This is a genomic window from Pseudomonas sp. SZ40 (assembly GCF_052958135.1).
The window spans coordinates 113,255-169,210 of record NZ_JBQWIF010000001.1; the positions used below are offsets into that span (position 1 = coordinate 113,255).

The 55,956-nt window shown below is 62.7% G+C and carries 48 protein-coding genes and 2 pseudogenes (1 of these 50 running past the window's edge); 28 read left to right on the plus strand and 22 right to left on the minus strand.

Annotated elements, in window-relative coordinates; genetic code table 11:
* A protein-coding gene (locus ACT9T4_RS00525) for a phospholipase D-like domain-containing protein (protein ID WP_042551790.1) crosses the window boundary here: on the plus strand, positions 1 to 448 show its final stretch. 710 nt of this gene lie to the left of the window's left edge; 448 of the gene's 1,158 nt are visible here — the last part of the coding sequence; its start codon lies off the left edge, out of view; it ends in the stop codon at positions 446 to 448.
* On the opposite strand, the gene ACT9T4_RS00530 is transcribed toward ACT9T4_RS00525, so the two are convergent.
* Both ACT9T4_RS00530 and ACT9T4_RS00535 read right to left on the minus strand, forming a co-directional pair.
* Positions 423 to 1,736: a sensor histidine kinase gene (locus tag ACT9T4_RS00530; protein ID WP_042551789.1), complete on the minus strand. Its 1,314-nt coding sequence runs from the start codon at positions 1,734 to 1,736 to the stop codon at positions 423 to 425. The genes ACT9T4_RS00525 and ACT9T4_RS00530 overlap by 26 nt on opposite strands.
* A gap of 302 nt (positions 1,737 to 2,038) precedes the next feature.
* Positions 2,039 to 3,130, minus strand: a complete 1,092-nt coding sequence (locus ACT9T4_RS00535) for an NADH:flavin oxidoreductase/NADH oxidase (RefSeq protein ID WP_042551786.1) — start codon at positions 3,128 to 3,130, stop codon at positions 2,039 to 2,041.
* Positions 3,131 to 3,183: 53 nt separating this feature from the next.
* On the opposite strand from ACT9T4_RS00535, the gene ACT9T4_RS00540 reads away from it, so the two are divergent.
* Both ACT9T4_RS00540 and ACT9T4_RS00545 read left to right on the plus strand, forming a co-directional pair.
* On the plus strand, positions 3,184 to 3,519 hold the full coding sequence (locus tag ACT9T4_RS00540) for an ArsR/SmtB family transcription factor (protein WP_082045663.1): 336 nt from the start codon (positions 3,184 to 3,186) through the stop codon (positions 3,517 to 3,519).
* Between the two features lie 157 nt (positions 3,520 to 3,676).
* Complete coding sequence (locus tag ACT9T4_RS00545; RefSeq protein ID WP_042551785.1) at positions 3,677 to 4,114, plus strand: hemerythrin domain-containing protein; 438 nt, start codon at positions 3,677 to 3,679, stop codon at positions 4,112 to 4,114.
* 68 nt (positions 4,115 to 4,182) lie between these two features.
* Here the strand turns inward: ACT9T4_RS00545 and ACT9T4_RS00550 are convergent, their stop codons facing one another.
* Positions 4,183 to 6,951, minus strand: coding sequence for a PAS domain-containing protein (locus ACT9T4_RS00550; RefSeq protein ID WP_499115019.1), 2,769 nt, complete (start codon positions 6,949 to 6,951; stop codon positions 4,183 to 4,185).
* 252 nt (positions 6,952 to 7,203) lie between these two features.
* Here ACT9T4_RS00550 and ACT9T4_RS00555 point away from each other — a divergent pair, with 252 nt between their 5' ends.
* Together ACT9T4_RS00555 and ACT9T4_RS00560 are read left to right on the plus strand one after the other, a co-directional pair.
* Positions 7,204 to 8,808: a histidine kinase famiy protein gene (locus ACT9T4_RS00555; protein ID WP_179538890.1), complete on the plus strand. Its 1,605-nt coding sequence runs from the start codon at positions 7,204 to 7,206 to the stop codon at positions 8,806 to 8,808.
* A gap of 544 nt (positions 8,809 to 9,352) precedes the next feature.
* Positions 9,353 to 9,904 (plus strand): thioesterase family protein, encoded by a 552-nt coding sequence (locus ACT9T4_RS00560; RefSeq protein WP_042551782.1) that lies wholly within the window; start codon positions 9,353 to 9,355, stop codon positions 9,902 to 9,904.
* Positions 9,905 to 9,956: 52 nt separating this feature from the next.
* Here the strand turns inward: ACT9T4_RS00560 and ACT9T4_RS00565 are convergent, their stop codons facing one another.
* The 5 genes from ACT9T4_RS00565 to ACT9T4_RS00585 all read right to left on the minus strand — a co-directional run bounded on the left by ACT9T4_RS00565 (position 9,957) and on the right by ACT9T4_RS00585 (position 15,456).
* A complete protein-coding gene (locus ACT9T4_RS00565; protein ID WP_499115256.1) occupies positions 9,957 to 11,975 on the minus strand; it encodes a TonB-dependent receptor in 2,019 nt (672 codons plus the stop codon).
* A gap of 140 nt (positions 11,976 to 12,115) precedes the next feature.
* Complete coding sequence (locus ACT9T4_RS00570) at positions 12,116 to 12,514, minus strand: DUF2946 domain-containing protein (RefSeq protein WP_042551780.1); 399 nt, start codon at positions 12,512 to 12,514, stop codon at positions 12,116 to 12,118.
* A gap of 150 nt (positions 12,515 to 12,664) precedes the next feature.
* The gene (locus ACT9T4_RS00575; protein WP_042551779.1) at positions 12,665 to 13,765 is read right to left on the minus strand and encodes an NADH:flavin oxidoreductase; all 1,101 of its coding nucleotides are present in this window, start codon (positions 13,763 to 13,765) and stop codon (positions 12,665 to 12,667) included.
* Between the two features lie 112 nt (positions 13,766 to 13,877).
* The gene (locus ACT9T4_RS00580; RefSeq protein WP_179538888.1) at positions 13,878 to 14,651 is read right to left on the minus strand and encodes an SDR family NAD(P)-dependent oxidoreductase; all 774 of its coding nucleotides are present in this window, start codon (positions 14,649 to 14,651) and stop codon (positions 13,878 to 13,880) included.
* 10 nt (positions 14,652 to 14,661) lie between these two features.
* Complete coding sequence (locus ACT9T4_RS00585; RefSeq protein ID WP_179538887.1) at positions 14,662 to 15,456, minus strand: SDR family NAD(P)-dependent oxidoreductase; 795 nt, start codon at positions 15,454 to 15,456, stop codon at positions 14,662 to 14,664.
* 154 nt (positions 15,457 to 15,610) lie between these two features.
* Here ACT9T4_RS00585 and ACT9T4_RS00590 point away from each other — a divergent pair, with 154 nt between their 5' ends.
* From ACT9T4_RS00590 to ACT9T4_RS00600, 3 genes are all read left to right on the plus strand, one after another.
* Positions 15,611 to 16,177: a TetR/AcrR family transcriptional regulator gene (locus ACT9T4_RS00590; RefSeq protein ID WP_042551776.1), complete on the plus strand. Its 567-nt coding sequence runs from the start codon at positions 15,611 to 15,613 to the stop codon at positions 16,175 to 16,177.
* An 83-nt stretch (positions 16,178 to 16,260) separates the two neighbouring features.
* Complete coding sequence (locus ACT9T4_RS00595) at positions 16,261 to 16,716, plus strand: MaoC family dehydratase (RefSeq protein WP_042551775.1); 456 nt, start codon at positions 16,261 to 16,263, stop codon at positions 16,714 to 16,716.
* A 48-nt stretch (positions 16,717 to 16,764) separates the two neighbouring features.
* A complete protein-coding gene (locus ACT9T4_RS00600; protein ID WP_499115020.1) occupies positions 16,765 to 17,772 on the plus strand; it encodes an aldo/keto reductase in 1,008 nt (335 codons plus the stop codon).
* A gap of 53 nt (positions 17,773 to 17,825) precedes the next feature.
* On the opposite strand, the gene ACT9T4_RS00605 is transcribed toward ACT9T4_RS00600, so the two are convergent.
* The gene (locus tag ACT9T4_RS00605; protein ID WP_499115021.1) at positions 17,826 to 18,728 is read right to left on the minus strand and encodes a LysR family transcriptional regulator; all 903 of its coding nucleotides are present in this window, start codon (positions 18,726 to 18,728) and stop codon (positions 17,826 to 17,828) included.
* 90 nt (positions 18,729 to 18,818) lie between these two features.
* Between ACT9T4_RS00605 and ACT9T4_RS00610 the strand changes: the two genes are divergently transcribed.
* The 6 genes from ACT9T4_RS00610 to ACT9T4_RS00635 all read left to right on the plus strand — a co-directional run bounded on the left by ACT9T4_RS00610 (position 18,819) and on the right by ACT9T4_RS00635 (position 25,550).
* Complete coding sequence (locus tag ACT9T4_RS00610; protein ID WP_499115022.1) at positions 18,819 to 19,595, plus strand: SDR family NAD(P)-dependent oxidoreductase; 777 nt, start codon at positions 18,819 to 18,821, stop codon at positions 19,593 to 19,595.
* A gap of 56 nt (positions 19,596 to 19,651) precedes the next feature.
* Positions 19,652 to 20,407 (plus strand): SDR family NAD(P)-dependent oxidoreductase, encoded by a 756-nt coding sequence (locus ACT9T4_RS00615; RefSeq protein WP_042551771.1) that lies wholly within the window; start codon positions 19,652 to 19,654, stop codon positions 20,405 to 20,407.
* 43 nt (positions 20,408 to 20,450) lie between these two features.
* A complete protein-coding gene (locus ACT9T4_RS00620) occupies positions 20,451 to 21,842 on the plus strand; it encodes an aspartate aminotransferase family protein (RefSeq protein WP_042551770.1) in 1,392 nt (463 codons plus the stop codon).
* 101 nt (positions 21,843 to 21,943) lie between these two features.
* Entirely contained in the window at positions 21,944 to 23,311 is a 1,368-nt protein-coding gene (locus ACT9T4_RS00625; RefSeq protein WP_499115023.1) for a glutamine synthetase family protein, read from the plus strand.
* Between the two features lie 155 nt (positions 23,312 to 23,466).
* A complete protein-coding gene (locus ACT9T4_RS00630; protein WP_499115024.1) occupies positions 23,467 to 24,459 on the plus strand; it encodes a hypothetical protein in 993 nt (330 codons plus the stop codon).
* Complete coding sequence (locus ACT9T4_RS00635) at positions 24,456 to 25,550, plus strand: hypothetical protein (RefSeq protein WP_499115025.1); 1,095 nt, start codon at positions 24,456 to 24,458, stop codon at positions 25,548 to 25,550. Before ACT9T4_RS00630 ends, ACT9T4_RS00635 begins: the two co-directional genes overlap by 4 nt.
* A 108-nt stretch (positions 25,551 to 25,658) precedes the next feature.
* Here ACT9T4_RS00635 and ACT9T4_RS00640 read toward each other — a convergent pair whose 3' ends face one another.
* On the minus strand, positions 25,659 to 26,123 hold the full coding sequence (locus ACT9T4_RS00640) for a hypothetical protein (protein ID WP_499115026.1): 465 nt from the start codon (positions 26,121 to 26,123) through the stop codon (positions 25,659 to 25,661).
* Positions 26,124 to 26,354: 231 nt separating this feature from the next.
* Positions 26,355 to 26,573, minus strand: a complete 219-nt coding sequence (locus ACT9T4_RS00645) for a hypothetical protein (RefSeq protein ID WP_042551765.1) — start codon at positions 26,571 to 26,573, stop codon at positions 26,355 to 26,357.
* Between the two features lie 358 nt (positions 26,574 to 26,931).
* Here ACT9T4_RS00645 and ACT9T4_RS00650 point away from each other — a divergent pair, with 358 nt between their 5' ends.
* The 3 genes from ACT9T4_RS00650 (at position 26,932) to ACT9T4_RS00660 (ending at position 31,410) form a co-directional block, all read left to right on the plus strand.
* The gene (locus tag ACT9T4_RS00650) at positions 26,932 to 28,527 is read left to right on the plus strand and encodes a YdgA family protein (RefSeq protein WP_499115027.1); all 1,596 of its coding nucleotides are present in this window, start codon (positions 26,932 to 26,934) and stop codon (positions 28,525 to 28,527) included.
* A gap of 274 nt (positions 28,528 to 28,801) precedes the next feature.
* Complete coding sequence (locus tag ACT9T4_RS00655; protein ID WP_052493728.1) at positions 28,802 to 29,026, plus strand: hypothetical protein; 225 nt, start codon at positions 28,802 to 28,804, stop codon at positions 29,024 to 29,026.
* Between the two features lie 290 nt (positions 29,027 to 29,316).
* Positions 29,317 to 31,410, plus strand: coding sequence for a putative bifunctional diguanylate cyclase/phosphodiesterase (locus ACT9T4_RS00660; protein WP_052493727.1), 2,094 nt, complete (start codon positions 29,317 to 29,319; stop codon positions 31,408 to 31,410).
* 13 nt (positions 31,411 to 31,423) lie between these two features.
* Here the strand turns inward: ACT9T4_RS00660 and ACT9T4_RS00665 are convergent, their stop codons facing one another.
* From ACT9T4_RS00665 to ACT9T4_RS00680, 4 genes are read right to left on the minus strand one after another with little or no spacing between them, the layout of a single operon-like run.
* Positions 31,424 to 32,146, minus strand: a complete 723-nt coding sequence (locus ACT9T4_RS00665) for a Crp/Fnr family transcriptional regulator (RefSeq protein ID WP_042551763.1) — start codon at positions 32,144 to 32,146, stop codon at positions 31,424 to 31,426.
* A 15-nt stretch (positions 32,147 to 32,161) separates the two neighbouring features.
* On the minus strand, positions 32,162 to 32,425 hold the full coding sequence (locus tag ACT9T4_RS00670; protein WP_042551762.1) for a hypothetical protein: 264 nt from the start codon (positions 32,423 to 32,425) through the stop codon (positions 32,162 to 32,164).
* Between the two features lie 25 nt (positions 32,426 to 32,450).
* Positions 32,451 to 32,666 (minus strand): CsbD family protein, encoded by a 216-nt coding sequence (locus ACT9T4_RS00675; RefSeq protein ID WP_042551761.1) that lies wholly within the window; start codon positions 32,664 to 32,666, stop codon positions 32,451 to 32,453.
* A 5-nt stretch (positions 32,667 to 32,671) separates the two neighbouring features.
* On the minus strand, positions 32,672 to 41,323 hold the full coding sequence (locus tag ACT9T4_RS00680; RefSeq protein ID WP_499115028.1) for a glycoside hydrolase family 94 protein: 8,652 nt from the start codon (positions 41,321 to 41,323) through the stop codon (positions 32,672 to 32,674).
* A gap of 388 nt (positions 41,324 to 41,711) precedes the next feature.
* Between ACT9T4_RS00680 and ACT9T4_RS00685 the strand changes: the two genes are divergently transcribed.
* The 3 genes from ACT9T4_RS00685 to ACT9T4_RS00695 all read left to right on the plus strand — a co-directional run bounded on the left by ACT9T4_RS00685 (position 41,712) and on the right by ACT9T4_RS00695 (position 43,588).
* A complete protein-coding gene (locus ACT9T4_RS00685; protein ID WP_156152625.1) occupies positions 41,712 to 41,873 on the plus strand; it encodes a hypothetical protein in 162 nt (53 codons plus the stop codon).
* Between the two features lie 194 nt (positions 41,874 to 42,067).
* Positions 42,068 to 42,448 (plus strand): hypothetical protein, encoded by a 381-nt coding sequence (locus ACT9T4_RS00690; protein WP_042551759.1) that lies wholly within the window; start codon positions 42,068 to 42,070, stop codon positions 42,446 to 42,448.
* 216 nt (positions 42,449 to 42,664) lie between these two features.
* Positions 42,665 to 43,588, plus strand: a complete 924-nt coding sequence (locus ACT9T4_RS00695) for an SDR family oxidoreductase (RefSeq protein ID WP_499115029.1) — start codon at positions 42,665 to 42,667, stop codon at positions 43,586 to 43,588.
* Positions 43,589 to 43,678: 90 nt separating this feature from the next.
* Here the strand turns inward: ACT9T4_RS00695 and ACT9T4_RS00700 are convergent, their stop codons facing one another.
* Together ACT9T4_RS00700 and ACT9T4_RS00705 are read right to left on the minus strand one after the other, a co-directional pair.
* Positions 43,679 to 44,473, minus strand: a complete 795-nt coding sequence (locus tag ACT9T4_RS00700) for a molybdate ABC transporter substrate-binding protein (protein ID WP_499115031.1) — start codon at positions 44,471 to 44,473, stop codon at positions 43,679 to 43,681.
* A 134-nt stretch (positions 44,474 to 44,607) separates the two neighbouring features.
* Complete coding sequence (locus ACT9T4_RS00705; RefSeq protein ID WP_499115032.1) at positions 44,608 to 45,375, minus strand: type 1 glutamine amidotransferase domain-containing protein; 768 nt, start codon at positions 45,373 to 45,375, stop codon at positions 44,608 to 44,610.
* 182 nt (positions 45,376 to 45,557) lie between these two features.
* Between ACT9T4_RS00705 and ACT9T4_RS00710 the strand changes: the two genes are divergently transcribed.
* The 4 genes and pseudogenes from ACT9T4_RS00710 to ACT9T4_RS00725 all read left to right on the plus strand — a co-directional run.
* Entirely contained in the window at positions 45,558 to 46,460 is a 903-nt protein-coding gene (locus tag ACT9T4_RS00710; protein ID WP_499115033.1) for a LysR family transcriptional regulator, read from the plus strand.
* A 49-nt stretch (positions 46,461 to 46,509) separates the two neighbouring features.
* Positions 46,510 to 46,962, plus strand: a complete 453-nt coding sequence (locus ACT9T4_RS00715) for an HIT family protein (RefSeq protein WP_042551755.1) — start codon at positions 46,510 to 46,512, stop codon at positions 46,960 to 46,962.
* Positions 46,963 to 47,324: 362 nt separating this feature from the next.
* On the plus strand, positions 47,325 to 48,221 hold the full coding sequence (locus ACT9T4_RS00720) for a formate/nitrite transporter family protein (RefSeq protein ID WP_042551754.1): 897 nt from the start codon (positions 47,325 to 47,327) through the stop codon (positions 48,219 to 48,221).
* Positions 48,222 to 48,224: 3 nt separating this feature from the next.
* Positions 48,225 to 48,445, plus strand: a pseudogene (locus ACT9T4_RS00725) (helix-turn-helix domain-containing protein); the annotation flags it as partial.
* 25 nt (positions 48,446 to 48,470) lie between these two features.
* Here ACT9T4_RS00725 and ACT9T4_RS00730 read toward each other — a convergent pair.
* A pseudogene (locus ACT9T4_RS00730) lies at positions 48,471 to 48,932 on the minus strand (IS5 family transposase); the annotation flags it as partial.
* 308 nt (positions 48,933 to 49,240) lie between these two features.
* Positions 49,241 to 49,555, minus strand: a complete 315-nt coding sequence (locus ACT9T4_RS00735) for a hypothetical protein (RefSeq protein ID WP_499115034.1) — start codon at positions 49,553 to 49,555, stop codon at positions 49,241 to 49,243.
* A gap of 230 nt (positions 49,556 to 49,785) precedes the next feature.
* Between ACT9T4_RS00735 and ACT9T4_RS00740 the strand changes: the two genes are divergently transcribed.
* Entirely contained in the window at positions 49,786 to 50,142 is a 357-nt protein-coding gene (locus tag ACT9T4_RS00740; protein WP_042551752.1) for a response regulator, read from the plus strand.
* A gap of 6 nt (positions 50,143 to 50,148) precedes the next feature.
* Here the strand turns inward: ACT9T4_RS00740 and ACT9T4_RS00745 are convergent, their stop codons facing one another.
* Positions 50,149 to 51,279, minus strand: a complete 1,131-nt coding sequence (locus ACT9T4_RS00745; RefSeq protein WP_042551751.1) for an HWE histidine kinase domain-containing protein — start codon at positions 51,277 to 51,279, stop codon at positions 50,149 to 50,151.
* A 505-nt stretch (positions 51,280 to 51,784) separates the two neighbouring features.
* Positions 51,785 to 52,048, minus strand: a complete 264-nt coding sequence (locus ACT9T4_RS00750) for a DUF2790 domain-containing protein (RefSeq protein ID WP_499115035.1) — start codon at positions 52,046 to 52,048, stop codon at positions 51,785 to 51,787.
* Positions 52,049 to 52,287: 239 nt separating this feature from the next.
* On the opposite strand from ACT9T4_RS00750, the gene ACT9T4_RS00755 reads away from it, so the two are divergent.
* The 3 genes from ACT9T4_RS00755 (at position 52,288) to ACT9T4_RS00765 (ending at position 54,993) form a co-directional block, all read left to right on the plus strand.
* Entirely contained in the window at positions 52,288 to 52,980 is a 693-nt protein-coding gene (locus ACT9T4_RS00755) for a heavy metal response regulator transcription factor (protein ID WP_499115036.1), read from the plus strand.
* 11 nt (positions 52,981 to 52,991) lie between these two features.
* On the plus strand, positions 52,992 to 54,404 hold the full coding sequence (locus tag ACT9T4_RS00760; RefSeq protein ID WP_499115037.1) for a heavy metal sensor histidine kinase: 1,413 nt from the start codon (positions 52,992 to 52,994) through the stop codon (positions 54,402 to 54,404).
* A gap of 292 nt (positions 54,405 to 54,696) precedes the next feature.
* A complete protein-coding gene (locus tag ACT9T4_RS00765) occupies positions 54,697 to 54,993 on the plus strand; it encodes an antibiotic biosynthesis monooxygenase (protein WP_042551747.1) in 297 nt (98 codons plus the stop codon).
* Positions 54,994 to 55,427: 434 nt separating this feature from the next.
* Here the strand turns inward: ACT9T4_RS00765 and ACT9T4_RS00770 are convergent, their stop codons facing one another.
* Positions 55,428 to 55,706 carry a hypothetical protein gene (locus tag ACT9T4_RS00770; protein WP_499115038.1) on the minus strand — a complete coding sequence of 93 codons (279 nt, stop codon included), beginning with the start codon at positions 55,704 to 55,706 and terminating at the stop codon, positions 55,428 to 55,430.
* Positions 55,707 to 55,956: the final 250 nt, after the last annotated feature.

Genomic DNA, 55,956 nt, shown 5'->3' on the forward strand with positions numbered 1-55,956 from the left:
TACCTGGAAAGTGCGCCGTGCTCTGCGCAAGGCCGCGGCGCGGGGCGTCGACGTTCGCTTGCTACTCAGTGGCCGGCACACCGACAACCCACCCGTGCGCTTCGCCGGTCAGCGTTATTACCCGCGATTGCTCAAGGCCGGTGTGCGTATCTTCGAATTCCGCCCGCGGTTTCTGCATCTGAAGATGGTGCTGGTGGACGACTGGACAAGTGTCGGCTCCTGCAACTTCGACCACTGGAACCTGCGTTTCAATCTGGATGCCAACGTCGAGACCCTGGATGCGGATTTCACCGAGGCGGTGCAGCGGAGCTTCGAAGTCGACTTCCCGCAGAGCCGTGAGGTCGACCTGCAGATGTGGCAGGCGCGACCGTTCTGGAAGCGTCTGCGTCAGCGCCTGTGGGGCTGGCTGGATCGTCTGGTGGTCAACCTGCTCGACCGACGGCGCTGATGCGGCCCAGCACTCGCAGGTAGAGGTTCATGGTGGTGCCGGCGCCTGGCGCCGTTTCGACACGCACGTCACCGCCGGTGTCGTTGGCGAAATCACGCGCCTGGGCCAGCCCCAGCCCGGTTCCCTGGCCCGCCTGCTTGGTGGTGAAGAACGGGTCGAACACCTTGCTCGCCAGTTCCTCGGACATGCCCGGGCCAGTGTCCCTGACGCTGAGCACCAGGTAGGTGCCGTCGCCCAGCAGCGAGTCCCCCGAGACCTGTTGCTGGCGCGTGGCGATCTGCACCTGACCGCGGCCTTGCATGGCGTCGCGGGCGTTGCTGAGCAGGTTGAGCACCACGGCCTGCAGTTGCACCTCGTCGCACATCACCGCCACGTCTCTGGCCGCCAGGTCGAAGCTCAGTTCGATGGCATCGCCCAGGGTGCCAGCGAACAAGTCACGGGATCTTTCGATGCGTTCGCTGATATCGACGCAGGCCAGCTCCGGGCCGTCCTGGCGCACGTTGGCCAGCAACTGGCGGATCAGCATGCCACCTTGCTCCACCGCTTGCAGGCCGGTCTGGCAGAAACGCTCCACGTCCGCCGGTCGACGGGCACGCAGATGAGCCATCTGCAGGCTGGCACTCAGCACTTGCAGCAGGTTGTTCACATCATGGGCGATGCTCGCCGTGAGCATTCCCAGAGAAGACACGCGCCGCGCATGGCGCAGCGATTCTTCAGCCTCGCGGTGTTGAGCCTGAGCCTGCTGCAACTGCACGATCAACTCACCGGCTCGCTGTTCACGCTGCACTTCGAGCAGACGCAACTGCAGCAGCGCTGCGGTTTGCCGTGCCAGCGCCTGTAGTGCAACGCGCTGCGCCGCGCTGAGCGTACGTGGTCGTGTGTCGATCACGCAGACGGTTCCCAGTGGGTGGCCCGCATCGGTACGAATCGGCGCACCTGCGTAAAAACGGATGTAGGGCGGGCCGAGTACCAGAGCACTGTGCTGGAAGCGCGGATCCTGGCTGGCATCCTCCACGACGAGCAGTTCCTCGGGCTCGAGAATCGCATGGGCACAGAACGCCAGATCGCGATGGGTCTCACTGACCTCCAGGCCGATGCACGCCTTGAACCACTGCCGCTCGCGGTCGACCAGTGACACCAGAGCGATCGGTGTTTCGCACAGGGTGGTCGCCAGTTGCACCACATCATCGAAGCCCTGCTCCGGAGCGGAGTCGAGAACCTCGAGGTGTTCCAGAGAAAGAACACGTTCTTCCTCATCGAGCGGGAAGGGGGCAGGGCGATGGGGCATCGGAGGTACCGCAGGCAGGGAATGGCCGCATCATGCGCTGTGCCGCCGATGAACGGCAAGCAACTTGTGAGGTGATCGGGCGCGCTTGTTTTCGGCCTTGCTGGCGGAGTCACAGGCGGGCTTTCGGTGATTGCGAAACCACCCGGAGGAAACCGATTTGGAGGGACAAAGAGTCGGAGCCAAGCGGCAGCGGTCAGAAACCTCATCTTGAAAGCGGCAAAGCCGGCCAGGGATATTGGCCGGCTTCGCCGCTTTCGAATCAACTACCTGGCGTCGCAGCCGGGCGACCGCGCTATCGCCGCTTAGCGGTAGCGTTCCAGCCAGTGGGCGTAGGGGGCTGGCAGTGTCCAGGAGGCGTTGTCGACACCCAGTTCCTTGGCGGCGAAGTACGGCCAGTGCGGGTCGGCCAGGTGGGCGCGGCCGATGGACACCAGGTCGAGGTGGCCGGCCTTGACCGCTTCTTCGGCCAATTGCGGCGTACCGAAGCCCCAGGCGGAGGTCACCGGCAGGTCGGCCTCGCGGCGTACGCGTTCGGCGATGGGCCCCATGAAGGCCGGGCCCCATGGAATGTTGGTGTCGGGGATGGTGAAGCCGACGCTGACGCTCAGCAGGTCCAGACCGCCCGCCTTGAAGCGGCGGGCCAGTTCGATGGATTCTTCGAGGGTCTGCTCGTCACGGCCGTCGTATTCGAGCACCCCGAAACGAGCGGTCAGCGGCAGGTGCTCGGGCCAGACTTCGCGCACGGCAGCGAGGGTTTCCAGCAGGAAGCGGCTACGGTTGTCGAAGCTGCCGCCGTAGGCGTCGGTGCGCTGGTTGGAGTGCTCGGAGAAGAAGCTCTGGCCCAGGTAGCCGTGGGCGAAGTGCAGTTCGATCCATTCGAAACCGGCGTCACGGGCGCGGCGGGCCGCGTCGACGAAGTTCTGACGTACCCGGGCGATGTCTTCCAGGGTCATGGCGCGCGGCACTTTCGGCAGGTTGGCGCCAAAGGCGATGGCGGATGGCGCGATGGTTTCCCAGCCGCGTGAATCGTTATCGGCGATGTGGTCGTCGCCTTCCCATGGGCGATTGGCGCTGGCTTTGCGGCCAGCGTGGGCGATCTGGATGCCTGGCACCGAGCCAGCGGCCTTGATTGCTTGCACCACCGGGACGAATGCCTGGGCGTGCTCGTCGCTCCAGATGCCGGCGCAGCCGGGGGTGATGCGGCCTTCCGGGGCAACGGCGGTAGCCTCGACGACCACCAGGCCGGCGCCGCCACGGGCCATGCCAGCGAGGTGAACGTGGTGCCAGTCGTTGATGATGCCGCCGTCGGCCATGTACTGGCACATCGGCGGGATGGCGATGCGGTTGCGAAGGGTGACGTCTTTCAGCTTGAAGGGTTCGAACAGCGCAGACATGGGCTAACTCCAGATTGATTCGTTCGTTACTGTTGTTCGATCATAATCGAACTATGGCAATTGTCGATAGCCCCGTTATCATGTGCACCATGCGCCCCTTCAAACATCCCGATCCCCGTGACCTGACACTCGAGCGTCTGTTGTACGCCCTGAGTGACCCCGTTCGCCTGGAGATCGTTCGCTGCCTGGCCGGTGTGGCGGAGGCCACTTGTGGTGAGCTCGATGGCGGCCGCCCGAAGTCCAGCATGTCTCACCATTTCAGGGTGCTGCGTGATGCCGGTCTGGTGCATACGCGCAACATCGGTACCACGCACATGAACTCCTTGCGCAGCGCCGAGCTGGATACGCGCTTTCCCGGGCTGCTGACCGCCATCCTTTCGCAGCACTGATACACCACTCACACCCACTGCTTTTTGTCCTGCTGCATGTGCCGGTGGGCTCGGTCGCGCGCGTTTATTGGTTGAACCACGATTTTGCCGCCTCGGTCTGACTCTGCAGATGGCCTCGAAAGGCCACGGACAATCCGTAACCTGATGAGAGAACCCCATGCAGATATTCGAAGCATTGCGAGAAAGCCACGATCGCCAGCGGGCCATGGCCGAGGCGCTGGTCGCCACCCAGGGCGATTCGCCAGAGCGCGCCCAGTATTACCGTGAGCTGAAAGAGGAGCTTCTCGCCCATGCGCGAGCGGAAGAGCGGTTCTTCTACTCGCCGCTGATGAAGCACGACTCCGGTGTCGATCTTTCGCGCCACGGTGTCGCCGAGCACCACGAGATGGACGAACTGCTGGAGACCCTGGAAGAAACCGATCCTTCCAGCCCTTCGTGGATCGCCACCGCTCGCAAGCTGAAGGAGAAGATCTTCCATCACCTGGAGGACGAGGAACACACCTTCTTCCAGCAGGCCGGCAAGATGCTCACCCAGCAGCAGAAAACCGCGCTGGCGAGCGACTACGTCAAGGACTACGAGGACGCTCTGGGCTGAGAGCGGTTTGCCGCGCGAGCTGCCGATCGCGCGGCCATGCGTCTTGAGCCTTGAAGAGGCGTCGACGGTTAGCCGACCATCAACTCGCGTATGCGCGAGGCCAACGCATCGAGGGTGAACGGCTTGGTCAGCACCGTCATTCCCGGGCGTAACTGGCCATCGGTGAGCAGTGAGTTTTCCGCGTAACCGGTAATCAGCAGTACGGGCATCTGCGGTCGGCGAGTCAGTGCGGCATCGGCCATTTGCCGGCCGTTCATGCCGCCTGGCAAGCCGACATCGCTGATCAGCAGGTCCACCTGCGTTTCCGATTGCAGAATGCTCAAGCCCTCGGCGCTGTCGCCGGCTTCGATCACCTGCAGGCCAAGTTCTTCGAGCACTTCGCTGACCAGCATGCGGATCGCCGGTTCGTCATCGACAACCAGCGCCGTCTTGCCACTGCCCCCGGGCGTCAGCTCGAGCCCGGCGATGGAGGAGGGCGTCGTCTCGACTTCCGCCTTGCCGTCATGACGTGGCAGGTAGAGGGTCACTACCGTGCCTTCGCCCACCGTCGAGGTGATGCGCATCTGGCCGCCGGACTGCTTGGCGAAACCGTAGGCCATGGACAGGCCGAGACCGGTGCCTTCTCCCATCGGTTTGGTGGTGAAGAAGGGTTCGACTGCACGGGCGACCACCTGTTGCGACATGCCCACACCATTGTCCTGCACGGCCAGGCTCAGGTAGTGGCCCTCGGGCAGGTTGAGCGTCGCACCCCGCCTGGCGTCTATCCACAGGTTCTGCGTGGTGGTCCTGATCACGCCGCCATTGGGCATGGCGTCACGGGCGTTGATGCACAGGTTGAGCAGGGTATTCTCCAGCTGCGAGGCATCCACCAGTGCGGTCCACAGGTCGGGCAGCAACTCGCTTTCCAGGCTGATTGCCGGGCCCACGGTGCGCTGGATCATCTCCAGCATGCCGGCGATCAGCAGGTTGGCGTCCGTCGGCTTGGGCAGCAGCGTCTGCCGGCGCGAGAAGGCCAGCAGGCGATGGGTCAGGGCGGCGGCACGGCGGGTGGCGGTTTCCGCCGAGCCCATGTATTTGGTCAGTTCATGGAAGCGGCCCTGTTCGATGCGCAGATGCATCAGTTCCAGCGAGCCGGAAATACCCGCGAGCAGGTTGTTGAAGTCGTGGGCGATACCCCCGGTCAATTGTCCGATCGCTTCCATTTTCTGGGACTGGCGCAGCGACTCTTCAGCCATGTGCTGGGCGGTGACGTCGCGGCCGACGAAATGGATGATGCTGCCTTGTGCGTCCGGCGCGGCCGTCCACAGGAACGAGCGTGCTTCACCGGTCTTGCAGCGCAGGCGACTGGTGAAGCCGCTGACCTTCTCACCGTTGCCGAGGCGTTGCATCAGGGCGCTGACATCGGCCCGGTCTTCTTCGACCACCACGTCCATGAAGGGCGCGCGAAGCAGCTGTTCCGACTCCCAGCCAAGCAATTGTGACCATGCAGGATTGATCGTCTTGAAATAACCATCGAGCCCGGCAGAACCCATCAGGTCATTGGTGCTTTCCCAGAGGCGGTCGCGTTCGGCGGTGCGCTTTTTCAACTCGGCCCGGTTGAGCTTCTCGCGGGTCACGTCCCGGGCGGAGCAGTAGGTCTTGCCGCCACTGGGCACGGCCACCCAGGACAACCAGCGCCATTCACCATCCTTGCTGCAGAAGCGATTCTCCAGGCCCAGTGCCGGCTCGCCAGCCTCCTTGATCTGCCGCCAGACGCGTTGCGTATCGGCCTGGTCCTCGGGGTGTACGAATGCCAGGAAGTGGGTATTGGACAGTTCCTCTTCGGTCCAGCCCAGGGTCGCCTGCCAGGCGGGGTTGGAGGCTTCGAAAAAGCCATCGTCGTTGAGTACGCCAAGCAGGTCCGGCGTTATCTGCCAGGTGCGACCACGCTCGAAGGTCTGCGCGATGACTTTCTGCTCCAGTTCATCGTTGAGCGCCATGACCCGGGCGATGGCACGGTCGCGCTCGCCCTCGATGGCGCGTCGCTCTTCCACGTCGATCAGCACGCCAGGAAAACTCAGCCCACTGCCATCGGCCGCCAGCTCGACGCGCCCATTGGCCTCCAGCCAGTAATAACGGCCATCGGCACGGCGCACCCGATACTGGTGGGCGTAGGGGCCGCCGCGGGAAATTGCCTCGCTGATGGCATCGAGCAGGCTCTCGATGTCGTCGGGATGAACCGTTTCGACCACCTGCTGCAAGCTGAGACCATCACGGCCCAGAGAGGGATCCAGGCCGAAGTTGCGGGCGAACGCCTCGTCCACGGTGAAGCGGTTGGTGGGCAGATCCCAGAACCAGGTGCCGATAATGGCCCCTGCCGCGAGGGCCAGTTGCACCCGTTCGGCGTTGGCGATGGCGGGTTGCTGGATCGTTACCACCTGAGTGGTCTCGATGGCGACATTGAGAAAGCCGGCGATCGTTCCCGAGGCGTCTTCCAGAGGGCTGTAGGAAAACGTCCAGTAGGTGTCTTCGGGGTAGCCGTTGCGGGTCATCACCAGGTGCATGTTCTGGTGGTGAATGGGCACGCCGCTCAGTACCTTGTCCACCAGCGGACCAATGGTGCTCCACACCTCCGGCCATACGTCTGCTATGTCCATACCCTGTGCCGCAGGGTGTCGTTCGCCGAGAAAGGGGATATAGGCATCATTGTAGATGAACGTCCGCTCGGGGCCCCAGGTCGCGCACATGGCGAAGCTGCTGGTGCTCATGATCCCGTAGGTGGTGCGTAGCGCGGCTGGCCAATTCTCGAGTGCGCCAAGCGGCGTCGATGACCAATCGAAATCTTTGCTGGATTGCACGAGGGCACCTTGTGCTTGCGGACGGGCGACAGCCAGGAGTTAGCCATTAGAGGCATTGGCGTTCACAGGTTCATTGTTTCAGCGCAGCACCGCCGCCGACTTCGTGGCTGCAGGGTCTGTCGCCAATAAGTTCGCCATACGCTGCTCGAACTTGTACATGCAGCATTGCCTGTAGAACTTCTTGATGGCCATTTGCTCGAATTATACAGAGTGGCCGCTTCGCTGGCTGCGACAGTCATACAGGTAAAGCCGATGTCTACCAGCGGTAAACAGAACTTCCGGGTCGATAACTCCTCATCCGGCGATATCTCTGCTTCCGGCAAGAACATCTTTTTCGCTGCGGTGGAAACCACCCGCATGCCGATGATCGTTACCGACCCGAATAGAGACGATAACCCGATCATCTTCGCCAATAACGCGTTCCTCGAGATGACGGGCTACGGCGTCGAGGAAATCGTCGACAGGAACTGCCGATTTCTGCAAGGGCCGGAAACCGATCGTTCCGTCGTCACACAGGTGCGTGAAGCCATCGCGCAGCGCAAGGAGATAGCCGTTGAACTGATCAACTACCGCAAGGACGGCTCGACGTTCTGGAACGCGCTGTTCATCTCGCCGGTGTACAACGATGCCGGTGAACTGATCTATTTCTTCGCCTCGCAGCTCGATATCAGCCGTCGTCGCGATGCCGAGGAGGGGCTGCGTCAGGCGCAGAAGATGGAGGCGCTTGGCCAGCTCACTGGCGGTATCGCCCACGACTTCAACAACCTGCTGCAGGTGATGATCGGTTATCTCGAGGTGCTCGATCGCACCGCGAGCAAACCCGAATACGATCAGGATCGCATCCGCCGCTGCGTGCACAATGCGCGCAACGCCGCCGATCGCGCTGCCACGCTGACTCAGCAGTTGCTGGCGTTCTCGCGCAAGCAGAAGCTCGAAGGCCGGGTGCTCAATCTCAATGGGCTGGTCAATGGCTTCCAGGAACTCGGCGAAAGAACCCTGGGCAGGGTGAACCTGCGCCTGACGCTGGAAAATTCGCTATGGAATTGCCGGATCGATCCGACCCAGGCCGAGGTCGCCTTTCTCAATATCCTCATCAATGCGCGCGACGCTCTCGAAGGGCGCGACCATCCAATGGTTCATATCGAAACCAAGAACGTGGTGGTCGAGGACCTGGGCAGCATGTCCTATGACGGGCTGATGCCGGGTCGCTACGTGAGCATCGCCATCACCGACAATGGTATGGGCATGCCCGAGAGCGTAAGCAAGCGGGTGATGGATCCGTTCTTCACCACCAAGGAGGAAGGCAAAGGCTCCGGCCTTGGTCTGTCGATGGTCTACGGGTTCGTCAAGCAGTCTGGCGGCACCGTGAGAATCTATTCGGAGGAGGGTGTCGGCACCACCTTGCGCCTGTATTTCCCAGCCGATGACAGTCAGGTCATCCACAGCCCGTCGAAAGAGCGATCCGGCGAGCGCAATGGCACCGAGCGCGTGCTGGTCGTCGAGGATCGCCCCGATGTCGCGGATCTGGCCAAGATGGTGCTCGAGGACTACGGCTACGTGGCAGAGATCGCCCTGAACGCTCGGGAAGCCTTGCAAATGCTCGAAGCGGCCGATTACGACCTGTTGTTCACCGATCTGATCATGCCCGGTGGCATGAATGGGGTCATGCTCGCCCGCGAGGCAAGGCGTCGCAAGCCCGGCCAACGGGTGCTGCTCACCACCGGTTACTCGGAAAACTCCCTGGAGCGCACCGACGCCGGTGGCAGCGAATTCGACGTGATCTCCAAACCCTATGTGCCGAACGACCTCGCTCGCAAGGTGCGCCAGGTCATCGAGGGGCCCACGGGCGTGGGGTGATCAGCGCTCGGGTTCCGAGCGGCCCGGCAGGCGCTGCAAGCGAACCCCTGACGAGTGGTATCGATACAATGCGAACCGATTTATGCCTATGCGCCTCACAAGCTTATGGACATATATATAAATAGATTTACCGAGGAAACGGGCTGCCAGCTGGACCTCGAGAGAGGCCCTACGGGCATATGCTTCACGGCTATGTCCAACGAAGGCCAGTGCTTGGGTGTCAGGTGCCTGAGCACCGCGCAGTTGGCCAATGGGCCATTGGTGCAGGCGGTGATGCTCGATTTCATCGCCCAGACCAAAAGGGTGCAGGAGCTTCGCAGCCTTGGCCGAGCGACCAGGCCATGGCCCGAACGGCATTCCGGCCCCGCACCCGGCCTGGGAAGTCGCCGCTAGCATGAGCAGTTCGATGATCGGCTTGCAGTCCATGCGTTTCAGCGTGGCTTGGTTTGCGTAAATCCCATGGAGTAAGGCAGTTCTGCTGCTACCTCGCCTGACGAGCGGCGCTTACAGTGCACGCTCTTTCGTTCGTGCAGGCTCTCGCTCCATGAATCTCTGGTTTCGCCTTTTCCTGATGCTTCTGCGCCGCCCCTGGCGCCGCCCGGTCTCCGCGTTCGAAACGACGGTGGTGCGCATGCGCGTCTGGCCGTTGGACCTGGACCTGAACCGGCATGTCACCAACGGTCGCTACTTCACCCTCGCCGATGTCGGACGCATGGATTACGTGCTGCGCAGCGGCGCGTTTCGAGTTGCCCTGAAGCATCGTGCCCTGCCCATCGTCGGTGACGTATGGGGCAAGTTTCGCCGCGAACTGAAGTTGTTCCAATCGTTCGACATTCATACCCGGATGTTGGGTTGGGATGAGAAATGGAGCTTTATCGAGCACCGCTTCGTGAAGGATGGCCGGGTGCTGGGCATGGTCATCATGCGCGGGTTGTTCCGCGGGCCGAATGGTAACGTGTCGCCAGGAGCGTTCGCGCTGGAGCTGAATTTGCCCGAACAATCGCCGCCACTGCCCGACTGGTTGAGCAACTGGTCGGAGAGCTGTGACAGGTTGAGCAGCCAGTTGCGTGACGAAGAGCAGGGCGAGGCAAGCTAGCGTCATCGCGGCATGGCCACGTATGCAGTCGCTACGTGGCCATGGCCGTCCTCTAGAAGTCCAGCGTCAAGCCTGCATAGACCGCCCGACCATCGCCGGCAGCGTGTAGCGATTGCTGCACACCGGCGCTGTCGTCGTACCAGGCGTATTCGTAGTAGCGGTCGGTGATGTTCTTGGCTTGCACGTCGACGCTCAGGGTGGGCGTGAGCTGATAGACCGCCCCAAGGTTGAGCAGCACGTAATTGCCGAATTTGCCGGTGCTGTTGGTGCGCTCCAGGTAATAGTCGCTCTGGCCGTTGAGCCAGGCGGACAGCTCGAGCTCAGGGGTCAGCTGGTAGGTCGAGCCTGCGGCGTACAGGTGATGGGGCACGTGATCCATCTCCTTGCCCTTGCTGGCTGGCAGGTTGGGGTTGGGCTCGAGGATCTCCGAGAACTGCCGCGAGTAGGACAGCCAGAGGCTGCTGGCGTCGGTGGGGTACAGGTTAAGCTGCAGATCCCAACCCTTGCGCAGGGTCTTGCCGACGTTTTCGGCATCGCCGACCGCGTCGTTGAGCTTGCGCTGCACTTCATCCGACGCCTTCTGCTCCCAATAGGCGATACGGCCATCGATCCAGGCGGCTGGCTTGAACTTGATCCCGGTTTCCCAGCCATCGTTGATCGAGGGTTTCAGGTCGTCGCTGAGGGTCGCCAGGCGATAAGCCGCCGAGCCGACACCGACCTGATAGCTGCGGCCCCAGTTGGCGTACAGGCTGGCTTGCTCCCAGGGCGAGTAGACGACGCTGATCTTCGGTTGTTTGATCAGGCCATAGTCGTTGACGTCGGCATGCTCACCGCTCAAACCATTGACGTAGCCGCCATACAGCTTGTCGACCCGGTACGCCGGGATGATCTTCAGCGTGTCGGTGGGCTCGATCACCGCCTGCACATAGGTGCCGTAAACATTCAGGTCGAACTGCTGATCGCGGGTCTGCGCCACGCGGCTGCGCTGCTGCGTTCGGTAACGCAGGCTTTCGTTCTCCTGGCGCTGTACCTCGGCACCACCCTCAAGGGCGAAGGCATGCAGATGCTCCACCTCGGGGCGCCAGGTCAGGCTGCTCAGCGCGCCGTACTGGGTTTCGTCGGCGTAGCGTTCCTGTTGCGACGAGGTGCGCCAGTACTGCGTCCAGCGGCGGTCTTCGAAGGTGTTCACATAGGCTTTGCTGGCCCAACTCAGGGTCTGCGACAGGTTGGCATCCAGGTGCAGGCTGAGCTGGTTCATTTCCCGCTCACCGGTATCGGTGGCGTTGTTGGCATAGGACTGCCGTGGCCGCTCGCGGGAGTCGGCACGGCTCAGGTAGCCCGCTTCGTCGGCATCGGCCGTGTAGTGCCGGGCGATCAGGCCGGCACGCCAGGCGTCATCGTCTGCGGTATAGAACCACTTGCCGGCGAAGCTCATGCGCTCGGCCTTGGCATGATCCCGGTAGCCCTCACTGCCTTGGTAGCTGAACGAATAGTTCTGGCTCCAGTTGCCGTCCTCGACGCCCTTCACCAGTTGCAGCTCACGGGTGTCGAAGCTGCCGTAGCGCAGCCGCAACTTGCCGTCGTTGCCGCCCTGGCGGGTATTGATGCTGGCGTTGCCGGCGATGTTGTGCAGCCCGTAGCGCGGGTCGTTGGTGCCGCGCACCACTTCGATACTGTCGATCTCCAGCGGGAAGACCATGTCGATGAAGGGCATGTTGCCGTCGTTGGTATTGCTGGGAATACCATCGATCAGCAGCTTGACGGCATTCACCTCACCCTCGCCGTTGAAGCCGCGAAACGACAGCTTGCCGGAGGTGGTGCCCTGATTGAATTGAGTCAGCATCACGCCGGGCGCTCGGCTGAACAGTTCCCAGCTGTATTGCACCGGCTGCTTTTCGAGGATGTCGGCGCCGAGCACATCGACCGAGCTGAGAATGTTGTGGCTGGCCAGCGGGCCGGCTTGCCCGGCAACGACGCTGACCGCGCCCAGGGTGACGACCGAATCGCCGGGGCTGCGGGTGTCGGCAACGGCCTGGCTCAGCGGCGTGAGGGCGAACAGGCAGGCGAGCATGACGGTTGGCGCCGAATGGCGCGCGAGTGGTAGCGGCAGAGTGGTATCTGTTGGGTTCATCAAAGGTTTTCCACGCGGAACAAGTGACGCTGTTTCCCGGCCGCGCGCGGGCGCAGGCCGATGGAATCAGGCTGATTGGGTCACACGGCGAGGAGGCGAAAAGGGGAGGCGCGGGGATTCAGGGAGGGCCATAGATAGCGCGGTGGCGGTTGTGCCAGGCTGCGCGCGACGATTGGCGACGGCAGTGCCGAGAGCAGATGGCCAATGTTCCAGCTGGCGGTATTGACGGCGACGGCCAGGGAAGAGGAGGAGCACAGCGGGCAGTTGAACGGCGCACTCATTTGCTGAGACTGGCTGGAACCGCCGTCGTCGTAGCTCTGGCCGTGGTCACTGCCAGAGGCGCAATAGCCACCGTTCAGACCGCTGAGGGCGAGGCCGCTCATCTGTCCATGATGAATCCCGCAGACGAACAGACTGAACAGGACGCTGGCGTAGAGCATCCATGCAATCAGTGAGCGTTCATCGCGGGCGAGTTTCATGGGGCCGAACTTTACCACTGCGGTAAGGTTTGGCACGTGCAGCCGGCGTGGTGAATTGCCGCATCCGCGGCACGAGAGGAAAACGCCAAGGGCGCGGAGCGTCGGCTGCGGGTCCTTGGCGTTTCAAGTGCGCAAGCTGCGCGGCGACGATCAGGCCAGGGTGGCGAGGTCGGCGGCATTGAAGCCCGGCAGCGGCTCACCGTTGCGGACCTTGTTGGCCCACTGTGCGTCGGAGATCAGCACACGGCCGACGGCGATCAGGTCGAACTCTTCACGCTCGAGGCGCAGGTGCAGGTTGTCCAGCACCGCGGCATCGGAGCCCTTGCCGCCAAAGGCGCCGAAGAAGTCGCCATCGAGCCCTACCGAGCCGACGCTGATAGTCGCTGCCCCGGTGAGTTTCTTCGCCCAGCCCGCGAAGTTGAGGCCTTGTTCGCCGTCGATATCCGCGAACTCCGGCTCCCAGAAACGGCGCTGCGAGCAATGCAGAATATCCACGCCGGCCTCGACCAGCGGCGCCAGCCAGGCGGTCATTTCCTCTGGCGTGGTCGCCAGGCGAGCGGCGTAGTCCTGCTGTTTCCACTGGCTGACCCGCAGGATCAGCGGGAAGTCCGGCCCAACGGCCGCGCGAACGGCGCGTACCGCCTCGGCAGCGAAGCGCGAACGCTCGGCGATGGTCGCACCGCCAAAGGCATCGGTACGGGTGTTGGTCCCCGGCCAGAAGAACTGGTCGATCAGGTAGCCATGGGCGCCATGCAGCTCGACCGTGTCGAAGCCCAGACGTTTGGCATCCGCCGCAGCGCTGGCGAATGCGGCCACGGTATCGGCGATGTCTTCCAGGGTCATGCTCACGCCGCGCGGATCATCGGGGGCCACCAGCCCGGAGGGGCTTTCGACCGGTGCATCAGGCACCCACTCGCCACGGGAGCGGGTCGAGCCGGTGTGCCAGATCTGTGGGCCGATACGACCGCCGGCCGCATGTACGGCCTTGGCCACTTCAGCCCAGCCAGCCAGCGCTGCATCGCCATGGAAGAATGGAATGCCCGGCATGTTGCGCGAGGCCGGGCGGTCGATCACCGTGCCCTCGGTCAGAATCAGGCCCACGCCACCGGCAGCGCGCCGGCTGTAGTACTCGGAATGCGCCTGGCCAGGAATGCCTTCGGGCGCCATGCCACGGGTCATGGGCGCCATGACGATACGGTTGGGAAGATCCAGGCTTTTCAGCTTGAAGGGGCTGAACAGAACGTCGGACATGACTCACTCCATCTGGGATAAGTGGCCGCTGAAAGCTCAGCGGTACCTGCAAGTACGGTTAACTGGAAAATTGGCGACGCCAAGCGGGTTATCTCGTTATTACCGTTGACGATCACGCAGCCATTATTCGGGCCAGCACGGCCTGGTGAAGCCAGCGCGGCGTCGCCCACATGAACACGACATTCAGTTTGTTGGCAATACCGGGAACCACGCTGATACGCCCGCCATTCATGGCGCGAATACCTGCGCGCACCACGGGCGGCGTCTTCATCATCACGGCCTCCAGGGCTGGCGTGATGCGTTGCTTTGCCGTGCTGGCGAAGCCCGTGTCGGTCATGCCCGGGCACAGCGTGGTGACGGTCACGCCATCCGCCTTGAACTCCCTGTGCAAGGCTTCGCCGAAACGAAGCACGTAGGCCTTGGCCGCCGAGTAGACCGCGAAACTCTCGACACCCTGATAGGCCAGGATGCTGGCGACCTGCAGGATCTTGCCGCGCTTGCGCCGGCGCATGTCCTGGCCGAACAGGTGGGTCATGGCCGTGAGGCTGGCGATATCCAGCCCGATCATCGACAGGGCGGAGTCCAGCGGGCCGTCCAGGAACGGGCCCTGGAGCCCGTGCCCGGCGTTGTTGATCAGCACGTCGACCTCGATGCCGCGCTGATTCAAACGGCGATGCAGATCACGGACCGCCTCGATATCCGCGAGGTCGACCTGTTCCACCACGACCTCGATACCGTGCTGCTGGCGCAGCGACTCGGCCAGCGCTTGGAGGCGATCCAGGCGCCGCGCCACCAGTATCAGGCGGTGCCCGAGCTGTGCGTACTGCCTGGCGAATTCTTCACCGAAACCGCTCGACGCGCCGGTGATCAGTACCCATGGCTGCATGTCGTTGACCTCACTGAGCCTCGGGAGACAGATAACGTTCGGCCGCACGGGCCTGTCGAATACCGGAGAGCAGGGTCAGGCGTGCTGCTTCCAGACCACCCCAGCCCGCTTCGTCGTGCAGCGGCGGAATGGTCACCAGCTCGCGGCGGTCGAAGCCGACCAACGCCGCGTCCACCAGCTCGTCCACCTCCATCACCTCGGGCAGGGCGTTGACGTCCATGCCTGCGCGCTCCCAGATTTCGGTACGGGTCGCCGCCGGCAGCACGGCCTGCACGTAAACGCCTTTGGGGCCCAGTTCCAGGTTCAGCCCTTGCGACAGGAAAAGCACGAAGGCCTTGCTCGCGCCGTAAACCGACATGCCGAACTCCGGCGCCAGGCCAACCACCGAACCGATGTTGACGATGCTACCGGCACCTGCTGCGGCGAACCGGGGCGCGACGGCGCTGGCAAGGCGTGCCAGGGCAGTGGTATTGAGGGTGATCAGGCGGTCGATGCTGTCGGCCGTCTGCTCGATGAAGCTGCCGGATTGAGCCACACCCGCGTTGTTGATGAGCACGCCGATCCGTGCGTCATCGCGCAGGCGCGCCTCCACCTCCAGCAGATCGGCTGGCTGAGTCAGGTCAGCCTGGAGAACATCGACGGCGACGCCATGTTCTGCACGCAAGCGGGTCGCGAGGGCATCCAGGCGCGTCTGGTCACGCGCCACCAGGACCAGATCATGGCCGCGGCGTGCGAAGCGTTGTGCATAAGTGGCGCCGATGCCGGAGGAAGCGCCGGTGATGAGGACGGTAGTAAGGCTGGTCATGGAGGCTCTCGCTGATTGGGGGAGACGCGCGTCGTCGGGGCGTCGTGCAATTAAGATGTCGATCGTAATCTTAATTGTCAATATTTTTTGATTATGATCGACATCAATGTATGCTTGACGCATCGATAGGCGATTCACCAGGAGGCATGTGGATATGCGAGTCACCAAGGCCCAGGCCCAGGCGAACCGAGCGTTGATCGTCGAAACCGCTTCAACGCTGTTTCGTGATCGTGGTTATGACGGAGTGGGCGTGGCCGACCTGATGGCCGCCGCCGGCTTCACCCATGGCGGGTTCTACAAGCACTTCGGCTCCAAGGCCGACCTGATGGCGGAAGCGGCTGCGTGCGGGATTTCGAAAACCCTGGAGCGCAGCAGCGATGTGGACGCGGCCACCTTTTTCAAATTCTACGTTTCCCGACAACACCGAGATGCCCGTGGGCCTGGCTGCACCATGGCCGCCCTCGGCGGCGATGCGGCGCGTCAGCCTGACCAGATCAAGGCGATATTCGCTGACGGCATCGAGGGTTTGCTGGCAACGCTCCAGCAGCAGGACGGCTCTCGAAGCCAGGAGGCGCGAGCGCAAATGATCGGCCAGCTCGCACAGGCGGTCGGGGCAATCGTGTTGTCGCGCGCCTGCCCGGACGACTCTGCGCTGGCGGACGAGATCATCGACGCCTGTCGCGTGCAGATCCTCGCGGCCTTCCCCGAGAAGGCGGATTGACGTCGCCGGCCATTGGCGGTGTCCGGCCACCAAGAACACCTGTTGGTGCCGCACTCGCGGCCCGAAAAAGAGGGAGCCTGAAGATGACCATCCACTACCTGGACGACCTGCAACCGGGTCAACGCTTCGTTGGCACTACCCGGGTTCGCCTCGACGCGGAGGCCATCAAGACCTTCGCCGCCGAGTTCGACCCCCAGCCATTCCATCTCGACGAAGCCGCTGCCAGCACCTCGATCTTCGGCGCACTGGCCGCCAGCGGCTGGCACACCGCAGCGTTGACCATGCGCCTGCTGGTGGACTGCGAGCCGAAACTTGCGGGCGGCATCGTCGGTGCCGGGTTCGATGAGCTGCGCTGGCCGTTGCCGGTCAGGCCCGGTGACGAGCTGCGCGTGGAGCTCGAGGTGCTGGAGGTGCGGCCATCCAGGTCGAAGCCTACTCAAGGGCTGGTGAAAATGCGCACCACCACGCTGAATCAGGATGGCCAGGTCGTGCAGGTTTCCGTGGGCAATCTGGTGGTGCCTCGTCGCCCTGAGCAATAGCGCTAATCGACCTCTAACAGTGGCTGCCTGACGGCGGTGGAGAACAGCATGAAATACACAACGTTCGGCAAAACGGGCTTGCAGGTTTCCCAGGTGGCGCTGGGTACGGGCAACTTTGGAACCGGCTGGGGCTATGGTGCCGACCCTGATACCAGCCAGGCCATTTTCAACGCCTACGCCGAAGCCGGTGGCAACTTCATCGACACAGCCGACGTGTATCAGTTCGGCCAGTCCGAAGCGCTGCTGGGTACGCTGTTGGAGGGGCGCCGCGAGGATTTCGTCCTCGCGACCAAGTTCACCAACGGCGCGGCAGCCGATGCCAACCGCCTGGTCACCGGTAACAGCCGCAAGGCGATGGTCGCGTCGGTCGAGGCGAGCCTGAAGCGCCTCAAGACCGACCGTATCGATCTCTACTGGGTGCACCATCCCGACGCTGTCACGCCCATGGAAGAGGTGATTCGTGGCCTCGACGATCTGGCTCGTGCCGGCAAGATTCTCTACGCGGGCCTGTCCAACTTTCCTGCCTGGCGCCTCGCCCACGCCGCTACGTTGGCCGAGCTGACACGTGCGCTTCCCATCGCGGCGGCGCAGTTCGAGCACAGCCTGGTGCATCGCGACCCCGAGGCCGATCTGTTCCAGGCTTCCCATGCGCTGGGGCTGGGTATCGTCACCTGGTCGCCGCTGGGTGGTGGCATGCTCACCGGCAAATACCGACACGGCGAGAAGGGCCGGGCCGAAGGCTTCGGTGGCCGGGTATTCCAGGCCGAGAACTCGCAGCAGCGCACGCAGATTCTCGATGCGCTGATCTCGGTTGCCGGTGAACTGGGCGTTAGCCCCGGGCAGGTCGCGATTGCCTGGGCGGGTACCCATGGTTCGGTGCCGATCATCGGGCCACGTTCCCTGGCGCAGCTCACCGATAACCTGGGTTCCCTGGCGCTCGAACTGTCGGCCGAGCAGATCGAGCGCCTCGATGCGGTGAGCGATCCGGGCCAGGCCACAGGTGCGCGAGTCCCGGTTGCCTGGGCTTCGGGCAACCTTCCGAGAGTCGTTGCCTAAACGGGCGTTGGCGGTTGGTCGATGAAGTTCGGACGCTGCAGCGGAGCGGGTGCTTACGAACGCGCCGGCCCGGCCTCGACCTGCTCGCGCAGCAGTTGCAGGTAGCGGCGTGCCCCCAGGCCCAGCGGTCGGCTCTTGTACCAGATGACATCGACCCACAGGCGTATCTGGCTGGCCATGTTGTCGAACTTGACCGCAGCCAGCACGCCGGAGGCGATCATCGGCTGAACCAGCGGCTGTGGCAGGTAGGCCCAGCCCATGCCAGCCTGCACCAGATCGAGGGTGGCCATGTAGCTGTCCGTCAGCCACACGCGATGGGACAGTACGATCTGCGGGTCCGAGGCATTGGGGTCGCCACTGGCCACCACGATCTGCCGCGTGTCCGCCATGTGCGCCTCGTCCAGCGGTTCGCCTTCACTGGTGAATGGGTAACCCGGCGCCGCGACTGCGGTAAGCAACTGGCTACCGGCCTCGGCAAAGGCTTCGCGTTCGTCGATGCCGGGGCGTTCGAACATCAACGCCACCTGCACGCTGCCCTCGTGGAGCATGCGCACCGCATCGGTCTGCGCGGCTGAGCGTATCTCTATTTCCAGCGTCGGAAACTCCCGAGCCAGAGTCGTCAGCGGGCGACTCCAGGCGCCGGTTTGCAGTTCCGGGGCCATCGCCAGGACCAACCTTCTTTCCAGGCCCTTGTGCAATTGCAACGCATGGGCATCGAGCAGGTTCAGCTGGCTGGCCACCTGCCTGGCCTGGGGCTCGAGGGCCCGAGCGGCAGGGGTGGGCAGCGCCTTGCGGGTCGAACGGTCGAAGAGGACCAGGTCCAGTTCCGCCTCCAGTTGCGACACCGCCATGTTCACTGCCGAGGGCACCCGGCCCAGGGCACGGGCTGCGGCGGAAAACGAGCCTTGATCGATAACGGCGAGAAATACCCGCAACGATTCGCTGGTGAACACCATGGTTGTCAGTTTCTCTGATAACAGTTGTCTTTTTGTATCAGATTTATGCGCTTAGCATCCAGCCCATCAAACCAGTGGGATGAGGTCGGTATGTTCAGGGCAATGGCAGGTCAGGTGGCATTGGTCAGCGGGGCCGGTAGCGAGCGTGGCATCGGTATGGCCATTGCGCGCAGGCTCGGTGCGGCTGGCGTAAAGCTGATCGTCACCGCCAGCAGCGCGCGCATCGCCGAACGCGTGGCCGAACTGCGCGCCGCCGGTTTCGAGGCCGAGGGCCGTGCGGTCGACCTCACCGACGAGGCGCAGGTGCAGGATTTCGCGGCCTGGGCCGAGTCGCGCTGGGGGCGTATCGACATCCTGGTCAACAACGCCGGCATGGCCATGCAGGGCAGCCCCGAGCCCTTCGTCGAGGTGTCGAAGATGAGCCTCCACGTCTGGAACCTGTCGCTTTCGCGCAACCTGACCACCGCCTTTCTGCTCACCCGTGCCGTGTTGCCAGGCATGCAGCAGCGCGGCTATGGCCGTGTGGTGCATGTCAGCTCGGTGACCGGCACGCGGGTCGGCAATCAGGGCGAAGCCGGCTACAGCGCGGCCAAGGCGGGCATGGTCGGGCTCAACCTGTCGCTGGCGCTGGAAGTGGCCGGGCAGGGCATCACCGTCAACTCGGTGGCGCCTGGCTGGATCGCCACCGGCGCCACCCAGCCGGAAGAGGCGCGTGCCGCTGCCTACGTGCCAGTGGGCCGCGCTGGCCACCCCGAAGAAGTCGCCGCCGCGGTGGCCTTCCTGGCGTCCCCCGAGGCGAGCTACATCACCGGTGAGACGCTGGTGATCGATGGCGGCAACAGCCTGATCGAGAACAAGGCGCCCTGAGCGCCAACCCCTCTTTTTATCCCTTCGAGCGGCCTGCGGGCCGAGGAGTGAACCCGATGCAGCCCGTCGTTCTGATCACCGGTGCCCTGGGAGGTATCGGCCAGGCCATGTGCGAGCGGTTCAATGCAGGCGGCTGGACCGTGTTCGGCACCGACCTGGACGCTACCGCGCTTGCTGCCCGGCAGGCCGAAGGCAAGCTGGCCGGCGCCCACGCTGCCGATATTCGCCAGCCGAGCGCCTGCAAGGCGGTGGTCGCGGCGCTGCTCGCCAGCACCGGCCGGCTGGACGCCTTGGTCAACTGCGCCGGGGTGTGGCGGGAAGGGCCGGTCGAGTCGTTCAGCGAAGACGATTTCGACATCGTGCTGGACGTCAACCTCAAGGCCACGTTCTTCATGTGCTCGGCCAGCATCCCGGCGCTGCGCGAGAGCCAGGGCGCCATCGTCAACATCTCCAGCGACGCCGGGCGACAGGGCAATCGCAACGCCGCTGCGTACTGCGCGAGCAAGGGCGCGGTGACCCTCATGACCAAGGCGCTGGCGCTGGACCTGGCGCCGTCCGGCGTGCGCTGCAACAGCGTGTCACCGGGCGATGTGCAGACCCCGATGCTGGCGTTCCAGGCCCAGCGTTACGGCAACGGCGACCAACCGGCGTACTACCGGGACCTGCTGGCCAAGTACCCGCAAGGCGAAGCGGCACGCTTCATCCAGCCCGGCGAAGTGGCCGACCTGGCGTATTTCCTCTGCCAGAGCGGCGCACGGTCCATCACCGGCGCGGACATGGCAATCGACTGTGGTGTGTCGGCCGGCAACTGAGCGTTGCGGCGACCTGATGGGTACAACAACAGGAGCTTTCTTCATGTTCAACAGTGGAATCAGCGAGTCGGCGGTGGAGACCTTCGCCAGCCGCGAGCGCGAGCGTTTTCTGCAGCGCAACCCGAAATCCGTCGAGCTGGCCAAGCGTGCTCGCAAGTCGCTGTTCGGCGGGGTGCCCATGCACTGGATGAGCGACTGGTCGATGCCCAGTTCGCTGTTTGTCAGCCGTGCCAAGGGGGCGCGCTTCTACGATGTCGACGGCCACGAGTACATCGACTTCTGCCTCGGCGACACCGGCAGCATGTTCGGCCACTCGCCCGATCCCATCGCCCAGGCCATCGCCGAGCAGGGCGCCAATGGCCTGACCACCATGCTGCCCGGTGAGGATGCGGTAATCGCTGGCGAACTGCTTGCCGAGCGCTTTGGCCTGCCGTTCTGGCAGGTGGCGACCACCGCCACCGACGCCAACCGCTTCGTGATCCGCTGGGCGCGCGCAATCACCGGGCGCAAGGTGTTGCTGGTGTTCGACGGCTGCTACCACGGCACCGTCGACGATGTGATGGTGCGCTGCAAGGAAGGCCGCACCGTGCACCGCGGCGGCCTGATCGGCCAGGCGCGCAACCTGGCCAAGACCAGCCGGGCCGTGCCCTTCAACGATGTGACCGCGCTGGAGGCGGCACTGGCCCAAGGCGACGTGGCAGCGATTCTCTGTGAGCCGGCGATGACCAATATCGGCATGGTGCTGCCCGAGCCGGGCTTCATGGAAAAGGTTCGCGAACTGAGCAAACGCTACGGCAGCCTGCTGATCATCGACGAAACCCACACCATCTCCACTGGACCTGGCGGCTGCACCCGCGCCTGGAGCCTCAAACCGGACTTCATCACCCTCGGCAAGCCCATTGCTGGCGGCGTGCCGTGTTCGGTGTACGGCTGCAGCCATGAGATGGCGCAGGCCATGCGCCTGGCCCAGCAACACGCCAGCGAAACCAGCCACGGCCATGGCCATAGCGGCATGGGCACCACCTTGTCGGCCAACGCCCTGGCCATGCACTGCATGCGCGTCAACCTGGAGCAGGTCATGACCCCGGCAGCCTACGAGCACATGCTGCCGCTGGCCGCGCGACTGGCCGCTGGGCTGCGCCAACTGATCGCCAAGCATGGGCTGAACTGGTCGGTCACCGAGCTGGGCGCGCGCTGCGAATTCCAGTTCTGCGCCACCTCGCCGAAAACCGGTGCCGAGGCAGAAGCGGCCTTTCATGACAGCCTGCAGATGGCCTTGCACCTGTACCTGATCAACCGTGGCATCCTCATCACGCCGTTCCACAACATGACCCTGTGCTGCCCGGACACCAGCGCCGCCGATGTCGACACGCTGCTCGCCACCCTCGATGAGGGGCTGACCGAGCTGCTGGCGATGCCAGGTGCGCGTGCCTGACCTGTACGGTCGATTGACTGGCATGATCCTCGTGCCACGCCGTGAAGGTGGGGCAGGGGACCAGGCCGGTGTTTCCTGCCATTTTTTTACGAGAGCTGACCATGCAATTCGCCGACATTCAGGAAGCCCGCGACTTTCTCGCCGCCCACCCCGAGGTGCGCAGCATCGAGCTGATGCTGATCGATGCCAATGGCGTGCCGCGTGGCAAGCTGCTGCACCGTGATGAGCTGCTGGCTATCTATGAAAATGGCCGGCCACTGCCCAGCTCGATTCTGGCCTTGACCCTCCAGGGCGAGGATGTGGAGGCCACCGGCCTGGTCTGGGAAGTGGCCGATGCCGACTGCTGGACCTACCCGCTGCCCGGCAGCCTGACCCTGCAGCCCTGGCGCAGTACGCCCACCGGGCAACTGCAGGTGAGCATGCACCCGACCCAGGGCCTGCCCGCCACCCCTGCCGACCCTCGGCATGCCCTGGTGCGGGTGATCGAACGCCTCAAGGCCGACGGCTTTCACCCGGTGATGGCCGTGGAGCTGGAGTTCTACCTGCTGGACAAGCAGCGCGATGCCACGGGTCGTCCGCAACCGGCTCTGCAAATGAACGGCGTGCGCCCCCAGGCGCCGCAGGTCTATGGTGTCTACGAGCTGGAGCAGTTGCAGCCGTTCCTCGACGATCTGTATGCCGCCTGCGAAGTGCAGGGCCTGCCGGTGCGCACGGCGATTTCCGAGTACGCGCCGGGCCAGGTCGAGTTGACCCTGGAGCACCGCTTCGATGCGCTGCAGGCCATCGACGAAGGCATTCGCTACAAGCGCCTGGTCAAGGGCGTGGCCAACCAGCACGGGCTGCAGGCCTGCTTCATGGCCAAGCCGTTCGGTGACCTGGCCGGCAGCGGCATGCACCTGCACGTCAGCCTGGCCGATGAGCAGGGCAACAACCTCTATGCCAGCGAAGACCCCCAGGGCACACCGCTGCTGCGCCACTCCATTGGCGGCATGATGGCCACGCTGCTCGATTCCCTGGCGATCTTTTGCCCCAACGCCAACTCGTTCCGCCGCTTCCAGGCCAACAGCTATGCGCCGCTGGCCAAGAGCTGGGGCGTGAACAACCGTACCGTGTCGTTCCGTGTGCCAGGTGGCCCGGCCAACAGCCGTCACATCGAGCACCGCATCTGTGGCGCCGACGCCAACCCGTATCTGGCGGCAGCGGCGATTCTCGCCGGCATCCATCACGGCATTCGCGAGCAGATCGACCCGGGCGCGGCCATCGTCGGCAACGGCTACGAGCAGGCCAGCGAATTCTTGCCGACCGACTGGCTCACAGCACTGCGTGCCCTGGAACAGTCCAGCTGGGCCAAAGAAGCCCTGGGCGAGGCATTTCTCAAGGTGTTTCTGGCGATCAAGCAGACCGAATACCGTCAGTTCATGGCTGAGGTCGGTGAGCAGGATTGGCGCTGGTACCTGCACCACGCTTGAGCGGCCTAGGTTCGCAGCAGCTACGCGAGGCTCGGACAACATTGCGCTGCTCTAGCTGGATTGGGCCAAGCAAAACACCAGCTCTCACAGTATGATGGCGTATAGCTATGTCGTGCCTTGCGCCGGCATGAGGCTGCGCATCGTCGGGAGAGGGTATGGGCACGGATCCGCTGAGCAGACCGCAACTCAAGGAACTGGTACGGCGAGTCATCGTCGCCCAGGGCAATGCCTTCATCAAGGAGCTGCTGCGTGGCACCGGTGTCAGGATCGGCGCGACCAAGGAAGACTTCGCCGCCAACCTGGATGCGGCCATCGATGCCGATGAGCTGACCCAGGAAACCCTGGAGGCCTGGCTGGCGGAAGTCGAGGGCTGGGGCGATCAGCACCTTTATCTGATCCAGCCACCCCAGGTCGATAGCGGCGCGCTGGCTGCCGGTATCGCGGCCAGCCCCCATGCCGCAGCGCTGCATGCCAGTGCCAGTCTGGACTTCCCCGAGGCCTTGGAGTTGAAGCACATCGACCTGAGCGAGGGCGGACTGTCGATGGTCTGGCACCAGTGCAAGGCGGGCTGGAATCGCTGGAAGCCCAAGGATTTCGTCACCGAGGAAGGGTTGGAGCGTTATCGTTTCGATGCCTATCGGCAGCGGCTGGACCGCAGCGTGGTGCGCTACGAATGGCGCTTCGGCGATCCCTACTGCGCGATCCTCATCCACCGTAACCCCGAGATCGACCACAAGGCCGTGTTCACGGATGTGCGCATGACCCTGGCGGCGATCGGCTGCCCGGACACCGCTGCGCTGCCGATTCCCCTGGACCAGGCGGTGAAGGTGGCGGCGATGAAGGGCAAGGGCGTGCACTCCACTCGCTTCGAACTCGATGGCGGTTATGTGGAAATGGCCTCGACCCTGGCCGAAGGTGGGATCGAAGCCGTGGAGCCGGTGCGCGTGGTGCTGCAGGCCGTGGATACCGGCCAGTTCGACAGGGCCCAGGGCATGCTGCATTTCGCTGCCGAAGAACATGGCACCAGCCGCCGTATCGCCGTTCAGGTCCATGGCCGTGAGGCGCGGCTGCGGATCTGGGCGCAATGCAAGCGCGAGGACATCGTGCGCATCGTCGAGCTGCTCTGGGAGTACAACAACGCGCCATGAGCCCCTCACTGCACAGCCGCTGGCAAGCGGAGATCGACCGGCGCCTGGAGCAGGGCGTCGAACTCGAGTTCACCCTCGCGCAGTTCGCCGGCGCGGTGGATGCCCCGGACAGCGATGCAAGCCTGCTGGCGTTCCTGGATAGTCTGGTGGCATCAACGGCTGCCCGCACAATCGAGGCCTATCGCTGCCCGGTACGCGGCTGCGGCCGAGTCCTGCCACCTGGCGAACCGCCTGCGTCATGCCCTTATTGCCATACCGACTATCTGCTGGAAGGCTGCGAGGCCGTCGTCGAGCATTTCTATCGGCTGCTGGGCCAGACCAGTCGCGATATCCGCTGGGTGATCGTCATCCATGGCATGAACAGCCGCGCCAAATGGCAGGAAGAGTTCAGTTGGGAAATCGCCAATCGCCTCAGCTATTCCGCCCCCGTGCTCATCTACAAATACGGCTGGGCGACCATCGATGTGTTCACGCGCTGGCTGCACCGCCGACTCGCCAGGCGGCTGGGAGAGCGAATGAGGATCGCCATCCGGCAGGCGGAGAAAAGCCAGCTGCCCGCTCAGCCGGACATCATCGCCCACAGTTTTGGCACGCTGTTGCTGTCGCGCGTGCTGGAGGACGCGGATTTCGCCGACCTGAAATTCGGCCGCATCATCACCGCAGCGAGCATCGTGCGGCCTGATTTCGACTGGGATCGGCTCGTCGCCGAGGGCCGGGTGGAAGCGGTGCTCAACCATGTCGGCGGCCAGGATGGTGCGGTGCCCTACGCGCAATACGCCATTCCCGGGGCAGGGCCTGGCGGCGTGGCAGGTTACGACGCGCAGGCGGTTCTCAACGTGCGCACTGACACCTACCGCCACTCGGGCTTCTTCATCCCGGAAAATTTGCGCGTGCTGATATCGCGTGAGGGACTGTGGCACGGCTTTCTGACCCGCCCGCTAGCGCATTTCAGACCGCCTGGCCGCTTCGTACCCGAGTCACCATGGCGCCCGGCCCCGCTGCCGGCGCGCATCCCCACACGCCTGTTGGCCTATGTGGTGTTCTGCCTGCTGGCGCCGTTCTCTTGGCTGCGTCGGCGGCTCGATCCCTGATCGAGGCTCGAGAACATCGTTGCGCGATAGCGGCAACGACCGAACGCCAGAGGTCTTGCGATCCTCTGGCGTTCGACGGGGAGCAGGGGCTGCGGGTGCGCCCCGGTATCAGTTGCTCGGCCGCTGCTTGGTCGAGTCCAGCTCGGCCTTGCTGGCGGTGGTGATCTCGGTGATTTGCGCGGACTTGGCGATCGCGTAGTCGAAGGTGTCCTGCATCTTGGCGATGGCTTCGGTCGAGGTGCCCTTGAGCCCGCCACTGGCTGCCCAGTCGAGGTTCCAGACCCCGGAGAGATCGTCCGCGCCGGCCACGTCATGGGTCTCGATGGCGGTGAATACGTCAGGATGGCGCTGCATGTACTTGGCCGCCTCGACGACGTCACTGGGCACCTTGCCCGAGGTGTCGTTGGCCAGTTGCGAGACTTCCTGTTTGGTAATCGCACCATTGCCGTTCTGGCGCATGTAGTCGGCCAGGGTTTTGCTGGACTTGGCGATGTCCAGCTTCGCATCGAATACCGATGTCGACGAACTCGGAGTATTCGGGTTACCGCCAGTCGGTGAAACGGTAGTAGACATCGGCCCTGCTCCCTCAGTGGATTGATGACGCGTGGCAGCGATACTGCCTTCACCACGGACGTTATCAGCAAGCAAATGGCCACTGCGTGTCGCCTTCACAGCAATTCGCAACTGCACGAAGATTTCACAGCGTTTCACAGGTTGCGCACGTGACGAGCGCCAGATCGACGGGCGCAGTTCCGTCCATCGAGTGGCCCTGCGATCTCCCGTTGCCCGCAACGGATGGCCGCGCTAGATGCGTGGTGCGCTCTTCACGGTCGACAGCGCTCGTTCGATGGCCTCGTGTGGCGTCGTGGCGTGGGGCTGCTCGACGTAGTTGTACTTGCTGTTATCGAGAATCAGCATCTGCGCTTTCTTGGTCAGCTTGTCGACGTCATAACCCAGGTCGATACAGGCCCCCAAAACGGCCAACATGGCCTGCTCCAGCACCATCTCACTCTGCGTAGCCATATCTGCACCTCGATCAGGGCCCGTAGCCGGCCGGAAGAAAGGCTCGAAAGGATTCGAGCGCTACTGGTGAGGTATGACTGCGCACGAACCAGAAGGATTCAGCTCATATCGACGCGAAATGAAGTTTGCCGATGAAGCGTCATGCCGCTGGCTCGCCGCGGCTGCCAATGGCCCTTTCCGGTCGACCAGCAGCGCCGCTGCGGCAGTCCCGGTGGATGAGAATAGCGAGCGATCGCACAGTGCCGCGGGCCGCATGGTGCTAACATTCGCGCCGCCTTTCGCAGTGCCGCGCTCGTCGCGTAGGGGTTATTGCCAGGAAGGCTCTCCATCCACATCACGGACATGCATTGAGCAGACGATGAAAAAAATTGCAGGAATAGCGGTAGGCGTAGTGGTAGCCGTTGGCGTGCTCAGCACCGCCGGTGCCTGGTACACCGGCACTCAGTTGCCGGGTGTTTTGCAGAACGCCATTGCAGAAGCCAACCAGCAGAGCCAGGACGCGCTGCTCGGTTCGGGCGCCACCGCCAAGCTGGAGCTGGTGTCGCTGGAAACCCGCCTGTTCACCAGCACCGCTCGCTACCGCCTCACCTTCGACGCGCCGGACAAGGAAAACCTCCCCAGACACATGGAAGTGCTGCTGGTGGACAACATCGAGCACGGTCCGCTGCCTGCGTCGCGCCTCAAACGCCTCAATCTGTGGCCGGTCATGGCTGCCAGCAACTACGCACTGGAAGCCAACGAATACACCCAGAAGTGGTTCGATGCCGCCAAGGGCGCTGCGCCGCTCACCGGTCAGGGCAGCCTGGGCTACGACGGATCCACCAGCGGTACGCTGGTGCTCACCCCGCTGGACTTCGCGCCGACGCCGACCTCCACGGTCAAGTTCTCCGGGCTGACTCTGGACGGCGAAGCCAGCAAGCATGCGGTCGCATTCAAGGCCGTTGGCGCCATGGACAGCCTGCTCGTGACCGCGACCGACAGCGAGGGCGCCCCCATTCAGGTCGAGCTGCGGGGCCTGACCCTGGACAGCGACCAGAAGCGCGGCAGCGGCGATTTCTACCTCGGTGACAGCGCCCTCAAACTGGCTACCGCGCAGATCAAGGTCGGCGACAAACCCCCGGTGCTGGTCAAGGACATCGCCCAGTTCGGCAGCCTGCAGGAAACCGGCAATGTGCTTGGTGGGCGCATGGGTTATGACATCGGCATGGTCAGCTACGACGGCAAGGACCTCGCCGGCATGCACATGCTCTGGTCGTTGCAGAATTTCGATGCCGCTGCGGTGCAATCCTTGCTCGAGCTGTATCGCGACAAGCTCAAGCCCATCCAGGAGGCTCAGGCCCTGGGTGAGGATGGGCCGGATCTGGCGTTGTCGCCCGAGGACGAAACGCGTCTGAAGGCCGATCTGGAAAAGCTGCTGGCCGCCAAGCCACAGATCGCCCTGGAAAAATTCAGCGTCAAGACCACCAACGGCGAAGCATCGCTGAGCATGGCGCTGGACCTGGCCAAGCCCGAGTCGTTCGAGCAGACGCCAGACCAGATCGCCAAACAGATGATCGCCAAGCTGGATGCCAAGCTGTCCATCGCCAAGGCCATCATCGGTGATGGCGTCCGTGCCCAGGCCCTGATCGAAGGTCAAACCGACGCCAAGGCCATCGAAGACCAGGCGGCCATGTTCACCGAAATGGGCAGCGGCATGGCCCTCGGTACCGGCCTGCTGACCCTGGAAGGCGACACCCTGCAGTCGTCGCTGCACTATGCCAACGACAAGGTGACCTTCAACGGCCAGGACATGACCGTCGAAGAGTTCGCCATGTTCGTCATGTCCAAGGCCAATGGCCTGGGCGGTGGCGCTCTGGGTGGTGACGATCAGTCGCAATACGACGACGCCGAACAAGCCTACCCCGAAGGTGGCATCGGCGAGGAAGACTACGACGAAGACGACGCGCAGCAATAAGCGCGCGTGGCTCGCGAAGGGCATCAGGCTCGTGAGCAGCATGGAAAAGGCCAGTCATTCGACTGGCCTTTTTCGTGGGCGCTGGTGCGACGCCAGCAGACCTTTGGCGATTCAGCGGGCTGCTCGTGTCCAGAGCATGAGATGTCTGGTCGTGCGCGTATTTGGCCATGCTGCTATTTCCGCCAGCCGGTGCCGTGATCCCCTGAACCTCTCCTGACGTGCACCTCTCGGATGTCATGAGGCCAAATCGTTGGCTTCATCAGAGGTACGCATCATGAACGTCAATGTTACCGACAATGCATGTGACTCGACTCGCGCCACCTATCAGGACGTCCTCAGCGGAGCGGGTTCGTTGCGTGCTCAGCGGCCCATGGAGGAAGACGATGAGCCATTGGAGCAGGACCCGGGTTGGAACACCGACGCCCAGCCGGATGAGTTGCCGCAAGAGCAGCCCGAAGAGCTGCCTCAGGATCCGGGTAGCAGGCAGAGCGAGATCTGACTGATTCTCCTGCGACTACAACGCCCCGCGAACGCCCGGCCAGCAGCCGGGCGTTCGCATTCGAAATCGACCGCTCGGCTGCTGGCCGTGGCTTAAGCGCGTCAGCGCACGGACCGTACCCCGCGAATCTGTAATGTTGCAGAGCAAGGATAATTGGCCTACACCCTGTGTCCGCAAAGCGAGCATAAGCGCTCGGGCAACTCAAGGAGCAGGCTGGGCTGCGTCGCAGTGATGCGTCAGCCTGGCTCTGCAGTTGCACCGCAATGGAATCTGCACGGGAGTGGGGCGTGATGAGCTACCGGGTTCTGCTGGTCGCTGAAGTGGAGCTGTTCAAGGGTTTGCAGGCCGCGTTGAGCGAGTCGCGGGACGATTCGTTCGACTGCGTGGGAGTCGCCAGTCTGTCGGCGGCCGACACTCGCCTCAAGCAGCGCGGTATCGATGCGGTATTGCTGGATGTCAGCCTGCTTGGCGGAGCCAGCCGCGCGCTATGTTCGCGGATGTTCGCGTCGGCGGCGGACGTCCCTGTGTTGCTGCTCGGCGAACCGGACAACACGGGGCTGGCGCGCCAGGCTCAACGCTGGGGAGCTCGCGGCTATGTGCTCAAGGGGCAGACCGGCAGTGGCCTGCTGGCCCGCACGGTAAGCGCGGCCATCCACCGGCAATTGGCTGAAATGCATCGCCTGAGTGCCCGGTCGCGCGCCGAGATCACCCTGGATTGCCTCGGCGACGCGGTGATCGGCACCGATGTCTGTGGCCAGGTGGATTACCTCAATCGCGCCGCCGAGCGTCTGACCGGCTACCAGCGTACGGAGGCCCTGGGCCGGCCCATCGCCGAGGTGATGACGTTGCTCGACGGGGTCACCCGGACTGCCTGCCACAACCCTGTCGAGCGGTTGCTGCGGCGTAGCCAGCGTACGCCAACGGCAGGCAGTACGTTGTTGATGCATAGCGATGGCAGCACCCTGGCCATCGAACAGTCGGCAACCTCGATCCGTGACGGCAAGGGCCCTATCAGCGGTACGGTGACCGTGTTCCGCGACGTCAGTGCCGCCCACGCCATCGCCGCCAGAATGTCGCACCTGGCGCAGCACGACGACCTCACCCAGTTGCCCAACCGCGCATTGCTCAACGACCGTATCCACCAGGCGATCAGCCTCTCCCGGCGCACCGGTAATGCGGTGGCGGTGATGTTTCTCGATCTGGATCACTTCAAGAGCATCAACGACTCACTCGGTCATCACCTCGGTGACAAGTTGCTGCAGGCCGTGGCCCAGCGGCTGTCGGCCTGCGTGCGCGGCTCCGATACGGTGAGCCGTAATGGCGGCGACGAGTTCGTGGTGCTGCTGGCCGGTGATAGCAACGAAAGCAGTGCAGGGCTCACCGCCCGCAAGATCCGCGACGCCCTGCAGATCCCGTATTTCCTCGAAGAGCAACGTCTGCAGATCACCTGCAGCATCGGCATCAGCCTGTATCCCAGCGATGCAGGCGATGCCGAGGCACTGTTGAGAAATGCCGACCAGGCCATGTACTGCGCCAAGGAGAGCGGGCGCAACCAGTATCTGTTCTTTCAGCACGACATGGAGCAGCGCGCCAGCGAGCGCCAGATGGTGGAGCGCGGCTTGCACCAGGCCATCGAACAACGGCAATTACGGCTCTACTATCAGCCTCAGGTGGATCTGCGCAGCGGGCGCATAACCGGTGCCGAGGCGTTGTTGCGCTGGCTGCATCCGCAGTGGGGGCTGACCCTGCCGGAGCGCTTCGTGCCGATTGCCGAGGCCAGTGGCGTGATGGTCCGCCTGGGGCGCTGGGTGCTGCAAGAAGCCTGTCGGCAGGTCGTACGCTGGGAGGCTCAAGGCATCCGCCTGGAAGCGATTTCGGTGAACGTCTCGGCAGCCGAGTTCCGTCATCCTGCCTTCGTTGCCGGGGTGTGCGAAGAGCTGGCCGCCTGCGGTTTGCAGCCTGGGCGCCTGCACCTGGAGTTCACCGAGAGCGTGCTGATGCACGATGCCCAGGCGAGCCAGCGGGTGTTGGGGCAGCTCAAGGAGCTTGGGGTACGGTTGAGCATCGACGATTTTGGCACTGGCTATTCGTGCCTGAGCCTGTTGCTGCTGTTGCCCATGGATTCGCTGAAGATCGATCAGCGCTTCATTGCCGCGATCACTGCGTCGGGCGGCAGCGATCCCATCGCCCGGGCGCTGATCGCCATCGCCACCAGCCTTAAACTCAAGGTAGTGGCCGAGGGGGTCGAGACCTCTGCGCAACTGGCCTTTCTCGATGCTGCCCATTGCGACGAAGGGCAGGGACACCTGTTCAGCGCAGCGCTGAGCGAAGAGCACTTCACCACTCTGATGCAGTCATCGCGGCCGTTGCACCTTCAGCCGTGAGCGCTGCAGCGCGTCATTGGCGCATCGGCATGTAGGACAGCAGGCGGTCGGTTTCCTTTTTCACCACCGCATAGCATTCGCAGCTCATCTGTTCGAGTCGTTTGCGATTGAGCACGGTGATATGCCCGCGGCTGTACTCGATCACGCCCTGGCGCTGCAGCTTGCCGGCGGCCTCGGTAACACCTTCGCGGCGTACGCCGAGCATGTTGGCGATCAGCTCCTGGGTCATGGTCAACTGGTTGCCGGGCAGGCGATCGAGTGACAGCAACAGCCAGCGGCACAATTGCTGGTCGATCGAATGGTGACGGTTGCACACGGCGGTCTGCGACATCTGGGTGATCAGTGCCTGGGTGTAGCGCAGCATCAGTACCAGCATTTCCCCGTGGCGATTGAACTCGTCCTTCAGGCGCTGCCCTTGCAGGCGATAGGCGTAACCACCGCTTTGCACCACGGCACGGCTAGGGGTGCTTTCGCCGCCCATGAACAGTGAGATACCGACCAAGCCTTCGTTACCCACCACGGAGATTTCCGCAGAGGCGCCGCTTTCCATGACATTGAGCAGGGAGATGATGGAGTCGGTCGGGAAGTACACGTGGCGCACGGACTCGCCAGACTCATAGAGCACCTGTCCGAGCGGCAGGTGAACATGTTCCAGGTGTGAAAAGAGCCTCTGCTGGACTTCACCAGGCAGAGCTGCCAACAAGTGGTTCTGCTGCGGTATGCAGTCTTCGGGCATGAAATCCCTTATGAATTATTCGAGTGAGCTCCTCACTATACGCCCGGCCAGCGCGCCGCTCCGTTCGCTGCCGTACATAGTGCCGCAATCGCTCTGCAGCAAGTGCTCGACGCTGATCAGATCCTGGCCACCGTCTAGCAACCGCTGATAGCGCTCGACCAGGCCCGACGAGGCCTGAACGTGAGTGATGGTAGCCGAATCGTCCGGTCGGGCATCGCGCCGAGTCATCCGGATGATGTTGCCCGAACTGTTGGCAATGACGAAGTAGGTGTCGAGCATGCTGATTCCTCGAATGGATTGCCGGTCAGGTCATGCGGTGCCGCTCGAAGAAGCTGACGATCTGCTTGCGCGCCTCGTCGTGGGTCATGTCGTAGCGTTTCTGGATCAGGTTGGTGAGCTTGTCCAGGTCGCCGCCGGACTTGAGCAACTCATCCAGCGTCAGTTCATCCCATACGATCCGCGCCAGGCCTGCCAATAGCCGCCATTTTCCCTTGATGATTTCGGTCAGTGGTCTGTTCATGTTCGCTACTCCGGTAGCTGGTTCGGTTGAGCGATCACCCTGACAGGTTTATCGGTATCCGTCGGTGTGCCAGACCCCTTAAGGTGCCCCTTGTGAGGCCACTGAATATCGACCTGATGATCCTGGTCATCGTCGACCAGGGTGATGCTGTCGCCCTGGACCGCGATGCCGTCCAGGTGCAGGGTCGAGTCGGCGGCATCCGTGCAGCACAGGGTGATGCGGTAGCACGACGAGCCGAAGCGGTAGTGCAGGCTGAATCCGCGCCAGTCCGCCGGCAGCACCGGTTGCATGCGCAACTGCGTACCGTTGCGCTGCAGACCGAGCAGCGACTCGACGATCAGCCGGTACATCCAGCCGGCCGAACCGGTGTACCAGCTCCAGCCGCCACGTCCCTCATGGGGCGGCATGCCATACACGTCGGCGGCCACCACATAGGGCTCGACCTTGTAGGTGGCAATGGTTGCGGCACTGTTGCCGTGGCTGACCGGATTGATCAGGCGCAGCAGCTCCCATGCCCGTGCGCTGTCGCCCAGTTCGGCGAAGGCCATGCTCGCCCACACCGCGGCGTGGGTGTACTGGCCGCCATTCTCGCGCACGCCAGGTACGTAGCCCTTGATGTAGCCAGGGTCGAGCACGCCGTGGTCGAAGGGGGGCGCAAGCAGTTGCACCAGGCCGATGTCGCGGCGCAGCAGGTGCCGCTCCAGTGAGTCCATGGCCGTGCGCTGGCGCCCATCGGGTGCCGCGCCGGACAGCACCGACCAGCTTTGCGCGATGGAGTCGATGCGGCACTCGTCGTTGCCGGTCGAGCCCAATGGCGTGCCATCGTCGAAATAGGCCCGGCGATACCACTCGCCATCCCAGGCGTGGGCATCGAGGCTCAGGCGCAAGGCATCGGCGTGCTCGTCGCAGCGTCTGGCGAACTCGGCGTCACCGTTGAGCAGGGCTGTGGTGGCGAAGCGGCGCAGCACGTCGTAGCCGAAGAAGCCGAGCCAGACGCTTTCGCCCTTGCCCCCTTCGCCGACGCGGTTCATGCCGTCGTTCCAGTCGCCGTGGCCCATCAGCGGCAGGCCGTGAACGCCCCGTGCCAGGCTGTGCTCGATGGCTCTCACGCAGTGCTGGTACAGGGTTTCCTGCAGGGCAGAGTGGTGCGGCAGGTCGTAATAGGACTCCTCGCCGCTGTTGAGCAAACGGCCTTCCAGGTAGCCCACGGTTTCCCCCAGCACCGTGTGATCGCCGCTGACCTGAACGTAGCGGCTGGTCGCCTGGGCCAGCCACAGGTAGTCGTCGGAGCAGCCGGTGCGCACACCGCGATCCAGTGGCGGGTGCCACCAGTGCTGTACATCGCCTTCGATGAACTGGTGGGCGGCGCACAGCAGCAGGTGCCGGCGAACCGCGGCCGGGTCGGCATGCAGCATGGCCATGCTGTCCTGCAACTGATCACGGAAGCCGAAGGCGCCACCGGACTGGTAGTAACCGCTGCGCGCCCAGAAGCGGCAGGCGATCACCTGATACATCAGCCAGCCATTGACCAGCACGTCCACGGCCGGCTCCGGGGTTTCGATCCGCACCTTTCCCAGGGTGTCCTGCCAATGCTCGCGCACCCGCTGCAGTTCGACCTGGGCGACGTTGCCGCCGCGCATGCGCTGCACCAGGCGCGAAGCGGTCTTGGCGTCCTGGGCGGCGCCCAGGCGGAAGGTCACGCTGCGCTGCTCGTCGGCAGCCAGTTGCAGATTTGCGCGCAGCGCCGCGCACGGGTCGAGCCCCGGGCCGCTGCGCCCTGACAGGTGCGGCTGGGCCATGGCCGCAGGGGCGCTCAGGTGGCCGTTACGGCCGATGAAGTCGCAGCGCCCGGCGGTGCTGCTGGCCAGCGGTGCGTCGACATCGAAGAAGGCCACCCGGCCAGGGAATTCGATGGAGTAGGCATTGCGAGCGAACAGCGCACCGCTGTTCGGATCGGCCTCGCTGACCACGTGCATGGAAGATTTTTCCCGCAGGTCGCCCAGTACCCAGGCCACGTAGCCGGTGACCGACAGGCGCCGTGCTCGGCCGGAGACATTATGGATTTTCAGGTGCGAGAACTTCACCGGATCCTGCAGCGATACGTAGACCCACAGCTCGCTGCGAATCCCGCCTTCCTCGTGTTCGAAGACGCTGTAGCCGAAACCGTGACGGGTCACGTAAGCGCCCTTGCCAGGGCGTGGTAGCGGGGTTGGCGACCAGTAGTGGCCGCTGTCTTCATCGCGCAGGTAGATGGCCTCGTCGCCCGGGTCGCTGACCGGGTCGTTGCGCCATGGCGTGAGGCGGAATTCGTGGGCGTTCTCATGCCAGGTGTAGGCGCTGCCGCTTTCCGAAATCACGCTGCCGAAGTTCGGGTTGGCCAGCACGTTGACCCAGGGCGCCGGGGTCGGCTGACCGGCTTGGCAATGAATGACGTATTCCTTGCCATCGGCGCTGAAACCGCCATGGGGGTTGCTCAGGATCAGCGACGAGTCAGCCAGCGGAACCACCACTGGCGGCGCCGGCCTGGGCAGCAGGCGGGCATCGAAGGCCGGCATGGCGGGCTCTGCCCGACGCCGATGAATCTGTTCGGCGAGGCTGCCGCGTTCGTCGCTGAGCACCAGATGGGCCACGGCCAGCATCAGCACGCGATCTTCATTGGAGAGTTGCTGGGCCGGGCGCACGAAAATACCGCCAGGCCGGTCCAGCAGGTGCGCCTCGCTGCCCGAGGTCACCAGGCCCATGATCACGTCCTGCAGATCCTGCCGGTAACCGGCCTGGTCCTCGTTCCAGATCACCAGGTCGACGATCAGGCCCTTGTGCCGCCAGTAGGCGTGGGCCTGCACCAACTGGCGCACCAGGTCGATATGCGCGGTGGCGGAAATCTGCAGCAGCACGATGGGCCGGTCACCGGAAATCGCCTGGCCCCACAGGCCGCTCTGGTTGCGCTGGTTGGCGGCCAGCACGCCCGGTGCGGCGCGCAGCGAGGGGTTGGTATAGATGATCGACGCGGCCATCTGCTCGAACAGACGGGCCTCGGCATGGGAGGTGTTGAGCTGGCGCAGCAGCACCTGGCTGTGGGTCCAGGCCAGGTCGAAGACACGGTCGGCCAGGTGCCGATCGCGGTACTTGTTGATCAACTGCAGGCAACCGTCACGGCTGTCACTGACGCCGGTCACCAAGTCGATGGTGGCGGTCTGGCCAGGCTCCAGGGTGATCCGGCAGCGGATCGAGACGATCGGATCGAGCACCGCACCCGCGGTGCCGGACAGCGTCTCGTTGTCCATCGCGGTGGGGTGCGTCAGGTTGCGCCCGCGACCGATGAAGCGGGCGCGGTCGGTTTCGTAGGAGATCGCCGCGATGTCCACCTCGTGGGCGGCCAGCAGGTGGCACAGCCACGGCACCTTTTCCTCGCTCGAACGTGGCCGCCGGCTGCACAGAATCGCCTGCAGCTCACTGAGCAGTTCGCTCTGTACGAACAGCTTGCTGAAGGCCGGATGCAGGGCGTCACTGAGGGCCGGTGCCAGCACCACTTCGGCGTAGCTGGTGAGCTCCAGGGTACGGCGCTGCGCACCCCGGTTGCTGATGTGCAGGCGCCGCAGTTCGATGTCGTCTTCGGGTGAGACGACGATCTCGGTGTGGGCGTCGAAGTCCCGTTCGCGCACGCGGAATTCGGCCCGCGCATCGGTGAAGATCGCCTCGAAGCTTTGCGTCGTGCGCAAGGTCGGCTGGTGCGCCGAGGACCAGAAATCCCCGCTGTCGACATCCCGCAGGTAGCAGAAGGTGCCGGTGTTGTCGCAGGTTATGTCCTCGTGCCAGCGGGTGACCGCCATATCGTCGCGGCGGCTGTAACCACCACCGGCATTGCTGATCATCACGTGGTAACGGCCGTTGGAGAGCAGTTGTACGGCGGGGTGTCGGCGCCCCGGGTCGGTGTAGACCCGCAGCTTGTTCTCGTTGACCCGGGCGACCTTGCCCTCCAGCGAGGCATTGGCGGTGTGCAGGTATTGCGCGGCGCTTTTCGGCACCCGTTCCTGCAGCAGCAGGGCGGTGGCCTGGAACTGCGGGTCGGCCTCGAAGCGGCGCTGCATCGGGCGATCGAGCAGCACATGGGTCAATGACAGCAGGCTCATGCCCTGATGGTGCGCCATGAAGGACTGGATCAGCGCAGCGTTCTGCCCCGGTGGCAGCCGGGCACTGGTGAAATCGATGGCTTCGTACAGACCATAGCGGCCAGCCATGCCCATGCCTGCCAGGCGCTGGAGGTTCTTGCAGGCCGCTTCCGGGGCTACCATCAGCGCCAGCACCGAGGCATAGGGGGCCATCACCACGTCTTCGCCAAGGCCGCGCTTGAGACCCAGGCCGGGTACGCCGAAGGCCCGGTACTGATAGTTCAGTTGGGCGTCCAGAGTGCTGTAGCCGGACTCGGACACGCCCCAGGGCAGGCCCAGTTGCTGGCCGTATTCGATCTGCCGGGCTACGGCGGCGCGGCAGGTCTGGTCGAGCAGGGTACCGGCATAGCTGGGCATGACCAGCATCGGCATCAGGTACTCGAACATCGAGCCGGTCCAGGACAGTAGCACCGGGACCCCGCCGTTGCTGGTCAGCAGCCGGCCCAGGGTGAACCAGCTGTCCTGAGGCAGCTGTCCCTGGGCGATGACCACGAAATTGGTCAGCCGCGCTTCCGAGGCCAGCAGGTCGTAGTAGGCGCCGTCCAGGCGCTGGTCATCGGCGTTGTAACCGATGGCCAGGAGCTCGCGTTGCGCGTCGTACAGGAAGGTGAAGTCCATGTCCGCCAGCTCGGCCGCCAGATCCGCCAGGCGCAGCGCCGTGGCGATGCGCTCGCTGGCGTGGGCGCTCACCGCGCGGACCTGGGCCTGTTCGGCTGCCGGCCATTGCGTGGCATCGAGCTGTGCCAGCTCATGCCAGCTGGCCGAGGCCAGTGGCTTGCCGGGTAGGGTCAGGCAGGCCAGTTCACTGTGCAGATCCTGGCAATGAGCGAGCAGCGCCTGGCGCCAGTAGTCGGCCTCGACAGCCGTTGAAAGAGCGGGTTGCAGGCCCTGGGCGAGGGCGATCAGGCGCTGCAGTACCGCACTGATATCGGCCAGGCTCTGCGCGTCGAGGGCAGGTGTCGTGGCCAGCTCGCTGAACGCCTCGTCGAGCAGGTGCTCGTCCAGCCCGCCCGCCAGCATTGCCTCATGCAGCACGCCCAGGCTGTCTGCCAGACCGATGCGCCAGTTCGGGCTGAGCAAGGCCGCTTTTGGCAACTCGTACAGGCCTGGCCGCAGGGTCAGCAGCAAACCGGCCAGGTTGCCGCTGTCCACGGTGGACACGTAGCGGGGCGGCAGCGGTTGCAGGGTCTGAGTGTCGTACCAGTTGTAGAAGTGGCGGCGATGACGCTCCAGCCGCGACATGCTGGTCAGGGCGCTATCAAGGCGTGCGAGCAGGCGACCGCCACTGAGGTAGGCGAAGTCGTGAGCGGCCAGGTGCGAAAGCAGTGCCATGCCCATGTTGGTTGGCGAGGTTCGGTGGGCGGTTACCGCAGTCGGCCGTTCCTGGATGTTGTCCGGTGGCAGCCAGTTGTCCGCAGGGCCGACATGATCGTCGAAGAAAGCCCAGGTCTTGCGTGCCAGGCGGCGCAGAAACTGTTGCTCTTCGAGCGATGGGGCGAACAGCACATGGGCCGCCGGCCTGCTCAGCCAGCAGGCGATGGCCGGGGCCAGCAACCAGGCCAGCAGGAGGGGCGCGGCGATTGCCAGCGTCACCGGCTGGCCGAGCAGCGCGATGGCCACGGCGACCGCCAGCAGCGGCGCCACCCACATCAGCCGATACAGGCCAGACAGGTCATTGTTGCTGCTGCGCTCCACTTCTCGGGAGGGGTTCCATTGCAGCAGGTGGCGCTGGCTGATGGTCATGCGCCACAGCGTGCGGGCGATGGCATCCAGGCTGCTGAAGGCCTCGAACGGCAGCCACACCAGCGTCAGCAGCGCACGACCGAAGTGCTGCGCCGCATCGCGCAGGGTTACCTTCAGGTGCTGGCCGAGGTTGATGTCATGGGCTTTGTGCAGCACATCCAGCAGGGTGCTGATCAACGGCTGGGCGATGATCAGCAGCAATACCCCCAGGCTCCACTGCAACGGCTGTGAACTGGCCAACCAGCCCCACAGCAACATGCACAGAAAGGCCGCTGGCTCGAGGCTGCGGCGCAGGTTGTCGACGATCTTCCAGCAGGCCAGGTTGGTCAGACGGTTCTGCTCCAGGCCACCACCGGGTTTCGGTGTCCAGGGCATCAGCCACGGCAGCAACTGCCAGTCTCCACGGATCCAGCGATGCCGACGTTTGGCATCGGCGCTGTAGCGCGCCGGGTGTTCTTCATACAGCTGTACGTCGCTGATCAGCCCGGAGCGGGCGTAGCAGCCCTCGATCAGGTCATGGCTGAGAATGCGGTTGTCGGGAAAGCAGCCCTGCAGGGCCTGCTCGAAGGCATCCACGGCGTAGATACCCTTGCCGATGAACGAGCCGTTGCCGAACAGGTCCTGATACACGTCGGATACCGAGCGGGTGTAGGGGTCCACCCCCGCATCGCTACCGAACAGCTGGGCGTAGGCGGAGCGGGCGATGCTCGGCAGGCTGATGCCCACACGGGGTTGCAGGATGGCGTAGCCACTGACGATGCGGCGTTGCTGCGCATCGAAGCGGGCCTGGTTGAGCGGATGGCAGATGGCGCCGAGGAACTGCCGGGCCACATCGCGCGGCAGCTGGGTGTCGGTGTCCAGGGCGATGACGTAGTTGACCTCCGGCAGCGCGGCGATATCGCCGACGATCAGGGAAAACCGGTCGTGGCCATGACCACGCAACAGCGCATTGAGCTCGGCGATCTTGCCGCGCTTGCGCTCATGGCCCATCCAGCGTTGTTCGGTGGCGTTCCAGCGTCGTGGGCGATGCAGCAGGAAGAAGCGCGACGCGCCAGTTTCGGGGTATTTCAGATTCAGCGCATCGACCGCCAGGCTGGCCTGTTGCAGCAAGGGCGCATCGCCGTCGAGCACCTCGCTCTGGGCATCCATGAAATCGGTGAGCAGGGCGAAATACAGGTTGGCATCCCGGTTGGCGAGGAAGCGTATCTCCATGCCATCCACCAGTTCTTCCACGTCCTGAGCGCTGCCGATCAGCGTTGGCACCACTACCAGCGTACGTGCCTGGGGGGGAATGCCGGCGCTGTAATCCAGGCGTGGCAGGATGTCTGGTGGCAGGCTGAGGGTCACCAGCCGGTTGACCAGCGCGATGGCCAGGTGGCTGGTCATCACCAGTGTCGGTACGCTGAGCGACAACAACGTCCACAGGCCCCAGCCGTCGGCGCGCAGCATGCCGTAGAACGGCCAGGCCAGCAGCGCGCTGAGCAGCACCACCGGGGTCATGAAGAAAACCAGCGGCGACTTGCGCAACACGCGCCGACAGCGCTCGGCCAGGGAGCGTCGCGCACCCAGTTGCCGCTCCAGATCGGCCAACCCCGGGCCCAGCAGGTAGAAGCCGACGTGGCTCATCAGGGGTTCATGATCCGGTGCCGCGCGGCACAGGGCGATGGCGGCGCGGGCGATGTCGATCTCCGAGTGCGGACAGCTGCGCGCCAGGCGCTCGACGGCATGCCGGTAGTGGTCGCGGGTGGCGAAATCCATGCAGGCGTAGACCGCAGATGGATCTTCGCCAAGGGTGTGTTCGACACCGCTCATGTGCTCGACGAACTCGCGCCAGTCGGTGGCCGAGAGCAGGCGCAGGCTGTTGATGCTGTTGCTGATCGACACCTGCTCCGTGGCCTGCAACTGAGCGTCGAGGTGAATCAGGCGCTCCACGCTCTGGCCAGACTCGGCCAGGGCCTGCTCGACCCAGGTCATCGGCAGAATCAGTGCGGTGCTCTGGCCCTGCAGGCGCCGCGCCAGTTCGGCCACGAAGGCACTGGTCATCGGCGGTGCCGAACGTGCCAGGTCGGCAACCAGCAGCACCACGCTCTTGGCGTCGCGTTCTGCGGTGGCAATCAGGCGATCCGCCCAGTCATTGGCCAGGTTGCGGTCGTTCCAGTTGGCCATCACCCGTGAAGCGACCCGGCGCAGGTTCTCGATCAATGCCAGGCGCAACATGATGGGAATGCCCCACAGCTCGCCCAGCGTCAGCGGTGTGACCACCTGATAGGCGGCCACGAAGCGGCTCAGGCTGTCGCTGTCGACCCGGCCGTCACCGTGGGCAATGGTTTCCAGGGCGATGTCGTAGACCCGCGGCAAGGTACGCGAGGGCCCATCATCCAGGCCGGGCAATTCGCGGCAGTAGCCTTTGGGTAGATGTTTCTGCGCCGTGCGTATCTGCTCCTCGACCAGGTAGAAGTTGTCCAACAGCCACTCCGCAGCCGGCGTCGCGCGACGGTTGGAGAGCGCTGCCACGGTCATGGCCTGGCAACTGCTGGCCAGCACTGCAGCATTCTCGGCGAGTCGGTGAAGCAGGGCGTCGGAGGTGGAGTCGCGGCTAAGGTGATGCTGGCGGGCCAGGTGGGCACCGTGGGTGGCCATCTGTTCTGCGCTGAACAGTTCCGCGCGCAGGGCCGGCTCGTACTCGAAGGTGCGGGGCGCGGGCCGCCACAACCGTTGGATTGCTCGAAGCCATTGCCTGTCCATGTTTTCCTTGGCGTGCAACGTGAAACGCGGGCAACGTTGCAGTGATGCGTGTCACGCAAGCGCTGCGGGCGTGACGAGTGAGGAGGGTGCAGAGAGGCAGTGTGAAATTCTCCCGGTAGGGCGTCTGTCTGCTGGCACACATAGCGGTGGCCCTGGCCGTTGCGCTTGGCCACCGGCCGTCCGATAGACCGCCGTGGCCACATTCTCTGCAGCTGGCGGCCCAGTTGGCGCTGGGTGGAAAAAGGCCGTTGCAGTGAGGCAATCGTGCCTCTTCGAGTGATGGCCTATTGCGCGGCAAGGGAGTATTGCTGGCGCGCCGGCAACCAGCCGGCACACGCAAAGGAGCTACACGATGGGCACCAGAGGATTGGTCAGGCTTATAAGCGTCATGAGCTTCACGTCCGCGATACTTTCCGGCTTTGCCGTTTACTGGGCGCACCAGGCCTACGTATCGGCGGCTCGAACCAACCTTGCCGCACTCTCCGCCAGCGAAAATGCCCTGACCGCCGCTGCTTCCTGCCAGGAAGGCACCTTGCTGCTTTCGCGCTGAGCTCGCTCATACCGTCGCGCACCGGTAGGCCCCACTCCCTCGGAGCCTGATCGGCCATGCAAACCGTCGCCTGTGCTTTAGCGCATCGATACCCAGAACCGCGAGCTTGCGCATCCAAGCGGATCTCCAGACGATGTCAGGCGCTTCGGTTCTGCAAGCCTTATGCTAAAGGCTGCACGCTCGGAGATTCGCTCATGCGCAAGCAGTATCACTTTCGTGAAAGCAAAGACGGCCTGCTGGCCTGGGATGTCCACCGCCTGATCGACCTTGCCAAAGGCATAGCGCCCGGCCCCGTCGATCTGTCCGCGATCAGGGAAGTCGACGAGCCCTATTGGTTCGACGCCGAAGATCCGCCCCCCACGTGCCGTGACCTGATCGAGCACATGCGGCTCGTCGACGCCACGGACCTGGCCTATCCGATCATTCTTTCACCTGACGGACGGGTCATGGATGGAATGCATCGCGTGGCCAAGGCCTTGCTACAAAACCAGCGCCGCATCATGGCCGTACGCCTGCCAAGCATGCCCGAGCCGGATTACATTGGCGTCGACCCGGACGACCTGCCGTACGACTGATCGCTGTGCAAAACGCAGCCTGTGGTTGAGCGTAGCGATGCCCAGCACGGCGCAAGCAGCACACGCCGATTGATTAGCTCTGCTCATAGGCCCTTGCCGGTTTGCCTGGCTAGTCCGGGCCGACGTCCTCGCTTAACGTTCTTCATCCGCATTGCAGTCACTGGCCAGCCGTTGAGTGCAGCGCATCCTGCCTTTCGCTCACACGGGGTACGCTCGATGAATCGACTCACCATTCAATACGGCATGACGTTGCTGCTGGCGATGTTCGCGGAAATCGCCATGGCAGGATCGACCGCGCCGCAGGCCGCCCCGAAGGCCAATGAAAGCCGCGCCGCCACTGAGCGGGAATCCGAAGAGGGGGGCGCCAGCGGTGCGCAAACGCCTGTGGTCCTGGTCGTGGGGGCCAGTGGAAGCATCGGCCGACTGGCGGTGGCAGAGGCGTTCAGGCGCGGCTACGAGACGCGCGCACTGGTGCGTGACCCCGGCCAGGCCGAGCTGTTTCCTGCCGGGGTGAAGGTCGTGGTCGGTGACCTGACTCGCGCCGAGACGCTGCCGGAGGCTGTCGCCGGCATCAGCGCGGTCATCTTCACCCATGGCATCAGCGGCAATGATCCGAGTGGTGCGGAGGCGGTGAACTATGGGGCGGTGCGTAACGTTCTCGCCGTGTTGCAGGCGCCTGTGCGCATCGCCCTGATGACCACCGTCGGCGTCACCAAGCCCACAGTCGGGCATGACTGGAAACGTCGCGGAGAACGCCTGGTGCGTGCCAGCGGGCTGCATTACACCATCGTGCGGCCTGGCTGGTTCGACTACAACGCGGCCGATCAGCAACGCCTGGTCTTGCGCCAGGGCGATACGCACTGGTCCAGTTCACCATCCGATGGCGTGGTGGCTCGTGCGCAGATCGCCGAGGTGCTCGTCGCGTCCCTGACCTCGCCCAGCGCGAACCGCAAGACCTTCGAACTGGTCGCCGAGCGTGGTGCCGCTCAAACGGATCTCGAGCCGCTGTTCTCGGCTCTGCCGGCAGACCCAGCAACGGGTTACGACGCCGTCGGTGATCAGGACAACCTGCCGCTGAGCGAAGAGCCGGACAGGGTCGTCCAGGCGCTCGATGCTGTCAGCGTGCAGTTCGACGAGTGATCCCCATGCGGCTGCGCGCGCAGTGAAGGTTTTCGATCACTCTGGTCATGAAGAATGTACGTCAAGATCGGCAGTTGCCGGTGTAGGCATTCATTGCTCGAGCTGCTCCAGGCCGAGAGGCGTGAATCCTGATGCTTTCAGCACGTAGGCTGCTTCAGGGCTTTGCAGGAACGCGATGAAAGACTGCGCCGATGCAGGTTGAGCTGCAGCAGTCGTTACCGCTGCCGCAATGATGTTCACCCGTTGAAGCTCTTCGGGAAGGGGACCGACGACGTCGATTCCCGGCACGGCCAGAAGCTCGCTCATCTGCTGCAACCCGACCTCGGCATCACCGCGCAGCAGGGCGTCGCCAACCAGCTCGGGAGCCTCGATGACGATGCTTCTGGGCTTCAACCTGTCGGCTATTCCCAGTTCAGGGAGCAGAGTGCGCTGCACGTAAACCCCGCTCACACCGCTCGAAAAGGCCAAGGACCTGGCGGCCAGCAAGGTGTGCCGCAAGTCTTCGATACTGCCGATCTCAGGCCGTGGCGTACCCGCTCTGACCGCCAGGCCCAGCCGGGAGCTGGCCAGGCTGGTGGCGGTTTCGGGGCGCAGGTGGCCCTGTTCGATCTGTTCATTCAGGGCGTCGGCAATCATCACCACCAGGTCAGCGGCCTGCCCATTTCCAAGGCGTATGGGGAGCGCATCGGCGCTGGCTCCATACGAGGCGCCCCAGGAAAAAAACAATCGATCACCGGTGGTTCTTTCGAATTCAGGTGCCAGCTTCATGAACACCGGCTGCAGGGCCGTGGAGGCCAGGACGTTTATATCCGCGGCGTGGAGGCTTGCGCCCGAAAACAGCATGGCCAGAATGCCCGGTACAACCGCTCGACTCAGCTGACGCATTTCATGTTCCTTGGGTAATCGTCGCCCCTATCCGTTGCAGATGGGGGCGAACGGTCAGGTGAGAGCGGGAGGGCGAGTCGGCATCGCGTCGCCCTTGCTCAGGTCGTCAGGCCCACTTGTGGAGCTGAGGCAGGTCACCGCTTGGCTTTGAGCGCCGTGACGATGGCTTCGCCGAACGATTTGGCGGAGGTCGGGTTCTGGCCGGTAATCAGACGCCCGTCGACCACCACTTTATTTTCGAAGATCGGTGCTTCTTCGAAGGTGGCCCCGGCTTTCTTCAACGCTCCTTCGAGCTCGAAGGGGACGATCTTGTCGTAGTCGCGCGAGCGCTCTTCCTCGGCCGTGAAGCCCGTGACACGGCGGCCGCTCAACAGGCTCTTGCCGTTACCGAGCTTCACGTCGAGCAGGCCTGCAGGCCCGTGGCAAACAGCGCTGACGATACCGTCGTTCTCATAGATGGCGGCCACGATGCCGCTCAGCTCCGGGTTGTTGACGAAGTCCCACATGGGGCCATGGCCACCGACCAGCAAGATCGCATCGTACTTCGACGCATCGACATCCGAGAGCTTGAGGGTGTTGCCCAGCTTGTTGCGGTGTTGCGGGTTGGTCCAGAACTTCAGAGTCGCCTGATCACTCAGGTCGAAGCCATCGAACGGAGCGAAGCCGCTTTTCGGGCTGGCGAGATCGTAATCGATGCCGGCCTCATCGAAGACTTCGACCGGGTGGGTCAGCTCGGGAAACCAGAAACCGCCGACCAGGGTCTCGGTCTTTTTGTCCAGGCTCGATACCACGATCAGAATCCTGTCAGCCTGTTCGCTTTCCTCGGCGATGGCGGCCGTGCTGGACACGGCGAGTGAGATGACCGCTGCGGCGAGACCGAGCAAGCGCTTGCGAATAGCCATGTGAATTCCTTCGAATGGTGGGGGTGAGCTCACTCTATCCAAGATGAAATCACGCCAGTAGCTGGCCAAATCCGAATGCACTATTCAATTTATCGTTGTAATTCGACGAAATTGGCTCGATATAATTATGTAAATGTCTCCCGCTTGCATGGCTGCCCGAGCGCACTGGTTGAAGGACTCGAATGAATCTGCCCCACAGTTTCGATGGATTACCCGAATTTCTGGCGGTCGCCAGGCGGTTGAGCATCAGCAAGGCTGCGTTCGATATCGGCAAGACACCGGGTGCGGTAAGCCATGCATTGCAGAAGCTTGAGCAGCGGCTTGGCGTTCCGCTCTTTCACCGCACCACGCGCAAGGTGTCCCTTACCGAGGCCGGTGAGGAACTGCTGCACAAAGTCGAGCCTGCCGCCCTGGCCATCTCGACCGGGCTGGAAGATGCCGCGCAGTCGGCCAAGGCTCCCTCGGGTACCCTGCGGCTCATCGTCGAGCGTCTGGCCTTGCCGCATGTCATCGAGCCTCTGCTGCCTGCCTTCAGAGAAGCGTGGCCCAATCTCAATCTGGAAATCACCGTCAGCAACCGCCACGAGAACTTCGTCTCCGAGGGCTATGACGCAGGCATCCTGATCGGCTCGTACATCGCCCAGGACATGATCGCGGTACGGCTTTGCAAACCCTTCCAGTGGGCGGTCTTCGGTTCGCCGGCGTATTTTCGGGCTAACGGCAAGCCGCAATCGACCAGCGATCTGGTGCGCCATCAGTGCATCCGCTTTCGGCGGCCCGAGAAAGGCGACATCTACCGCTGGGAGTTCGTCGAGAATGGCTCGACCGTGAGGATCGATCCGGCGGGCTCGATCACCGTCAACGACGGTGAACTCATGCGTAGCCTGGCGGTTCAGGGGGCGGGGCTGATCTACTCATCGACGTTCCACTCCTCTCGCGAGTTGGCCGCAGGCACCCTGGAGCCCGCGCTCCTCGAGTGCTCGCCGGGCAACGACGGCCTGTTTCTGTATTTCTCGAGAACGGCCAGGAACCAGCCCAAGCTAAGGGCGTTCATCGAGCTGTGCGGCCAGGTACTGAAAATCTGACGGCGTTCGGCTACTTTGGGTTGCGACCCGCCACCATCGAGGAACATGCATGTCTCTGATTTCGCAGCGAGTGGAACTGGCACGCCATGGAGCCAACGACAAGGTCATCTGCCGAATGGCCTCCGGCTGGGCAGTCATGGGCGACGTGCAGTTTCTGCCTGGATACTGCCTGTTGCTGCCCGACCCTGTCGTTCCCAGTCTGAACGATCTGGATACCGAGGCGAGAACGCGTTATCTGCTCGACATGGCTCGAATTGGCGATGCCGTGCTGCAGGCGACCGGAGCGCTTCGCATGAACTATGAAATTCTCGGTAATACCGAGCCAGAGCTGCATTGCCATATTTTTCCTCGTTACTCTTCGGAACCGGAGGAAAAGCGCAAGATGCCGGTGTGGTTCTACGATTGGAAAGCGGCTACACCTTTCACCGAGCAAGCGCACGGTGCGTTGCGTCGGCAGATCGCTCAGTTGCTCGCTGAATCATGCTGGCGCCCGAAAGAGTGATCGCTTGCCTGAGTATTCGCATTGGTTCCGACATCTATTCGGATCCCTCCGACACCTATTCGCACACGCCGACAGTTCGCTTTGCCGACGCCCTGAGATATCCAGTCACTGACTCGCAGTTCCAAATGGCCTCTCGCTGATGACTGCTACCGGCCAGAACAGCCGCTCGGTTGTCTCTACAAAACAAGGGGCGATTCAATCTACGAAACTAAGGTCTATTGACGTTTCACGCACGGCTGCGCCGTAGCCCATTTCGCCGCGAGGCAAGGACGCCTTCATCACGGCAGAACGACAGCGGGCGCCGCAGGTCTGAATCCTCAGACAGACGGGCCTCCGTCGTTCCACCCGTGAAGGTAACTGGTATGCAAGAACAAGCAGACGGCAAGACCCCCGGCCTGTCAGCCGAAGAAGAGCGCGAGATCGATGAGAAGCTGCCGCCGCGGGCGGCGGTGTTGCATGAAACCATCAGGATCCAGGGCGACCATGAGCTGGAACGCAGCATCGCAGCATTATGGTGGTCGGCGCTGGCCGCCGGGCTGACCATGGGCCTGTCGCTGATGGCCATGGGTTTGTTCCGCTCTCGGTTGGGCCCCAGCGATGAAAGTCATGTGATCGCCAGCCTCGGTTATTCGGCAGGCTTTCTGGCGGTGATCCTCGCCCGTCAGCAACTGTTTACGGAAAACACCCTGACCGCCGTGCTGCCGGTGATGAGCAAGCTGACCCTGAACAATGTCGGGCGACTATTGCGTCTTTGGGGCGTGGTGCTATGCGGAAACCTAGCCGGCACCCTGCTGGTGGCTTGGGTGATGCTGCGCCTGCCGATTTTCGATGCCCAGACCGACCTGGCGTTTCTGGAAATCGGCCGTAAGGTGATGGAAAACGACGTGTCCAAGATGCTTGCCAAAGGCATTATCTCGGGCTGGATGATCGCCACCATGGTGTGGATGATCGCCTCGATGGAAAGCGCCAAGATCGCCATTATCGTGATGATCACTTACCTGATGGCACTGGGTGACTTCACCCATATCGTGGTTGGCTCGATAGAGGTGTCTTATCTGGTGTATGCCGGTGAAGTGAGCTGGGGCGATTTCTGGCTGGTGTTTGCGGGGCCTACCCTGGCCGGCAATATCATCGGCGGCAGCTTTATCTTTGCCCTGCTCAGCCATGCTCAGATCCGCAGCGAGCGTGACGTGATTGCCAAGCGCGAGCGCGACAAGCAGAAGTTGCTGGAGGAGTTGCGCCGCAATCGCAAGGACTGACCGTGCAAGATCGCCAAAGGCCTCAAGGTCGGTGGCCGCTTTTCTCGAAGTCGAGTCTTCGAAGGCGTCGCACTGATGCCGGCGCGCACCAGCAATGCCTGGTCAATGTTGGTGGCGCGTTCGTCAGCAGAGCGCTGTGCCCATTCGATATCACGCGCCAATCGAAACGCTACGCACTGCGCCTCGCGCCGCTGGGCGAAGAACAAACTGAAGGCCATGCCCCGCACTGCATGCCAGGGCCTGCTGCCGTTACATGGGCAACCATAAAAAGGCACAGGCCATGGCCACCGCGCTCTCGTAATTTCTCTTGAGCTTGTCGAATCGAGAGGCCACCGCCCGGCAGTGCTTCAGCCGGGCGAAGGCGTTTTCCACCAGGTGGCGATTTCGGTACAGACCTCTGTCCAGATCCGCGTTGCCTTTCACAGAGTTACGCTTGCTCGGGATCACGGCCTTTGCCCCTTGTCGCTCAACCTGCTCTCGGATTCTCTCGCTGTCATAGCCCTTATCCGCAACGATGGTTTCTGCCGCCGGGAGTTTGGAAATCAATGCGGGTGCCTGAGTACAGTCATTGATTTGGCCTCCCGTGATTTCAAACTCGATGGGTAAGCCATGGGCGTCCACTGCCAGATGAATCTTGCTGGTATTACCGGCTCGGCTTTTCCCTATGGCTTCATCATTTGCGCTGCCAGCGCCTGCGCTGTGCTGGTGAGCCGAATCCAGCCGGTCGGCCACAGGCAGAAACCGGCCAAGAGCAGCCGATCATGAGGGGCCGCTAACGGCTAGTCGATTTTAGAGTCAGTTCTGAACGCCTGCTTGGCGCTGTGCGCATACTGGGTGAAGCACTGCAGAGGCCGAAGCCCCTAGTGACGAACCATGCGAAAGCCTGTCGGTTTTGCGTGCGGCTGAATGGCGACGGCCGATGCGAACGCCTGACGGTTTTCATGCGAATACTCACTTGCCGCCGGCCATGAATGAAAAAGCCCGGCAACCGGGCCGGGCTCTCTACTGACTCGCCTGCGTTACATCGGCCTGCTTGAAGCCTGAGCTCGCTTTATATCCAGCTCGGACCTATTGCCGTCGAAGTCTTCAGGCTCCACTGCGGGGGCCTCGTCCGGCAGCGAGGTGGGCTCGCTTTCGGTACCGGTGCCGGGGTCCAGCTCTTCATCCTCGTCGTCGCCAAGCTCTTCCCCCGGGCGCTGCATCTGCATATGCGTCTGAGCTACCGCCTGCAGCTGCCATTGCTGGCGGGAGCCGTCTGCGAACGCCTTGGGGGCGGCGTAGCCCGGGTTGCCCTGATAATGAGCCGTGCCATCTTTCAGATTGATAACTTTCATGGCGGTGTACCTCGAATGAGGCCAAAGAGTTGGCCTCATCGAATCTGAGCAGGGCAGGGGCACGAGGTTCAGGCTAAACCCGTGACCACCGGGCGGATCGATGACTGCCTGCACGTCCCAGCGCAGCGGCCCCGTGGCCCGATTCGCGGCGGGTGACCACCCGTCCACTTTATGAGACGTCCCGCTGCATGCGTACCCTAATTTCTATCGAATAAAAACGGGCCAAGCACATGACCTTCACCGTACTGCTCGCCGAGGATGAACAGATCCTTCGTGATCTTCTCGTCGAGCTGATCTCTCCGTTGAGCCTGGACGTGATTCAGTGTGCATCGGCTGACGAGGCTCTGGGACACCTGGAGCACAAGGCCGTGGACCTGTTGCTGAGCGACATTCGCATGCCTGGGCATCTGGACGGCTGGGAGCTGGCTGAAATCGTCTGGGTTCGCTGGCCCGAGTTGCCGGTGATACTGACATCCGGCCATATGCAGGTAACGGCCCAGCAGATGCCGGAAAACTCGGTCTTCATTCCCAAACCCTGGAAGCTGGACGTGCTGTACGACGCCGTGGAGCATTGCGTCGAACGCTGACAGAGCTCAGAGCGCCAGGCTCTCCAGCTCTTTCTCCTGACCCAGCCTGCTGGTCAGTGGTGCCGTGATCCTGCAGGTGAAACCTGACGCCTCGTAAGACAACTCGGCGGCGCCGTCGAAGGCGTTGCGCAGGCTGCCGGTGATCATGGTCGTCCCGTAGCCCTTGCGCGAAGGCGGCTTCACGGCAGGTCCGTTGCTTTCCGCCCAGTTGAGCGTGAAGGTAGCGCCCGCCATGCCATGCTCCGTCGCCCAGCGCACGTGCAGCACTCCGCCAGGCTGCGACAAGGCGCCATATTTGGCTGCATTGGTCGCCAGCTCGTGGATCACCAGCGCCAAGGCCGATGCGGCTTCACCCGCAAGCACGATAGGGGGGCCGGAAAACAGAATGTCGTAGTCCGCGCAGTAGGGCGAAAGCACGTTGCGCAGTAGCGTGGAGAGCTCCACTTCCTGGGCATCCATCGCCAGGGAATGAGCGCGCTGCATCATCACCAGCCGTTCATCGAGCACCTTTCGGAATTGCCGAGGTTCCGGGTGGCCCCTCATCGTCATGATGGCCACACCGCCGATGGTCGCGAAGAGATTTCTCATTCGATGGTCCATCTCGCCGATCAGGATCTGCGTGGACTCCTGGGTGCGGCTGTAGATGCAGATCTTGGCGCACAATGCTGACGCCAGTTGCAGGAAGGCCCGCTGATCCGGGTTGGGTGGCGACCCCAGCGGATGGATGACGGCGAGGCTGCCTTGCACCAGGCCCTCGATGCTCATCGCGGGTATGGAAAGCATGGCCTCGAGGCCATGTTGGCGAAACAGCTCCTTCCACTCGGCCGAGAACCGCTCGTCGCTCGCCACCTCGGGCACTTCGACGATACGGCCGGTCATTATGGCCATGCCGCAAGAGCCTCGCTTACCGGTAATGCGGTTGTTGACCAGGCTGTTGCTGAACTCCAGCGGCAGGCCGGGGAAGACCGACAGACGAAACGTATTCCCAGGTTTGTCCAGCACGTTGATGCCGATCACCGTACCGGGGAGCTCCGCCTGCAGCGATACCGCGAACTCTCTGAGCAGCGGCTCGACGGGAGCGCCGGCGGACATGACGTCCAGCGCGCGTTCGCTGAAGCGGGAAAGGAATGTACGCATCGTCGTGCGTCCTCTAGCGGGAGGCCGAGAAGTATCCCACCGGCAATGATCTACCGCCAATTTTCTGTTTTCCGGTCCACGACCAATGGTAGCCGAGTGGGCTTGTGAGGCATGCCATGTACCGTCCTGGCAGCCCAGTGAGCTCGGCCGGTTTTGGCGCGAGCGAATTGCCTTGCCTAGGCGAGTGGTCGTGATCCAGCATCTGCTAACGGCCTGTGGGCGCGGGCCGTAGCGATGGGCGCGGATATCGTGGAGCGCTTGCAGGCGCATTTTGGGCTGCTGATGCCGGGTAGCGCTCTGCAAATGGCCGCCCGGAGGTCATCGGCGTGACGACTTGGGCCAGTTAGCTGAAACCTGACCAGTGGAGATGGCTGATGGCAGTCCTTTGCCTGGGCTGGAGTTCAACAGCGGCCTTGCAAACATCATCCGAGTGAGCGCAAGTCAATCCGGAGGATTTAAAAGGTTGAGGCGAAAAGTCAGCGCTTATCGACACGACGTGTTCGACTCAATTGTCTGGACACCCAGGGCCCGCGTTGAGTTGATTGTAACGCAGGCTATGACGATCTCCCTGGTCATCCTCATAGTTCATGGTCACCGGTACGAGACCGCAAGTCTTGGCCGTGTCAGTAATGGAAATAACCCTGGCTATGTTCAGGTTCATGCCATATCGGTACTGGTTGTCGCTGGAATGATTGTGCGTAGCGCGATTTTCAGCCATTGCGACAGTGAAAGGGAGCAGAGCGACAAAAGCGATTGCGATGGTTTTCATATGCGGTCTCTCATTATCGGAGGAAGTTATTAAAGTCAGGTCTGCCAGATGAGAAATGCCTGGCTGGATATCAGAGTAGAAATGATCCGCTGTCACTTGCATGACCAGTGAATAACATTTTTGTCAGGAAGGATTTAGTTGGTTTCTGACAGAAATGTCAGCCAGGCGTCAGCGTTCTGTTGGTCGCCAATCGTATGATGAATGCAGACATATTGGCCTAGGCCAGACGGGTGAGATACATGAGGCTACTGCTGGTCGAAGATGAGGAAAAAACGTCCTCGTATATAAATAGAGCGTTCAGTGAACTGGGCTTTACCGTTGACGTTGCGTCCTCGGGAACTGTAGGCCTGCACCTTGCACTCGAATATGACTACGATGCAGTCGTTCTGGATGTAATGCTTCCCGGTATGGATGGTTACAGCGTTCTCGAAAGTCTACGCATGAGCAAGCAGACTCCCGTCCTGATGTTGTCTGCGCGAGGCTCGGTGGACGAACGAGTGAAAGGCCTGAGACATGGTGCGGACGACTATCTGCCTAAACCATTTTCCCTGATAGAACTCGTTGCACGTATCCAGGCCCTACTGCGTCGACGGCCGAGCGACGGGGCCGATATTACCCAGTTGCAGATACATGATCTGCATCTTGATCTATTGGCGAGGAAAGTATCGCGGGCGGGCGAGCGCCTGGAACTGACAGCCAAGGAGTTTTCCTTGTTGAGTCTTCTGGCCAGGCATCAAGGGCAGATTCTCTCGAAAATGATGATTGCGGAGCAGATCTGGGACATGAACTTCGACAGCGATGCAAACGTCGTCGAAGTTGCAATAAAACGGCTCAGAGCCAAGGTTGATTCTCCCTATGAAATGAAGCTGCTGCATACCGTTCGAGGCATGGGTTATGTTCTCGAAGTACGTCCAGAGCGTCAGTCCGCTTAGAGTTATATCCGATGATCAAGAACTCAGTATCTGGCCGCCTGGCTTTGATGTTTGCCGTTGCCTCCGTATTGATCGCGTCGGTGTTCGGTATTTCCTTGCGAATGTCGCTTCACCAGTCGCTGCAGAGTCAGATGCATAACGAGCTGTTGTTCAGGGAGTCGCTCATGAAGCCCTGGATAAGTGCTCGCACCAATCATGATGGCTGGCAGGCCATCGCGACTAAGGTGACCGACTTGTCTGCCGCGGAAGGCGGGCGGGTTCAATACTGGATATTGAGTGAAGACTCGTCATACCGAGTGGGCGGCATGCCAGTTGCCGATGTTGATTTAGCCGCTCTGCCAGGCGGTTTCAGTCAGGTGCCAGGTCTACGCGAGGAGTCCTGCGCGCTTTACCTGCTGATCTCGGATATCCCGGCTCGTGGCGATCGCCCTGCGCTCAGGTTCGTTGTCGCAATAGATTCAACCCCGTATATGGGGACGTTGAGCGAGTTCACCCGTGCGCTTCTGTTCATCAGTGTCTTCGGTGTTGTATTGGTCGCTTTGTTAGGTTACTTCATTTCCAAAATCGGAATGCGACCGGTCAGCAGTCTCAGTGATCAAGCGCAGCGCCTCGCGCCAGGAAAGTATGGGCAGCGGTTGGATGCATCCATTCTTCCTCAGGAATTGAAGAACCTGGCTGCTTCGTTCAATGGCGTCCTCGAACGGCAGGAGATCGCGTGGATGCAACTGGAAAGTTTCAATGCCGATGTCGCTCACGAATTGAGAACGCCGCTAACCAATCTCATCGGCCAAACGCAATTGGCCCTCTCGCGCGAGCGAGAGACCCATGAGCTCGTGGAGTTGCTGGAGTCCAATCTGGAAGAACTCGAGAGAATGACCTCTATCGTCAACGATATGCTTTTTCTCTCTCACGCGCAGTCCGGGGAACACGCAACGCAGCTCAAGGAAGTCTCCTTGAGTGAGGAGGCGTACAAGACCGTCGAATACGTGGAGCCTCTCTTCCAGGAAAACAGGAATGTGGTCGTCATCAAGGGCGATGGCAGCGCGTGCATCGACCGCCGGCTGTTCCATCGTTCGCTGGCCAACCTTCTGGACAATAGCGCCAGGCATGCGACTCCTGGCACTACGGTAACGGTTTCCATACGGATGCAGGTCAACATGGCCGTCGTTGCCGTCGCCAACCATGGAGAGCCAATAGCTGAGGAGCACTTGAAGCGTCTGTTCGAGCGGTTTTATCGGGTGGACTGCTCACGTTCCAGAAGTGATACGCACCATGGGCTGGGGCTGTCGATAGTGAAGGCCGTGGCCACCATGCACAGCGGCGAAGTGTTCGCCAGCAGCCAGGATGGGATCAATACCTTTGGCTTCACCTTGGCGGTTGGTCACGTCGGCACGAAAGAGGCGATGGATCCCGAATTCAGCTAAAGCTCGCTGGCTTCGATTTCCGCGCTCTCTGTTATCGGGGCCGCCCAATTGTGAGCGGATCCCCTCGTATACACCCCTGCCTGTTGAATCCGGCGACGCAGAGTTGAAACTCGCCACTCCAATGTTTGTTTTACCCGTGTCGCCCTAACGCGTTGCTGGAAGATAAGGATCACTCGCTGGTTGTTTGTCTTGAGGAACTCGAAGTTCTTGCCAAGTTGGGCGTCTGTTCGCGATCGCCCTATGTCGAACCATTTATCTCGATATGCCGTGCTAATGCTAAGGAGATGATGCCATGACCATTGAAGCCGTGACGACTGTAAAGATCAGAGCCAGGGAAGTGGACTCGAAGAAAGTCGAAGATCAATTAGCCATGGGGGCTGCTGTTCTTTCACGTGCGGCAGGATGTCTGAATTGCTTGTATACGCGGAGATTTTCAAGGTCGCCCGAGTGGATATTGAGCACGTACTGGGTCGACCGAGCGTCCATGGCTGAGAACATGAGCTCACATCAGATGCAGGATTTCATCAGGGATATCTATGAGTGTTCTCTGGAAGTTGACTTTCGTTGTTTCGTTGCTGATGGCAAGTGAGCAGGCCCGGGGCCAATGGGGCCCGTCGGACTGCCTGGTAACGCTGGGGGCATGGCATTTCTCTTAACAGAAAGATCGTTTTCACAGGGCATTTTCAGCTCTAGATTCAACAGCCCTTGCTGCCCGTATCTATGAGCGCTCCGCGGTCTAGGGTTCCGCGCCTTGCCTGGAAGAGAGTCCAACCGCCCACGTTCTTGTGAGCATCACTGTCATAGTCGTTGCCGACCATGACAGCGATAATTTAACGATCAGACATAACCACGGCACCTCATTGCATCTGGAGCCAGGCCGCCGGCTCATATCAGGGCACGCTGCCGCTGTTTGACGTCTCATTTTCTCTGCTGAATCGCCGAGCTTGAACGCAGTGACTTACTGCTCAGCTAGATCGACAGGCCGTAGTGGCTGTTGTAGAGGGGATGGTCTTTTCTCCTCCGCTAAGCATGGCCACTACCTCCTTGCGCCTCGCACAGCGCCTGGCGATAGAGCACCACCATCTCTTCGAGCAGGTCCTTTGCGAACAGCGCTGCGGCGTGCACTAGCAGGCCCTCGGGGTGTTCGCCTTTCTTGCGGATCAGTTCGTCGAATACGTCGGCCAGCAAACTGGCACGCAGTTCGGCGTCACCCTGGGTATCGCGAGGGGGTGGTGGGCAGATTTTGGGAATGGGGCTTTGCCGTCTGGGGAAACGAATGACCGGGCTGCGTGGTTCAGCCATGGCGCACCTCCTGGCTGGAGGCGAAGGGTGTCAGTGTGCAGGCAGGGCGGTGCCCTGGCGTAAAAGCTGGATGGCGCATTTTCCTTATGCTCCTCGGACAGTTAGAAGCACCACCAATGCCGTTTCGACCCGGGAATGGTGGCGAACCGTACGGGGGTCGAAATACCGGCGTCCGAGGGAACCGGCCAGGCAAAAGCCTGCCCCGCACGGTCCGCCATAGAAATGCAGCAGCCCGGCGCAATAAGCACCT

Excerpts from the sequence above, each read along its gene's own strand:
- ACT9T4_RS00530 (WP_042551789.1), bottom strand. The coding sequence starts at position 1,736 with ATGCCCCATCGCCCTGCCCCCTTCCCGCTCGATGAGGAAGAACGTGTT.
- ACT9T4_RS00535 (WP_042551786.1), bottom strand. The coding sequence starts at position 3,130 with ATGTCTGCGCTGTTCGAACCCTTCAAGCTGAAAGACGTCACCCTTCGC.
- ACT9T4_RS00540 (WP_082045663.1), top strand. The coding sequence starts at position 3,184 with ATGGCAATTGTCGATAGCCCCGTTATCATGTGCACCATGCGCCCCTTC.
- ACT9T4_RS00545 (WP_042551785.1), top strand. The coding sequence starts at position 3,677 with ATGCAGATATTCGAAGCATTGCGAGAAAGCCACGATCGCCAGCGGGCC.
- ACT9T4_RS00555 (WP_179538890.1), top strand. The coding sequence starts at position 7,204 with ATGTCTACCAGCGGTAAACAGAACTTCCGGGTCGATAACTCCTCATCC.
- ACT9T4_RS00560 (WP_042551782.1), top strand. The coding sequence starts at position 9,353 with ATGAATCTCTGGTTTCGCCTTTTCCTGATGCTTCTGCGCCGCCCCTGG.
- ACT9T4_RS00565 (WP_499115256.1), bottom strand. The coding sequence starts at position 11,975 with ATGCTCGCCTGCCTGTTCGCCCTCACGCCGCTGAGCCAGGCCGTTGCC.
- ACT9T4_RS00570 (WP_042551780.1), bottom strand. The coding sequence starts at position 12,514 with ATGAAACTCGCCCGCGATGAACGCTCACTGATTGCATGGATGCTCTAC.
- ACT9T4_RS00575 (WP_042551779.1), bottom strand. The coding sequence starts at position 13,765 with ATGTCCGACGTTCTGTTCAGCCCCTTCAAGCTGAAAAGCCTGGATCTT.
- ACT9T4_RS00580 (WP_179538888.1), bottom strand. The coding sequence starts at position 14,651 with ATGCAGCCATGGGTACTGATCACCGGCGCGTCGAGCGGTTTCGGTGAA.
- ACT9T4_RS00585 (WP_179538887.1), bottom strand. The coding sequence starts at position 15,456 with ATGACCAGCCTTACTACCGTCCTCATCACCGGCGCTTCCTCCGGCATC.
- ACT9T4_RS00590 (WP_042551776.1), top strand. The coding sequence starts at position 15,611 with ATGCGAGTCACCAAGGCCCAGGCCCAGGCGAACCGAGCGTTGATCGTC.
- ACT9T4_RS00595 (WP_042551775.1), top strand. The coding sequence starts at position 16,261 with ATGACCATCCACTACCTGGACGACCTGCAACCGGGTCAACGCTTCGTT.
- ACT9T4_RS00600 (WP_499115020.1), top strand. The coding sequence starts at position 16,765 with ATGAAATACACAACGTTCGGCAAAACGGGCTTGCAGGTTTCCCAGGTG.
- ACT9T4_RS00605 (WP_499115021.1), bottom strand. The coding sequence starts at position 18,728 with ATGGTGTTCACCAGCGAATCGTTGCGGGTATTTCTCGCCGTTATCGAT.
- ACT9T4_RS00610 (WP_499115022.1), top strand. The coding sequence starts at position 18,819 with ATGTTCAGGGCAATGGCAGGTCAGGTGGCATTGGTCAGCGGGGCCGGT.
- ACT9T4_RS00615 (WP_042551771.1), top strand. The coding sequence starts at position 19,652 with ATGCAGCCCGTCGTTCTGATCACCGGTGCCCTGGGAGGTATCGGCCAG.
- ACT9T4_RS00620 (WP_042551770.1), top strand. The coding sequence starts at position 20,451 with ATGTTCAACAGTGGAATCAGCGAGTCGGCGGTGGAGACCTTCGCCAGC.
- ACT9T4_RS00625 (WP_499115023.1), top strand. The coding sequence starts at position 21,944 with ATGCAATTCGCCGACATTCAGGAAGCCCGCGACTTTCTCGCCGCCCAC.
- ACT9T4_RS00630 (WP_499115024.1), top strand. The coding sequence starts at position 23,467 with ATGGGCACGGATCCGCTGAGCAGACCGCAACTCAAGGAACTGGTACGG.
- ACT9T4_RS00635 (WP_499115025.1), top strand. The coding sequence starts at position 24,456 with ATGAGCCCCTCACTGCACAGCCGCTGGCAAGCGGAGATCGACCGGCGC.
- ACT9T4_RS00640 (WP_499115026.1), bottom strand. The coding sequence starts at position 26,123 with ATGTCTACTACCGTTTCACCGACTGGCGGTAACCCGAATACTCCGAGT.
- ACT9T4_RS00645 (WP_042551765.1), bottom strand. The coding sequence starts at position 26,573 with ATGGCTACGCAGAGTGAGATGGTGCTGGAGCAGGCCATGTTGGCCGTT.
- ACT9T4_RS00650 (WP_499115027.1), top strand. The coding sequence starts at position 26,932 with ATGAAAAAAATTGCAGGAATAGCGGTAGGCGTAGTGGTAGCCGTTGGC.
- ACT9T4_RS00655 (WP_052493728.1), top strand. The coding sequence starts at position 28,802 with ATGAACGTCAATGTTACCGACAATGCATGTGACTCGACTCGCGCCACC.
- ACT9T4_RS00660 (WP_052493727.1), top strand. The coding sequence starts at position 29,317 with ATGAGCTACCGGGTTCTGCTGGTCGCTGAAGTGGAGCTGTTCAAGGGT.
- ACT9T4_RS00665 (WP_042551763.1), bottom strand. The coding sequence starts at position 32,146 with ATGCCCGAAGACTGCATACCGCAGCAGAACCACTTGTTGGCAGCTCTG.
- ACT9T4_RS00670 (WP_042551762.1), bottom strand. The coding sequence starts at position 32,425 with ATGCTCGACACCTACTTCGTCATTGCCAACAGTTCGGGCAACATCATC.
- ACT9T4_RS00675 (WP_042551761.1), bottom strand. The coding sequence starts at position 32,666 with ATGAACAGACCACTGACCGAAATCATCAAGGGAAAATGGCGGCTATTG.
- ACT9T4_RS00680 (WP_499115028.1), bottom strand. The coding sequence starts at position 41,323 with ATGGACAGGCAATGGCTTCGAGCAATCCAACGGTTGTGGCGGCCCGCG.
- ACT9T4_RS00685 (WP_156152625.1), top strand. The coding sequence starts at position 41,712 with ATGAGCTTCACGTCCGCGATACTTTCCGGCTTTGCCGTTTACTGGGCG.
- ACT9T4_RS00690 (WP_042551759.1), top strand. The coding sequence starts at position 42,068 with ATGCGCAAGCAGTATCACTTTCGTGAAAGCAAAGACGGCCTGCTGGCC.
- ACT9T4_RS00695 (WP_499115029.1), top strand. The coding sequence starts at position 42,665 with ATGAATCGACTCACCATTCAATACGGCATGACGTTGCTGCTGGCGATG.
- ACT9T4_RS00700 (WP_499115031.1), bottom strand. The coding sequence starts at position 44,473 with ATGCGTCAGCTGAGTCGAGCGGTTGTACCGGGCATTCTGGCCATGCTG.
- ACT9T4_RS00705 (WP_499115032.1), bottom strand. The coding sequence starts at position 45,375 with ATGGCTATTCGCAAGCGCTTGCTCGGTCTCGCCGCAGCGGTCATCTCA.
- ACT9T4_RS00710 (WP_499115033.1), top strand. The coding sequence starts at position 45,558 with ATGAATCTGCCCCACAGTTTCGATGGATTACCCGAATTTCTGGCGGTC.
- ACT9T4_RS00715 (WP_042551755.1), top strand. The coding sequence starts at position 46,510 with ATGTCTCTGATTTCGCAGCGAGTGGAACTGGCACGCCATGGAGCCAAC.
- ACT9T4_RS00720 (WP_042551754.1), top strand. The coding sequence starts at position 47,325 with ATGCAAGAACAAGCAGACGGCAAGACCCCCGGCCTGTCAGCCGAAGAA.
- ACT9T4_RS00735 (WP_499115034.1), bottom strand. The coding sequence starts at position 49,555 with ATGAAAGTTATCAATCTGAAAGATGGCACGGCTCATTATCAGGGCAAC.
- ACT9T4_RS00740 (WP_042551752.1), top strand. The coding sequence starts at position 49,786 with ATGACCTTCACCGTACTGCTCGCCGAGGATGAACAGATCCTTCGTGAT.
- ACT9T4_RS00745 (WP_042551751.1), bottom strand. The coding sequence starts at position 51,279 with ATGCGTACATTCCTTTCCCGCTTCAGCGAACGCGCGCTGGACGTCATG.
- ACT9T4_RS00750 (WP_499115035.1), bottom strand. The coding sequence starts at position 52,048 with ATGAAAACCATCGCAATCGCTTTTGTCGCTCTGCTCCCTTTCACTGTC.
- ACT9T4_RS00755 (WP_499115036.1), top strand. The coding sequence starts at position 52,288 with ATGAGGCTACTGCTGGTCGAAGATGAGGAAAAAACGTCCTCGTATATA.
- ACT9T4_RS00760 (WP_499115037.1), top strand. The coding sequence starts at position 52,992 with ATGATCAAGAACTCAGTATCTGGCCGCCTGGCTTTGATGTTTGCCGTT.
- ACT9T4_RS00765 (WP_042551747.1), top strand. The coding sequence starts at position 54,697 with ATGACCATTGAAGCCGTGACGACTGTAAAGATCAGAGCCAGGGAAGTG.
- ACT9T4_RS00770 (WP_499115038.1), bottom strand. The coding sequence starts at position 55,706 with ATGGCTGAACCACGCAGCCCGGTCATTCGTTTCCCCAGACGGCAAAGC.